Here is a 57,671-nt window from a genome sequence, read left to right on the forward strand (position 1 = left end):
GTCTCCCGCTGGGCGGTGGAACGGGCGCGGCGCAACCTTGGGCCTACGATGATCGAGTGGGTGACCTACCGGGTTGCCCCCCATTCTACATCTGACGATCCGTCTCGCTATCGTCCGCGCAAGGAATCTGATGCGTGGCCACTGGGCGATCCGGTGCTGCGATTGAAAAACCATCTCATCAAGGCAGGACAGTGGAGCGAGGAACGTCATGTTCAAGCCGAAGCAGAATATGAAGAAGAGGTTCGGGCCGCAACCAAAGAAGCTGAATCCTTCGGGGTGATGGGGCAAGGGTCGACCGCCCGAGACATATTTGAAGATGTGTATAAAGAAATGCCACCGCATTTGCGCGAGCAGCGCCAGAAGCTGGGAGTGTAATGATGGCCGAGATGACAATGGTAGAAGCCATCCGTGATGCGATGGATATCAAAATGGGTCAGGACAAAGACGTCGTGGTCTTTGGTGAGGATGTCGGCTATTTCGGTGGCGTGTTCCGCTGTACTGCTGGTTTGCAAGAAAAATATGGCACAAACCGCGTGTTCGACTGCCCGATCAATGAAAGTGGCATTGTTGGTGTTGGCATCGGTATGGCGGCTTATGGTCTTCGCCCCTGTGTTGAAGTGCAGTTTGCCGATTATATCTATCCCGCCTATGACCAGATTGTCTCAGAAGCTGCGCGTCTTCGCTATCGGTCCGCTGGCGATTTTACGGCTCCGATTACCATTCGCACGCCCTGTGGTGGTGGGATTTTTGGTGGTCAGACACATAGCCAAAGCCCCGAGGCGTTGTTTACGCATGTGGCCGGTCTCAAAACCGTCATCCCCTCCAATCCTTATGATGCAAAGGGCTTGTTGATTTCAGCCATTGAAGATGATGATCCTGTTATCTTTTTTGAACCCAAACGGCTTTATAACGGCCCGTTTGATGGCCATCATGAACGCCCGTCACAAAGCTGGGCCGGGCATGCATGGGGAGAAGTGCCGCAAGGGCATTATACGGTGCCAATCGGCAAAGCTGCTGTTCGGCGAGAAGGGCAGGATGTCACTATTCTGGCCTATGGCACGATGGTGTATGTCGCCGAGGCGGCGGTGAATGAGACAGGCATTGATGCCGAAATCATCGATCTACGCAGCCTGTTGCCAATGGATATTGAAACCATCGAAACATCGGTCAACAAAACCGGACGCTGCATGATCGTGCATGAGGCAACCCTGACATCTGGGTTTGGTGCCGAGCTGGCCGCGCAAGTGCAGGAACGTTGTTTTTATCACCTTGAAGTGCCTATCGAGCGGGTGACCGGCTGGGACACCCCTTATCCGCATGCGCAGGAATGGGACTATTTCCCCGGCCCCAAGCGTGTGGGCAAGGCGCTTGTTGCGATGATGGAGGAAATCTGATGGCACGTCATACCATAAAAATGCCAGATGTCGGCGAGGGCATAACCGAAGCCGAGATCGTTGAATGGACCGTGGCTGTCGGTGACTTTGTCAAGGAAGACGACATTTTGGCCGCGGTGATGACCGATAAGGCCACCGTCGAAATTCCATCGCCTGTCACCGGTACAATCTCGGCTCTGAACGGGGACTTGGGCGCAATGACCCCTGTGGGCTCTGTTATTATTGAGTTGGAGGTGGATGGCGACGGCAATTCTGTGGACGTTGAAGAGGCGGCCGCAGATGTGCCGGTTCCGGAAAACCCTTCCGTGGTTGAGGATAGCAAGCCTTCAGTGAGGGACGCAGACCCAAAGGAACCGTTGCAGGCGGCGGCAATGGAAGCGATGACGCCGGTGGCAGCCCCGTTGCCAACCCGTGTTGTTGTGCCTTCGGCACCTCGGGCCGTGGGTGAAAAGCCCTTGGCCTCGCCCAGTGTGCGCCGCCGTGCGATGGATGCCGGTGTGCGGCTGGCCTATGTGGCAGGGTCGGGACCTGCGGGACGCATCACGCACTCTGATCTGGATGCTTATCTGGATGGGGGCAATGCTGTCACTCCTCAACTGAGTGTGGCCATTGATCCGATCAAGACGGGCGTTGAAGAATGGAAGGTCATTGGCCTGCGGCGCAAAATCGCTGAGCGGATGCAGGACGCCAAGAGTCGCATTCCCCACATCACCTATGTGGAAGAAGTGGATGTGAGTGAACTGGAAAAATTGCGTAAGCATATGAATGATGCTGACAAGGCGGGGCAGGTTAAACTCACTATCTTGCCATTTGTCATGCGGGCGATGGTTTTGGCTGCACGGGAGGTGCCGAAAATCAGTGCGCATTTTGATGACGAGCAAAATGTTGTGAAACAATATGAAGCGGTGCATATCGGCATGGCCACCCAGACCGATAGCGGTTTGATGGTGCCGGTTGTGCATCATGCCGAAGCCCGGGGGGTACGGGCCTTGGCCGAAGAAATCAGCCGTTTGGCAGGGATCGCACGGGATGGCTCGATTACCCGCGAGGAATTGACCGGTTCCACCATAACGCTTTCCAGCCTTGGTGCCATGGGCGGCATCGTCTCAACGCCAGTGATCAACAGCCCTGAAGTGGCGATTGTCGGTGTCAACAAGATTGCCGTGCGTCCGGTTTATCTGGATGGGGCGTTTGTGCCGCGTCAAATCATGAATCTGTCTTCCAGTTTTGACCACCGCATAATTGACGGATGGGATGCGGCTGTTTTCATTCAGAAGATCAAAAGCCTGCTGGAGCATCCGGCATTGTTGTTTGTAGAATAGGGAGCAGATCATGAACAAAATACAGGGAGCAAAAAGCTGCGATCTGCTGATTTTGGGCGCGGGGCCGGGTGGTTATACGGCGGCTATTCGTGCCGGACAGGCAGGGTTAAAGGTTATCATCGTGGAAGGCGCAAAGGCTGGAGGCACCTGTCTCAATGTCGGCTGTATCCCTTCCAAGGCTCTGATTCATGCCGCTGAGGTGTTTCACAAGACCAAAGGTCTTGAGGGTGGGCAAAACGTGCTGGGTATCTCGCTTGCAACGCCATCTATTGATCTTGCCAAGACCATCGGCTGGAAAGACGGCATTGTTGGCAGGTTGAACAAGGGTGTCGAAGGTCTGATGCTGAAGGCTGGCGTTGAGCGTGTCACGGGGTGGGGAGGGATGCTGGATGGCAAGACCTGCGAGGTGATGCAGGAAGAGGGGCCGATCCTGATACATGGTGAGCATGTGGTTTTGGCCACCGGATCCGAGCCGGTCGCATTGGCGTCCTTGCCGTTTGGTGGCAAAATCCTGTCCTCGACCGAGGCTTTGGCGCTTGAAGAGGTGCCAAAGCAGCTTGTGGTCGTGGGTGGTGGGTATATCGGTCTGGAATTGGGTACCGCTTTTGCCAAACTCGGCTCGCATGTCACTGTTGTGGAGTCCGCTGATCACCTTTTGCCGCATTATGATCGCGACATCACGAAGGTTGTCGAGGCTTCTCTCAAAGAGCTTGGCGTGGAGATTCTGACCGGAGCAAAGGCCAAACAACTTACGCAGGATGGGGCTTGTTTGTTGGTCGATCTTTCTGATGGCAGGGAAGTATCCTTGCCTAGCGACAAGGTCTTGGTGACGGTTGGGCGCAAACCGCGGTTGGATGGTTGGGGGGCAAGCAACCTCTATCTCACCATGCGGGATGGATTTATCGCCATCGATGACCAATGCCGCACTTCGATGACAGATGTGTTTGCTATTGGCGATGTTACAGGGGAACCTATGCTGGCCCACCGCGCTATCGCGCAAGGGGAGCTGGTGGCCGACATTGTTGCTGGTAAAATGCGGCGGTTCGATACGGTTTGTATCCCCGCGATCTGTTTTACGGACCCTGAAGTGGTGAGCGCTGGTTTGTCGCCGCAAGAGGCCATTGCGGCTGGTTTTGAGACAGTGGTTGGGCAGTTCCCCTTTGCGGCCAATGGTCGGGCGATGGCAACCGAGGCCGAGATCGGCTTTGTGCGTGTTGTCGCGCGCAAGGACAATCAGGTTGTGTTGGGCATTCAGGCGGTTGGGCGCGGGGTGGCGGAACTGTCGGCAGCCTTTGGGCTTGCCTTGGAAATGGGTGCGCGGCTGGATGATATTGCTGGCACCATTCATGCCCATCCAACGCAAGGAGAGGCCTTGCAAGAAGCAGCCTTTGCTGCAATGGGGCAACCACTGCATATGTGATGAGAGGTGGGGACAAGGGCAGACTTGGCAACGGGCTGATGGTGAGATATTGACGATCATGTTGTGCTCGTGCATATGAGGCACATGACAGTACATCCGCCCAGCCTGACCCCGCCGATGATTGATTATGCCCCGCCTTTGGAGCCCTATCTTAGTGTGCTCCATCAGGACCTGAATATTGCCATTGTCGACAAGCCGTCTGGCTTGCTCAGTGTGCCCGGCAAGGCAGAGGAGCATTGGGATTGTCTTGAGTATCGCGCGCAACGGGTGCTCGGCGACAGTCGTATTGTGCACCGGCTCGATATGGATACATCAGGCCTGATGGTGCTGGCGCGGGATCATTTCAGCCATAAGGGGCTGGGGCGTCAGTTTGAAAAACGCAAGATTGAGAAAAGTTATGTGGCGCGCGTTTGGGGCGTGATGGCACAAGACGAAGGATCTGTCGATCTGCCGCTGATTTGCGATTGGCCTAGCCGTCCAAAACAGAAGGTTTGCTTTGAACGGGGCAAATCTGCTCAAACGCACTGGCAAGTGCTCGACAGAGATGAACGCAGTACGCTGGTCCGGTTGACGCCTCATACCGGAAGGTCCCATCAATTGCGGGTGCATATGCTTAGTCTTGGGCATGTGATCATGGGAGATCGCTTTTATGCCACGGGCGACGCCCTGCAATCCTCTGAGCGTTTGCTGCTGCACGCCGAACGCCTTCGGCTCATTCATCCCGTCAATAGTGACTGGATCGAGTTTGAAAGCCCGTGCCCCTTTGCATAGGCTTTTGTTTCGGTGGATGTTTGGTTGCTATTGCTTTTTCCAGTTAATGACCAATGTATTGATCGCTTTTCCCGCTTGGCTTCGCCCCGATTGGGATTGGAATTTTCTGTCCCCTTGCAAAATGAAAGTGACATGAATCTGGTTTTTATCATCCGCTCCAACCAGCTTCAGGCTTGTCGATTTGGTCTTGCCGGTTAGGGTAATCTTGGCCAAGTCTCCGCGTTGCAATATGGGCTTGCCGGTCACGGTCCCATTGCTCGTTTCTATCAGTGTGGATTGAAAACTTGTGGTTCCAGCCGCAGCGCCACATCGCCCGCTAATCGCAAGATTGCTTTTGTCCTGGTTGTATTTTGCGCTGATGCGGCAGGCGAGCGCCTCTTTTTTCGGAGTCTCGCCATGGGTTTTCAGGGTGCCCCTGCCTCTCCAATCGCCGTCAAGTTTGTGCAGGAAACTGCTGGCGTTAGCGTTTGAGATTGTCAGCGTGAAGCAGAGAAAGATTGTCAGCGTGAAGCCGAGAACAAGGACACTGAGGGCAAAAGACGGACGCAAAAATCTCATTTTGATTTTCTTTCCAAGGCAAGCAAAAAACTGGGCAATATATATAAATCAGCCAAAAGAGCCACAAATAGGGCCGTGATGACCAATTGTCCAAAGAGCACGACAGATGGCAATCCACTGAGTTGCGTCATACTAAGGCCAGCGACTAGCAGCAAGGTTGTTGCCAGAAACGCAGGTGTGATAGCCCATATGGCGTGGGCCATGGCATCGTTTGGCAGGATATCTTGATGGGTGCTCTGGGCTAGGCGATATTGGTTGAGTAGATGAATGGAATTGTCGACCGCTATGCCAAAGGCAATCGTCAAGGCAATCACGGCGGTCATGCTTAGCGGTTTGTCGATTACCCAGAAATAGGCTTCAACCGTCAATATCGGAATGAGGTTTGGCAACATGAAGGCCAGCCCGACGCGAACCGAACGCATGATAATCATGATCGACAGAATGACGATTAACACGGCGCTGATCAGCCCAGTGCGCAGGTCGCTAATGAGTTTTGGTGTTTCCTTGGCTGTCAACAAAGACAGGCCTGCAAGTTTGACTTTGCCGGATAAGCCATCTGCCTCCAGTTGTGCCAACAAGCCGTCCGTATAGCTGCTGATCTGTTCTGCGGCAAGCATGGTGCCTAACGGGATCGGAATTAGATAAGAAAGACCATTGTGGCTGATGAAGCGACTTAGCATAATATTGTCTTTGGGCAGGGCTGTTCCGTCCAAATAGCGCATCATCTGCACAATGGGCTCTGCCTGAATAGGCTTGGTGAGTTGTTTGTTAAGCGAGGTGAGGATCGCGGTGAAGTCTTCCCTGTCGCTTTGGCTTAGGCCGCTTTTGCCATCGGGGTCTGCCAGAATGGCATAGAGCTGGCCACTGCCGCCCATCTTTTGTTCGACGAAAATCTCGTTTTGTCGGATCGGAACGTCTTCAGATAGATAGTCTGTAACGCGAAAACTGGCTGGCAGGGCGATGTGAATGGCGATGAGGAAGCCGGACAGTATAGCCGAGAATATTAAGACAGCGCCGCGATGACGAGACGCCAGCCAAACAGCCGGCCGACCGGGTTTATTAAGGATGCGTGGCGCAAGTGCCTTTGCCTCTTTGTCCTGATCCAGCAGGAAATGGGCCAGCGTCGGCAGCACAAAAAGAACCGACAGGAAGGCCAGCATAATGCCAACGGCTCCTGTGACGGACAAACGATGCATTGTCTCGGCCCCGCCCAGACCAATGCCGACAAAGGCCAGAGCCGTGGTCAGACTGGCCAGAAAACAGGCCGGTCCTGTGGTTGCAATGCCATAGCTTATGGCACTCGCAGTGTTATGATCTTCTGTCCGCTTTCGCTGGATGGACATGTACAAATGCACACCATCAGCAAAGGCGATGACAATGACCATGGTCGGAACGACACTGGTTAGAAAATCAATCGGAATACCAAATATTGCCAAGAACCCCAGATACCAGATCACGCCGATGATGGGTGGGACCGAGCAGATCAAGGCGCCGCGCCATGAGCGGAAAATGCTCCATGCAATCAGGATGCATAGCAGTGTTGATGCAATGGTCAGGGTTTTTTGATCTTTGTTCAAAGTGGTGCGGATTGTGCGCTGAATTTCCGGGATGCCTATAAAGGAAATGGTGAAGGCATCAGAATAGGGGGCGGCAAGGCTGCGGATTTCATCCTGATTCTTCGGGGTGAGGCCTATGGGCTGATCCGGCTCTGCGGGGCTCAGCATCAGCATAACAATCGTTGCGGTCAGGTCTTCGCTGAGCATTTTATCGGCGAGCGGGATCGATTGGCGCAATGTCGTGAGCCGTTCTTTTGCGGGCCGGTGCAGTTGGTTGGTTGTTGTCAGGAAAAAAGCAGGGTTGCTCGGTTCCGGCTTGTAAACGACCATGCCTTCACCTTGTGCGACATTTGGGATGTCGGGAAGGCTGAAAATTGAAAAAGCGGCTTGCACTTGGGATGCAAATTGCAGGTCTAGCAAAAAATCCTGAAATTTCTGATAGGTTTCTGGCTTGGACAGGTCGGCGCTTCGGATGAGCAGACTTTCGTCTCGAGAAAAGGGATGAAATTGTTTTTCAAGCAGCTGAAACGAACGGTATGTCTCTGAATTGTTACGTAGATTTTCGGTGATGTCGCCAGTGAATTTGGTTTTGGCAACCAATAGCACCGTGGACAATACCGTGATTGCGAGCAAAAGGAAGGCAATTCGCCGGGGGTGCTTGGCGATTTTGGGGGCCAAACGCTTCAGACCAAGGCTTTGCATAAAAGACGGTACTCTCGCTCAGAATTATTGTGATTGCGGGCCTTCGTGAAACCAGCGTTGCCAGTTGGTTGACCGTTCCAGACCGCGCAATAAATCGTCTGGTAAAATGAAACTGCGCCAAAGACGTGTGCTCTTTTGAACACGAATGCCCGGGAAGATTCCAGATACCAATTCTGTGCAGATCACACGGTTGTGGTCGAAGCCATCCAAATTATAGTCATACGCTTTTCCCATATTTTGCATGATGCGGTCAAAGTGAAATTGAGGGCTTGTTAATTTGGAGGGGCGGTAAACCGCTATTTCATCGGCATTGAGAATGTTTGACAAAGGGGTTTGTACCACGCCGTCACGATCGGCTTGAAGCAGGGATTGGCCTTGACTGACCGCTTTGAAAAGCGGTTTGTAGCGTTGGTTTTTGTCCCAGTCTGCGGCTTTCCAGTCGTCTGATGTGCCGAGCCAAATGGCCATATGCGTGTAGCGTCCGGGGGTGAAAAAGGATGTGCCTTTAAATGGTGCCGCGACCAGTATGATATCAAAGGGTTGCAACTGCTCTTTGAGGCTGCTGAGAGCATGGTCGTCTTGGGTGAGATAGCCAGGGCGCAATTCAATGAAGCCAACGCTGTTGGCCAACCCTTTGGCAACCCATTCGAATGTGGTTGTAAAAAGAGGTTGGTGCCGTGCCAAGCTGATGGTGAAATCCGTTGCCATATGCACCGCAAAGAGCCCAAAAAGCAAGCCGATCCAGCCAGTTCGTGCGAATATATCGCCCCAAATGGTTATTGGTATTCGGAAAGATTTTGCAAGAATTTGGTTCATAATGTCATTCGCAGAAAACTCTATTTTAATGGTGTTTTCAATTAAATGAAAGTTTGAATGTTTGTCTATGATTTAGGGCATCTGGCTCTGATTTGTCTCTGGTGTGGTTTTTCATTGTAGCAATAGAACATGAAATTATGGCCGAAATTATTCTAGTTGCGAATGCTTCTCAAAAGCAGTTGCAATTAGTTTTTGTCGCTGATAGAGTTTCTTTGCATAGGGTAGAAAGCTTTTTATTTTTTGAGCCTGATTATGGTCGGCTAAAAGGTGGTCTCTTAGCTTGCCGCGTATTGTATTGGAGAGTTTGATGGATTTTAAAAAACTGGTTTTATCGTCAGTGATGGCGGCGGCGATGGTGATGGCGGTGCCTTTCGTCTCACTGGTGGATCGTGCCAAAGCTGCGGACCAGCCATTTAAAGTGGTAACCACATTTACCGTTTTTGCGGATATGGCCCGCAATGTGGCCGGTGATTTGGCATTGGTGGAATCCATCACCAAACCGGGTGCCGAGATACACAATTATCAGCCGACACCGCGCGATTTGATCCGTGGTCAGGGCGCTGACCTAATTCTGTGGAACGGCTTGAATCTCGAACTTTGGTTCCAGCGCTTTTTTGCCAATTTGCACGATGTGCCAAGTGTTGTTTTGACTGACGGTATTCAACCCATGTCGATCGGCGAGGGCCCCTATACTGGCAAGCCCAATCCGCATGCCTGGATGTCTCCCAGTGATGGGGTGATTTATGTTGATAATATCGTCAAGGCCTTGGCTGAATATGATCCCGAGCATGCTGCAATCTATAAAGAGAACGGCGAAACTTATAAGGATAAAATCCGTGCCGTTTCTGACCCCATTCGCAGCAGCTTGTCGGGTATTGCCGATGAGAAGAAATGGCTGCTGACCAGTGAAGGGGCTTTTTCTTACCTGGCGCGTGATTTTGGACTGAAGGAATTATATCTTTGGCCCATCAATGCCGATCAGCAAGGAACGCCAAAGCAGGTCAAACGCGTCATTGACACCATTCGGGCAGAGAATATCCCAGTGATTTTTTCTGAAAGCACCGTCTCGAACAAATCTGCCAAACAAGTGGCGCAAGAGACGGGCATCAAATATGGTGGTGTTCTCTATGTGGACTCGTTGTCCGAGCCAGACGGACCCGTACCGACCTATCTGGATTTGCTTCGAGTGACTGCGCAAACCATTGCGGACGGATTGGCTGACTGACTATGAGTAAATTACAAGCGCCGTATGATTTTTCGGGCCAAGGCGTAACGGGATTGGTCGCGCGTGATATGACCGTGACCTATCGTAATGGGCACACAGCGTTGCATGATGCCAATTTTGAGATCCCTCAGGGCTCTATTACGGCGCTTGTTGGTGTCAATGGATCGGGGAAATCAACCCTTTTCAAGGGGGTGATGGGTTTTGTTCCGCTTGCCTCTGGGGAGGTGCAGATTCTTGGCATGCCCGCACGTGACGCGCTGAAGCGCAATCTGGTTGCCTATGTGCCACAGGCTGAAGACGTGGACTGGAATTTTCCCGTTTTGGTGGAAGATGTGGTCATGATGGGCCGCTATGGCCATATGAACTGGCTGCGCATTGCCAAAAAATACGATTATGACAAGGTTCAAGAATCGCTTGAACGGGTCAATATGCAGGACTTTCGCAAACGCCAGATTGGTGAGTTGTCTGGCGGGCAGAAAAAACGCGTGTTTTTGGCTCGTGCTCTGGCACAAGAAGGTCGAGTGATCTTGCTTGATGAGCCCTTCACGGGGGTTGACGTCAAAACCGAAGAGCAGATTACGGATCTTTTGCGGGATCTGCGCACCGACGGTCATGTCATGTTGGTCTCGACCCACAATTTGGGGTCGGTGCCGGAATTTTGTGACCGATGTGTGTTGGTCAATAAAACCGTATTGGCTTCCGGTTTGACGCGGGATGTGTTTACGCAATCCAATCTGGAAAAAGTCTTTGGCGGTGTTTTGCGCCATTTCATTCTCGGTGGGAACGAACTGCATGATGATGACGACACCCGTCAGGTCACGGTTCTGACCGACGATGAACGCCCCTTTGTGCTCTATGGGGAAGCTGACCCCGCCAATGATGGCTCGTCTGACAAGGGCGGGGTGTGAGGCATGGAGATTTTGCTGGAGCCTTTCTCCTATGACTATATGCGCAACGCTATGTTTATCAGCGCACTGGTGGGGGCAATTTGCGCTTTTCTGTCCTCCTACCTGATGCTCAAGGGTTGGTCCTTGATTGGTGACGCGCTGTCCCATTCGATCGTGCCCGGGGTGGCTGGGGCATATATATTGGGGCTGCCATTCTCAATCGGTGCTTTCATTGCGGGTGGCTTGGCCGCAACCACCATGCTGTTTCTCAATCAACGAACCAAGCTGCGAGAAGATACGATCATCGGTTTGATTTTTACGTCCTTCTTTGGGCTTGGTTTGTTTATGGTTTCGTTGTCGCCCACATCCGTCAATATCCAGACCATTGTCCTTGGCAATATTCTGGCCATCACTGAAAGCGACAGCCTGCAATTGCTCATCATTGGTGGGGTGACGCTGGCGATCCTTCTGCTCAAGTGGAAAGATCTGATGGTCGCTTTTTTTGATGAAAGCCATGCGCGCTCGATTGGCTTGAATCCAGACCGTCTCAAGGTGTTGTTTTTCACTTTGCTGAGCGCGTCCACTGTGGCCGCGCTACAAACCGTTGGGGCGTTCTTGGTGATAGCGATGGTGGTGACACCGGGCGCGACGGCCTATTTGCTATGTGACCGCTTTCCTCGATTGATCATGGTGTCGGTGCTGATCGGCTCCCTGACCAGCTTCTTTGGTGCCTATATTAGCTATTTTCTAGACGGGGCAACTGGAGGTGTGATTGTGGTTTTGCAGACTTTGATCTTCCTGATTGTCTTTGTTATTGCGCCCAAGCATGGCATGCTGGCGGCACGTCGCAAGGCGCGGGAAGCGCTGGAGGGACAGCTATGAGCGGCTTTTTTGAAATGCTATGGATGCCGTTTCAGTATCCTTTTATGCAGACTGCCTTCCTAATATCGGTGCTGGTGGCTTTGCCTATGGCGCTACTGTCTTGTTATGTGGTGCTCAAGGGTTGGTCCTTGATGGGGGATGCTATTGCGCATGCGGTTTTCCCTGGTGTGGTGCTGGCTTATATTCTCAATCTACCTTTCATTGTCGGGGCTTTTTGTGCAGGTATGTTCTGTGCCATTTCGACCGGCTGGTTAAAAGAAAATAGCCGCGTCAAAGAAGACACCATTCTGGGTATTGTCTTTTCGGGCATGTTCGCCTTTGGCATCGTGCTGTATCTTAAAATCGAGACAGATGTGCATCTGGATCATATTCTGTATGGCAATATGTTGGGGGTGAGCACGCAAGATCTTTTGACCGTCATCGCCATAGGGTTGGTGACCACAGGTTTTGTGTTGGCCAAGCGACTGGATTTGCTGGCCCACGCGTTTGATCCGCAACATGCGATGGCTATTGGTCTGCCAGTGCGCCTGCTGCATTACGGTTTGTTGTCCGTCATTTCTCTCACCGTGGTTGGGGCTCTGGCCTCGGTCGGGCTTATTCTGGCGATTGCCTATTTGATAGCGCCGGGGGCGATTGCCTTTTTACTCACGCGTACTTTTACCGCCATGCTTGGTGTTTCGCTCTTGGTGGCTGTCGGTTGTTCTATTCTAGGGGTTTATGCCAGCTTCTTTCTCGATAGTGCGCCTGCACCTACCATCGTGCTGTCCATGTCGCTGGTGTTTGTTGCGGCTTTTGTGTTCAGTGTCAGGCGTAATAAGGCTGCGTCAAAGAGAATGGTGGCTGCCGAGCAAGGATAGTTTCTTTTTTCTAAGAAAATTTCTAAGAAAAAATTTCCCATCGTTGAACCGATTTCTGTTTCGGTGCGTCCTACTGCTGATTGTAACTTTTAGTAAGATAGGATTTGCCTATGAATATTGTGTCCCGTGCTCTTTTGATTGCTTCGTTTATCGCGCCGATTATTGGCTCTGTGGTGCCTGCTTCGGCGATGACCAACCAAGAGTGGCAAGCGTATAAAAGAGATTGTGCTGGTCGGGGTGGTACCGCTGGGGTTCATGCCGATGGCTCACCGGGGTGTCATATCGGTGCTATTGCTAAAGTCAAAAAAGGCTTTAAGACAAACGTAAGTCCGAGCAGGACTTATCGCAGTGGCAGCGGTGCTGGCAAAGCGAATTTTCAGGATTTGAGCATGAAACCGCCTAGGCCACCCAAGGATGGTAGTCCCAAGCCGATCCTTCTGCCTGTGAAATAAAGCTGTTCCTACACAAATCGTGCAACGCGCACATAGGATTGATATGCCCAACCAAACAAATAAGGCATCGCTAAAATCAATTGTTATGATTGGTGCGACGGGTGCCGTTGGCACGCAAGCGCTCAAGCGACTTGTTGAACTGGATGACGTTGGCAAAATCACTCTGCTTGTGCGCAGTCTATCAGCCGTTGAAAGCGATAAGATCACGCAGCATGTTGTTGATGTTTTGGACCCCGAGACCTATCAGACGCACCTTCATGGCCATGATATTGGTATTAGCACATTTGGTGTTGGGGAGCCTTCTAAAATCTCAAAAGAGGATTTCTTGAAAATCGATAAGGATGCTGTTCTAGCCTTTGCAACAAACTGCAAGAACCAAGGAGTCGAGCATTTTCAATCCCTTGGTTCGGTTGGTGTTGATTCCAAATCTTCGCAATATTACCTTAAAGCCAAGGGGGAACTCGAAGACGGAATCGTCGCGCTTGGTTTCTCCCGTGTCAGCCTCTTTCATCCATCGATGATTTTGACGCCCAATAACCGATACGGGCTAAGCCAAGGGCTTACGCTGGCACTTTGGCCATTGTTGACGCCATTGCTCATTGGTCCATTGCGTAAATTGCGTGGTATCAAGGTTGAACGCCTTGGTAGGGCTATAGCCAACAATCTTGTCAAGACTGGCCGTGGCGTTGAGGTGCTTGAATGGGATGCGTTCGAAGCCCTTAACGAGGCCCCTCTTTATTGAGGTCGTCATCGGTAGCCTTTCCAACTTGATGGGATTGTGCCACGGTCAGCTTCTTTTCTAGGGAGGAAGACCATTATGATCCGCCTATTGATTGCACTCATGCTATTGACCGGGCCGGCGTTCGCGGTTGAATGTACGCAGGCAAACGGGATTTATACCGATGATCGCGGCTTCACTTTGTCTTTTGAGACAAGGGGCACTGTAACCGCGCCCTATGTTATGAGGCTTGAGAATACGACCACCGGCGACAGGCTCATTGGTGATATTATCTATGGCAATGGGCTTGGTGTGCCCTACGCGCGGTTTGCCAAGTCCTGCAAAGTAGAAACCTATGGGCTTGAATGTGAAGAGGCGATTTATGAAGGGGTCGCCTATACCATCGGCAACTATGACGCCACTGCAGCCATTCCCGACATAAACGAGCCTGCTGCAAAAGTGATCCTGTTTCCACAGTCTGTGCTTGGCTATTATCAGGCGATAAAGTCTGGTGATCTACAAAAAATGCCAAGTGAGATTTTCGAGCTGACCGCATGCAAATAATTCGCAATAGAGAGGGCTTGTTTATCGGTAGCAGTGCTGCTTAGTGTCCTGTCCAATGATGTCGGGAGGAACCATGTCTGCTTTTACATTCAATACGACGCCAAGCATCCGGTGTGAAGTCGGGGTAACTGCCAAAATTGGCCCTGACATCGCGAGCAGATTCAGTCGATCTGTCCAGGTGATCACCGATAAGGGACTGATTGCAATCGGGCTGCTTGCTCCCTTTCTCCAATCTTTGGAAGACGCAGGTGTCTGCTATGTCGTGTTTGATGGAGTGGTCGCCGATCCTCCTGTTGCGGTTGTCGAGGCGGCCAAGGCTCAAGCCTTGGAGGCAAATGTCGATACCATCGTTGGGTTCGGTGGTGGCTCTTCTCTGGATGTTGCCAAGCTGGTGGCGCTGATGGTTGGTGGCGGCGAGGCGCTGGATGATATCTATGGGGTGGGTCTGGCAAAAGGAAGGCGCTTGCCGCTTATTCTCATTCCCACCACTGCGGGCACCGGATCGGAAGCCACGCCGGTGGCCATCGTAACCATCGGAGAGGGTGAGAAAAAAGGTGTTGTCGCACCGCAGCTGTTGCCCGATCTGGCTATTCTGGATGCTGCTTTGACCCTTGGGTTGCCTGCTTCTATTACGGCGGAGACCGGCGTTGATGCGATGGTGCATGCCATTGAGGCCTTTACTTCGACGTCACCCAATAATAATCCGATTTCCAAGGGGTTGGCCCGCGGTGCGCTGGAGTTGCTGGGAAGCAATATAAAGGCGGCGGTTGAGCATGGCTCAAATCTTGAAGTGCGCAGCAATATGTTGCTTGGCTCCCTGATCGCGGGGCAGGCTTTTGCCAACAGTCCCGTTGCTGCGGTGCATGCGTTGGCCTACCCAATTGGCGGCTACTACCATGTTCCGCACGGTCTTTCTAACGCACTGGTGTTGCCTCACGTGTTGGCGTTTAACGCGACGGTCTGCGGTGATGCTTATGCCGAATTGGCTCCGCTTGTCTTTCCTGATTTGTTGGGAGTGTCTAAAGACCGAAGGGCGGCCATGTTTGTGGCGCACATCGCCGATCTATGTTCGGAATTGGGCATGAAAACCCAATTGCGGCAAGTGGGTATCGAGCGGGATGCTTTGGCGCATTTGGCGTCCGAGGCGATGAAACAATCGCGGCTATTGGTCAACAATCCGCGGCCGGTAGATGAAGTGGCGGCGTTGGCGATCTATAAAGCGGCTTGGTAGGTGCGTTATCTGCGCTTGTCAGCCTCGATCACGTTTCAGTTTGGCCAGTGCTTCATGCAGGCTGGAGAGAAAACGAGAACGGTCTGTTTTTGAGAAGGGCGGTGGGCCACCACCTACATCGCTGACTTCTCGCAAGTCCGCCATCAGATTGCGCATGGCGACAGCAGAGCCGATGGAATTGTCGGTGAAGGGCTTGCCCGTTGTCCCGATGACGATTGCGCCCTTTTCCATGCATCTTTGTGCCAGTAAAATGTCGGCAGTGACAACAACCGCCGCGTCATGGGACGCTTGGGCAATATAATCGTCGGCGACGTCGGGGCCGTCTTCTACTTTGACAAAGGTTACCCAGTCTTCGCGCGGGATGCGCATAAATTGATTGGCGACCAATGTCACGGGCACGCCGTGGCGCTCCGCGACTTTGTATATTTCTTCTTTGACTGGACACGCATCTGCATCGACATAGACTTCGATGCTCGTCGCTTGAGTTTGGTCTGTGCTCATATGATCCGCCCTAGGTCTTGTCTACCAGACAGATTTGGATGTCGGCGACGTTGGTGCCTGTGGCACTCATCATGATGTGATCGCCGGACAGGGCAAGGGCTTTGTAGCTGTCATTGTTGGCGAGCAGAGCTTCTGGGTCGGCGCCTTGCTCTCTAATGCGGGCAAGGGTTTGGGCGTCAACCAATCCGCCTGCGCTGTCGGTGGGGCCGTCGCGCCCGTCGGTGCCGCCGGATAAAAAGACCCAATGGCCGTCTTGTTGCGGCTCTTTTTCAGCAAGAGCCGCGAGGCGCAGCGCCAGTTCCTGATTGCGACCGCCCAAGCCGTCGCCCTTCAGCGTCACAGTGGTCTCGCCTCCCCAGATGTAAGCTGTCTTTTCGCCTCTGGGAGCCGCCGAGATTTCGGCAAGCAGATGCGGAGCGATGTCTTCGACATCTCCCTCTAGCAAATCATCGAGGATCAGACCACGCCAACCCAATGGTACCGCGTCAAAAATGGCATCAAGGCTGATGCGGTTTGAGCCGATCAATAGATTGGTGGTATTGGACAGGTCTTTGGTTTGGTCACCCAGTTTGTTTTCGAGAGCGCTGCGGACATTGGCTGGCAGTTGATCGATGAGGCCTTTTTGCTCGAACAAAGCCAGTGCGTCTTTGGCTGTTCCCAGTGGGGGATTGGTCGGGCCGGAGGCGATGACACTGAGATCGTCCCCCACCACATCAGACAGGATATAACTTTGCACCTGCGCGGGCCGGGCCAACTGGCTGAGGCCGCCGCCCTTGAGTTGGGACAGGGTCTGGCGGATCAGATTCATGTCCTGAATGGGGTAGCCGTTGGACAGCAGCAGCTTGTTGACCGCGATTTTATCTTCCAGGCTGATCCCGTCGATGGGGGCTGGAACCAACGCCGAACCGCCGCCACTGATGAGGACGATGACTTTGTCTTTGTCGGTTGTCGTGGCCAACAGATCGATGATGGCTTTGCCTGCTGCTAGGCCATTTTCATCTGGAACGGGGTGGCCTGCTGCGAATGTGGTTGCGCCTTCGATCTTCGTGGCATTTTCATAATTGGTGATGACGAGCGCTTCAAATGGCGTGTCCTGGGGCAGGGCACCAAGGCACGTTGTTGCCATGGCATTGGCGGCCTTGCCTAGTGCTATGACCAAATAACGGCCATCCTGCAGGGGAGAGAGGGGATTATCTTGAAATGCCTTGTCCAACCCGGCTTTTGGGTTGGCCGCATTCACTCCGATCTGGAATAAGGCAAGTGCCTGCTCTCTAAGTTGTTGAATGATTGGGTTCGCCGCTGCCATGATTTCATCCTCACTTGCCCAGTCTGTGCCCCTTGATGATGCAATCGGATGAGGCGGATCGGGTGTTTGTTGGTTTGCACGACTATAAGAGGCGTGGAGCAACAAGGTCCAGTCTTGCAGGGGACTGAAATCAGACTTTACAGAGATAAATGGACGGTTGGGGATGGTTTTGGGTGAGTTTACAAAAAATATGCCCTGTCCCCGGTTAACACCGGGGGCAAGGCATGGATATCATCTGGGCGGGTCTGAATAACATGCCGTATCGGGGAGGAGGCAGCATGTTGCTCAGTGGCCTCCCGTCTCAGATGACGGTGCCCCTCGAGAGGGGCTTCGTTGGCTCACTTACAAGTATAAATCTACTACTTTCGTCGTGGATATAAAGCGTCATTATTGCCTAGCAGCTTTGCCGATAGGACATGGCTAGGCCATATTTTGCTTTATTTGCAAGTGTTTATGCTTATTTTAGAGGTTGTCGCGACGGTAGAATGTCATGGCTTCCCAGTCGCGGCGTTCTGGATGAATGCGCTGCTCGGATTTGCCTGTGCCTTTGAAAATGCTGAGGGCAATCGAGAGTGGGTTGCTGCTTTTAATAGACATGGCTTTTACCTCTTTGGGTTGGAAGCCTCCAGCATATTCTGGAGACCTGAGCCTAGGATTTGGTGACATAATGCCATCTTGGGGGATTTCATAAAGGGACAAATTTGCTTAGCGTTCATGCGATATATGCATGGCTCTATTTTTTGCTGTGCAAATTAATTTTAGCTCCTTGCGCTTTGGGTTGCTGGTTTCCGGATCGATTGTGCTGGAATAGGTCGGACTGTTTGCTCAAAGGTTGCTCAAAGTCTGCTTGAAATTACCTTTGGGAAAAGACGCTTGCTTGCTGCATCCAAAGCCGCTGACAGAGGCTTTGGATTCTGATATGTTCCTTTTATGTTCTGTTTTTGAGTGAGGTATGTGATGGATGATGTGTTTGCCAATAGCTATCCTTTGAAAGCCGGTCGTGCGCATGAAGTGACCGGCCATGGTTCCACGGCATTCGCGGCGATTGCTTGTGGCATTGGGAGCAAAAGTGGGTCCCGCATAAATCATGCGCGGCCCGCTTTATGGCTGACTCAAGGCTGGCGGTCCGACCAGCTCAATCCGGTTGGCCTGTCTGTTTTTTGTGATCCGCATCGGATGCTGCTTGCTCGTGTCGCGGATCAAAAAAACATGTTGGCCTGTGCCGAAGAGGCGCTGCGCTCGGGCGCGGTTTCCACTGTGGTGGTTGAAGTGGGGCAGGCTTTATCCTTTACCGCAGGTCGGCGTTTGCAACTAGCCGCAGAGATGGGAGGGGCGACCGGACTTCTGCTGATTGGCGAGGATATGGGGAATAATGCAGCAGAAAGCCGCTGGCATTGTGCACCACTTTTCCGACAGGCTGTGCCCGGCTTGGCATCTTCTGACTCGACTCTGCAACGGTGGCAGATTATAAAGAACAAATCAGGAACAATTGGATATTGGGATATCATCTGGGATGCAGAGACGCGTCGTGTCATTGTGGTTTCCGAGGCTGGCGAGCGACCGCATTATGCGGCGACAGCCAGCGATGATGCCGTTTGCCCTTACGTTGCAGCTGAGTAACAGCGATCGCCTTTATTGTCTCAATGAACAGGCCGAAGCGCAAGGATTGCAGCGGGGGATGGGCTTGGCTGATGCCCGTGCGTTATGTCCCGGTTTGCAGACCATGCCTGCCGACAGGGAAGCGGACAGCCGTTTTTTGCATCTTCTGGCGCGCTGGGCGGGGCGCTATTGCCCGTGGGTCGGTCTGGAAGGGGACGACGGATTGGTCATGGATGTGACCGGATCGACCCATTTGTTTGGTGGCGAAGAGGCGTTGTTGCAGACTTTGCAGGACCGGATGATGCGGGCTGGATTGCATGTGCAGCTTGCACTGGCCGATACGCGGGGCGCGGCGTGGGCGCTTGCGCATTTTTCTGAAGGTCCTTTTTTCGAAGGAGGCGGTGCCTCTGGCCGATTGGCCGAGGCGGGGAAAAGCTTTGATGCCATCAAGGGGCTGCCGGTCGTAGCACTGCGTCTGGAAGACAAAATTTGCACCGGCCTTTTGCGGTTGGGTGTGCGCTCCATTGAAGATCTTTATGCCCTGCCAAGGGCAACACTGACGCGCCGTTTCGGCTTGACGCCCTTGATGCGGATGGATCAGGCGTTGGGGCATCGCAACGAGACGATCTCGCCGTTGGGGGAGCCTGCGCATTATGGCGTACGTATGAGCTTGCCCGAAGCCATCGGGCTGGCTTCGGATGTGATGGCCGTGGCTTCGAAATTGTTGGACCGGCTCTGCGACAAGCTGGTGGAACAAGGCTGTGGTGTGCGGGTGTTGCAATTGACTATGCGGCGGATGGATCTGGCCGCCAGTCAGGTGGAATTGCGCCTCGCACGCCCCATGCGGCAAGCCGCGCGCATTCTGCCGCTGTTTGAGCGTAGTGTGAATGAGGTGGATGCCGGATTTGGTATCGATATGGTGCGGCTTGAAGCGGTGGTGATCGAGCCGTTGGTGGATGAGCAGTTGGTAACGGCGTCGGTTGCTGGTGTGGGGGGGCATGACGATGATGGCAGTGGCGGGTCTTGCCAGCCGCTGGATGATTTGATCACCAGGCTTGGCAGTCGGATCGGGCTTGAAAATATTGTGCGTTTTGTGCCTGCAGACAGTCATATCCCCGAGCGCAGTTTTTCCATACAACCTGCGGCTTGGAGTGCGCCTGCGCAGGAATGGCCGCGCTGTGCGGCAGCAGACTCAGGCTCTGTTTCTGGGGCTGGTCAACCGCGTCCGTTGCGCCTGTTTCCGCCAGAGCCGCTTGTGCTGCCCTATAACAAGGAAGAAGAGTCTATATCAGGACGACGGGAGCCTCCGGCCCATTTTCGTTGGCGGCGTATGGCGTTGAGCATTGAGCGGGCGCGCGGGCCAGAGCGCATTGCACCTGAATGGTGGTGGGAAGATGCTGCTTGGCGGACGGGCTTGCGGGATTACTGGTGGGTGGAGACACGGCAGGGGCGGCGGCTCTGGCTGTTTCATACCCCACAGAACCGGCTGTCGCATTTTTCCAGCTGGTTTGTGCAGGGGGAATTTGCATGAGCCCAGACAGGCAGCAAAGCAAGGGGCGTCCGCAATCGACCGCCGTGTCGCCCCAACAGCTTGAGCAATTGCGACCCAAGGTCTATTCCGAATTGTGTGTGACCTCCAATTTTACGTTTCTGACCGGTGCATCGCATCCCGAGGAACTGGTGAGCAAAGCGGCAGAATTGGGACTGGAGGCAATTGCCATCACCGACCGCAATTCGCTGGCAGGTGTGGTGCGGGCTTATGCTGCACTGAAGGAAATTGAACGGGTCAATCAAAATACAGACGGCATCAAAGTGCCTCGACTGATTGTCGGCTGTCGGTTGGCTTTGGCCGATAGTGCCCTTGACTGGGTTGTTTTGCCGACAGACCGGCCCGCTTATACGCGGTTGGCGCGGCTGTTGACGTTGGGCAAAAGGCGCGCGGGGAAAGGGGGCTGCCATTTGGTGCTGGCCGACATGTTGGAGGGGTGCTCGGGCATGATGATCATTGCCTTGCCGCAGCAGGGTTTGGCACATCCCGATGTGGTTGCTCATCTCGGCACAGTCGTGCAGCGCTTCCCCGGGCATGTGTTTTTGGGGGCTGCACCTGCCTATAACGGCACGGATCAGGCCCATTTTGACGCCTGCGCACGGCTTGCCTACCGGTTGGCTGCGCCGATGGTGGCGGTGGGCGATGTGTTGATGCACCACGCAAAACGGCGACAGCTGGCGGATGTGCTGACCTGCATGCGCGAGCATGTCACCATTGATGAAATCGGCTCACGGGCACTTCCCAATGCAGAACGGAGGCTGAAGGGTGCTGCTGATATGGAGCGGCTCTATCGCAGGCATCCGGCGGCGCTGCGTCGGGCGAGCGAGATTGCCATGCGTTGTAATTTTTGCCTCAGCCAGCTGTCCTATCAATATCCCGATGAGGTGGCTGGCAAGGAAGCGCCGCAAGCGCGGTTGATCCGGTTGACCGAACAAGGACTCAAACGGCGTTATCCTGCTGGCGTGCCAGAAAAATCACGCAAACTGGCGGATAAGGAACTGGCGCTGGTCGAAAAGCTGGGCTTCGCTGCTTATTTTTTGACTGTGCATGACATTGTGGCTTTTGCCAAAGAACAAAAAATCCTGTGTCAGGGGCGCGGTTCGGCGGCCAATTCGATCCTTTGTTATGCCCTTGGGGTTACCGATGTCGCGCCCGAAATCATCACCATGGTGTTTGAACGCTTTGTCTCGGAACATCGCGGCGAGCCGCCTGATATTGATGTGGATTTTGAGCATGAGCGGCGCGAAGAAGTGATCCAGCATATTTATGAAAAATATGGCCGCCATCGTGCCGGCCTGTGCGCCACAGTGATTCATTTTCGCTCTCGCTCGGCCATTCGCGAAGTGGGCAAGGTGATGGGGTTGAGCCAAGATGTGACCGCGGCTTTGTCCGGGCAGATCTGGGGCATGTCCAATGATGGCGTCGACACCAGTCGCATGCGAGAGCTGGGGCTGGAACCGGGGGATCGGCGGTTGATGCAGACCGTGCGACTGATCGGGGAGATCGTTGGCTTTCCACGGCATTTGTCGCAGCATGTGGGAGGCTTTATCATCACCAAGGGGCGGCTGGATGAATTGTGCCCGATTGAGAATGCGGCGATGGAAGATCGTACCATCATCGAGTGGGACAAGGATGACATCGATACGCTGGGGATTCTCAAGGTCGATATCCTGAGCCTTGGCATGCTGACCTGTATCCGCAAGAGCTTTGACCTTTTAAAACAGCATGAAGGCCTGCATTATGACATCGCGGCGGTGCCGCAAGAGGATGCCGCCACCTATGACATGTTATGCGTGGCCGATGCGGTGGGGGTGTTTCAAGTGGAAAGCCGGGCGCAGATGAATTTTCTACCGCGTATGCGTCCCCGTCGCTTTTATGATCTGGTGATCGAGGTGGCGATTGTTCGGCCCGGACCTATTCAGGGGGGGATGGTGCATCCCTATATCAACCGGCGGCAGGGGCGTGAAAAAGTACATTTTCCGTCCAAAGAACTGGAAGGCGTGTTGGGCAAGACGCTGGGTGTGCCGCTGTTTCAAGAGCAAGCCATGCAGATCGCTGTGGTAGGAGCAGGGTTTTCTCCCGAAGAAGCAGACCAATTGCGGCGATCACTGGCGACATTCCGGCGCATGGGCACCATTCACAGCTTCAAGGACAGGTTTTTGGCAGGCATGTTGCAGCGCGGCTATGACAAAGATTTTGCCGAGCGCTGCTTTTCTCAGATCGAAGGCTTTGGCGAATATGGCTTCCCCGAAAGCCATGCTGCGGCTTTTGCTATGCTGGCCTATGTGTCGGCTTGGTTGAAGTGTCACCATCCGGCGATTTTCGCCTGTGCTTTGCTCAATTCCCAGCCGATGGGCTTTTATGCGCCCGCCCAGATCGTGCGCGACGCGCGCGAACATGGCATCGAGGTGCGGCCCATCTGCGTCAACAACAGCAGTTGGGACACCATGCTGGAGCGGCGCGGCGATGGGGCAAAGGCATTGCGGCTGGGCTTTCGGCAGATAAAAGGCTTCTCAAAAGAAGATGCCAACTGGATCGTGGCGGCTCGTGGCAATGGCTATCCTGATCCGCAGAGCGTGTGGCAACGCTCGGGCCTGTCGTCGGGTGCGCTGGAACGGTTGGCCGAGGCGGACGCCTTTGTGTCGATGGAAATGGACCGGCGCGAGGCTTTGTGGCAGGTGAAAGCCCAAGCGGGGCTCAAGCCTTTGCCGCTGTTCAATGACCCCATTGACGGAGAGTGTATCGACGAGCCGAAAGTGACGTTACCGGCGATGCATTTGGGCGAGGAGGTGGTGGAGGATTATGTCGCCATGCGGCTGTCCCTGCGGGCCCACCCGATGGAGCTGTTGCGGCCGTCGATGCCAGAGCTGACAACCCACAGCGATTTACTGACCACAGGGGTGAAAAAAGCCAGCGTTTGCGGTTTGGTGATCACTCGCCAGCGCCCCGGCACCGCATCGGGGGTGATTTTTGTGACACTGGAAGATGAGACTGGGGTGGCCAATGTGGTGGTGTGGCCCAAGATCTACAAGCTTTTCCGGCGGGCGGTGATTGCGGGGCGGCTTTTGCGGGTGCATGGTACGTTGCAGAAGGAAGGCATCGTGGTGCATTTGATTGCCGAACGGGTGGAGGATCTATCGCACCGTCTGTCCGAGCTTGGTCATCCGCTTGATGAGGTGGTGGGTATCACCCAACCGCAGGCCGATGATGCGCCCCGCATCAAAGCGTCCAAAGCGCTGGGGCGTCCGGCATCGCCCCCTGCCTCAAGAGCACGGCATCCGCGTGAGCAGGCCAAAAAGCTATTTCCAAGTCGGGATTTTCATTAAGGCCCAATTCGAAAGCGTGGAGCCGGAGGCCTCATCATGGCTTTCTTCGGGGCATAGGGTATCTGAAACAAGCTGGTTGGCGGTTGCTTTGTGATGCTTTTGATTTGGGACGTCTGTGGCTCTCTCGTGTGCTGATAGAGGCGTGCGCAAGGCCGATGAGCAAAATTAGAGAGGCGCCGCGCTTGGTTGTCTGAATCGGGAAATCCACAGGCTGTTCCGGTTTTTATTTTCTTCAAAATATTACGTGATTTTCCATAATTATTGCAGTTGCGAAACCGATTTCGAAGACACCCTACTTGTTTGAAACTAAAAAGATTTTGGCCATCGTTAATGCATGGTTTGAATTTTTCACGAAACCGGTTTCAGATCTTTTCGAACTTCTCTACGGACTATTGGGACTAGATATTACAATTGTTGGTATCATTCTCTTGCCGAAACCGGTTTCGGAGAAGAAGCTTTAATCAGGAGGGACGTGTGAGCAAACCAGACAATAGCGTGAATTCGGGGCGCAGAAGTAGCAAGCCCAGAGTAACCATCAAAGATGTGGCCGAGGAGTTGGCTATGGCCAAGAGTACTGTGTCTCGTGCGCTAAATGGTTACAGCGATATTGCCGAGAGCACGCGCCTCAGAGTGTCCAAGACAGCCCAGCGTATGGGGTATCAACCCATGGTGCAGGCACAGGCTATCCGGACCGGATTGATGCGTTCGGTAGGTTTGGTGCTCAATGTTGGGGGGTCTAGCAGTCATCGTCCTTTCCTTACCAATTTTATCGATGGAATATCTCAGCGAGCCAGTCAGGAAAACTGGACTTTGACCGTGACCACTGCACAAAATTCCGAAGCTGTGCTGGAAACAATTGAACGTCTGAGCAATGAGCGCAAAGTGGACGGTTTCATTTTGCCGCGCACGCGAGTGATTGATCCTCGGGTCGACTTTCTTCGGACTCATGGCGTTCCGTTTGTAATGTTTGGACGTACTGGCAATGACGATGAATGCAGCTGGTTCGATATCAAGGGTGAGCTGGCTATTGAGAAAGCGGTTCTCCGGCTGGTAACCCTCGGTCACAAGCGCATTGGCTTTATCAATGGCCTTGACCGCTACATGTACGCCAGTTTGCGTTTTGATGGTTACGTTCAGGGTTTGAAAAAAGCAGGATTGGCCTATGACGAAACGCTGGTGCGCCCTAATGCCGTGACCAAGCGGGATGGCCTTAGGGAAGGCGCGGTTTTGCTGGATTTGCCTGCGCCGCCAACGGCCGTTGTTTGCGCTGTCGATCTTGCTGCGCTGGGTGTCTATCAAGCCGCTAAAGAGCGAGGCCGGAAGATTGGCCGCGATCTTTCTATCATTTCCTACGATGGCATTGACGAAGGGGAATATGCCTCTCCCCCTCTGACCAGCTTTTCGGTCGACAATCGGGCCGCAGGAGAAATTCTTACGGGCCTACTCATCAAGCGCATCCGTGGCGAAGCGCCTGAAACACTCCGCCAACTTGGCGAAGCCACTTTGATCGAACGGGCCTCTGATGGTCCGCCGGTCTCCTAACTCAAAAACTTTAAAACACCGTTAGATTGGGAGGTTTAACAATGACGACTTCTACCAAAAGCAAACGCTTAACCAGCCTGTTGGTTGGCACTTCTCTGGCTCTGGGCCTGACTATGGTTTCGGCTTCGGCGGACGGTATCCGCTTCTGGACCACCGAAGAACAGACCCCGCGTTTGGCCATGCAGCAAGAAATGGCAAAAGCGTTTGAAGCCAAAACCGGCATCAAAGTTGAAGTGATCCCTGTGACCGAAAAAGACCTTGGCACACGTGCGACAGCTGCATTCGCTGCCGGGGATCTGCCAGATGTGATCTATCATCCGCTGCAATATGCTTTGCCTTGGGTCGATGCTGGTATTCTTGATATTGACGCTGCCACTGAAGTGATCGAAGAACTCGGACAAGGGACATTTGCCCCGGGTGCCCTGAATATGGCTGCGGTTGAGGATGGTTTTGCGTCGGTACCGGTTGATGGTTGGACGCAAATGATCGTCTATCGCAAAGACCTGTTTGATGCAAAGGGACTGAAAGCCCCTTCCACCTTTGCCGATGTTGAAGCGGCTCTTAAGGCTCTGCATAATCCGCCTGAAATGTACGGCTTTGTTGCTGCCACCAAAGTGGATGAAAACTTCATGAGCCAGGTGCTGGAGCATGTGTTCCTCGCCAACGGTATTTCTCCGGTTGATGCGGATGGGTTCAAAGAGCTCGACGCGACCAAAACCAAGGAAGTGCTCGAATTTTACAAAGCGATTGTGAAAGCGTCTCCTCCAGGCGAGTTGTATTGGAAGCAATCTCGCGAGCTGTATTTTGCTGGCAAAGCTGCCATGATTATCTGGTCTCCATTCATTCTTGATGAATTGGCTGGTCTGCGCGATTCTGCTCCACCAACCATCAATGATGACCCAACCAGCCCAGCACTGGCTGCTAAAACGGGCATCGTCACTAACTTCGCAGGCCCTTCCAATGCCGCCGGTGCTGCTTGGGGTGATGTCCGCTATTTCGGTATCTCGTCAGATGCTGACATTGAAGCAGCCCAACAGTTTGTGACCTATTCCATGAACGAAGGCTACACCAAAACGTTGGCCATCGCGCCAGAGGGCAAATTCCCAATTCGTCGTGGTGACAAAGAAAATGCCACCAAATTTGTCGACGCTTGGTCCAAATTGCCAGTCGGTGTTGATCGCAAAAAACCACTTGCTGAGCTGTATCCTGCCGAGATGATCGGCGAGATTGTTGCTGGTTTGGACGTGGCTCAGCGTTGGGGTGTCAAGGAAGGTCAACTCGGTTTGGCGTCCAAGATCATCAACAGCCAGATCTTCAACCAGATCGTTCGCAAATTCACCGATGGTGTGATCACCGGTGACGAAGCTGTTGCTTCATTGAATGAAGAGTTGGCTAAAATCAAATAAGCCAATTTTCCAAATGCTTGAAGCGTATCCCTGCAATGTCTCTCATTTCAGCAGGGATACGCAAACGAAGATCTATCGCATTTTCCACGATTTTTGGATCGCTGGACTATCTCTCGTACCGGGGGCTTTGTTCTCCCGTTGCGGCATTGGAGCTCTCTCATGTCGATGTCCGAAACACAAACCAGCCCTGCGGGCAAAAAGGCGAAAATGAACGCCTCTGCGCCTCCCGGGGCAGGCCCCTTGGCAAAACGCGAAGCGCGTCTGGCTTGGGGATTGCTCATGCCAACCTTGCTCAGTGTGGCGCTGGTTATCGTCTTGCCCCTGCTAGCAATCTTTTGGATCAGTGCCAAACCGATCAGTCTGGCCGATCTGCGCCCCACAACGCCCGGTGTGTATGAGCGCCTCAAAGGCAAGCCAAAGGTGGTGGGTGATAGCGCGATTGTTGAATATCGTCTCAAGAATAGCTCGCAAGAAAAGCCCATTACGTCGGTAACGATGAAAGATCAGTGGCCGGTTGGGTTAACGATTTCGGATCTTGACGCACGTTGTGCGCTGACAGGGCAAGAGCTAACCTGTGTTTTGGGGGATTGGGAGCCGGGCCATCGCGAAAATCTGCATATCAATGTGGTCGTGGAACAGGCTTTTCTCGATGCGGGCACCAATATCCGCAAAACAGAACCCGAGATGAAGGGGACCGCGACTTCGGAGTTGTTCAGCTTCAATTTCACTTTAAAGAACTTCATAGCGGTGTTTGACAGCTCGGAATTTCTTGAAGTGCTGTGGGTGACGATCTTCTATACCGTTGTTGGCACCATTGGCGCGTTGCTGGTGGGCATGATGGCGGCCTTGATCCTCAATCACAACTTTGCCGGACAGGGCATTTTGCGCGGCTTGTTCTTGTTCCCCTATGTTGCACCGGTGATTGCTGTTGCCTTCACATGGGTGACATTGCTCGATCCTTTTTCGGGGTCCTTCAATGCGCTTTTGTTGCAGATGGAGCTGATTGATGCTCCGATCAATTTCTTTGGTGAGCGTCCGTTGGCCCTGTTTACGGTGACTGTCTTTGAGATCTGGCGCTATTTTCCGCTGTCCTTCTTGTTCATTCTGGCGCGCATGCAGTCGATTGATACCGATATGTATGAAGCGGCTGATATGGATGGCGCATCACCATTCCAGAAATTCTACTATCTGTCCTTGCCGCAGTTGATGGGCATTCTCTCTGTGTTGTTCCTGCTGCGCTTCATTTGGACCTTTAACAAATTCGACGATATTTTCTTGCTGACCGGCGGCAACGCTGGTACACGCACGCTCACCGTGAATGTGTATGAACAGGCCTTCGCTATTTCCAATATTGGCGCTGGGGCGGCGGTGGCTGTGGTCATCTTTGCCTGCTTGCTTGGCTTCTCATTCTTCTTCTTCCGCTTCATGAGCCGGGAGGAAGGGCTATGAAACACGGACTTATTCTCTCTCCAGTCATCGGGGCTTTGTGGAGCCTTACCATTATCGTTTGCCTGACCATCTTGCTGGCCTTTTCTACCGGCTTGCCGGTGCGGCCAATTTGGCTGATTTCCATTTTGCAAGGTGTTGCCATCAGCTATGTGGCGCTCTATGTGGCCAACGTCTGGCTTGGATTGCTCATCAGCTTGGCCATTGTTCTGGGCCTGAGTTTGCTTCAGCCATTTGGCGTGCCACTGGATCAGCGCAGCTTGGCTCAAGCTGTCGGTGTTCTGGTATTGGCAGCCGGTTTATTTGTGCCTTTGCGGGCGATGTTGCACAAGTTGCCTGCCGCGCGATTGACGCGTCATCAGTTTGAAGAATCCATTGTTCGGTTTCTAACCGGATTTGGCTATGTCTTCTTCACTGCGATTGTGATTGTGCCCTTCTATGTGATGGTCATGACCTCGATTAAGGGGCAGCAAGCCTTGATGCTCAATCCGTTGGACTTCTCCATTGATTGGAGTAAAGGCTGGGGATTATTGCGCTCGTATGAAGAGCTCTTCATGCAGTTCAATTTCGGTTCCTATTTGCTAACCTCCTTTTTGGTTGCCCTTGCAACGGTGGCGGTGACGCTGGCCTTCAGTGTGCCCGGTGCCTATGCGGTTGCACGATTGCGCTTTAAGGGGCAAGCGGTGATGTCCCGCTCGATCCTGTTGATCTATATGGTGCCGATGATCGTTTTGGCCTTGCCGATCTATGTCGGTTTTTCAATGTTCGGGCTTCGCAATTCGATCTTTGGATTGCTGTTGATCTATCCGGTCACCACCATTCCAGTTGCGCTCTATATGCTGCAGGGGTATTTCCGTGGCCTGCCGGGCGAGGTGGAAGAAGCCGGGCTTATGGACGGCCTGTCACGGCTGGGTGTGATCTGGAAAATCACGCTGCCCTTATCGTTGCCTGCTTTGGCCTCGGTGTCACTGTATGTCTTCATGATTGCCTGGAATGAATTTTTGTTGGCCTTCATGTTGCTCGACGACCCCTCCAAATTCACATTGACGCGTGGCGTCACGATGCTCAATTCCTCCGAGGTTCCCCGCCAGCATCTTATGGCTGGAGCCGTGATTGCGACATTCCCTATCATGGCAATCTTCCTTGGACTGGAACGCTTTATGACCAAAGGCCTGACTGCGGGCTCTGTTAAAGGATAACAAGTCAAAATGACCATCAATAACGATAAGCTTGATCGACAGGCTCGGCGCATCCTGAGAAATAATGATCGGGGGGGATATACCGTGCCGACCTCAGGGCTTTATCCTTATCAGTGGAACTGGGATTCCTGTTTCGCTGCATGGGGATTTTCTGTCTTTGATGTCAAGCGGGCATGGTTCGAAATTCACACGCTCTTCACTGGCCAGTGGGACACGGGCATGGTGCCTCATATTATCTTCCATAAACGCGCGGACGGCTATTTCCCCGGCCCAGATGTTTGGGGTGTGGATCGTATTCCCCACACGTCGGGAATCACCCAGCCCCCTGTCGCCGCGACATTGATCCGGTCCATCTATGAAGCCGACAAGCGCTATGGTCGCGTGCATATAGATCTGGTTTATGGTCGCCTTGTCAGCTGGCACCGTTGGTTTATGAAGAACCGGGTTGATAATGGCATGGTTGCCATCACCCACCCATGGGAAAGTGGTCGCGATAATGCCGTCGATTGGGACGCTGCCATGCAGGCTGTTGATCCAACGGGTGTTGGGGAGTATGTCCGGCGGGATACCAGTCATGTGGACCCTGAAATGCGACCCAAGAAGGCTGATTATGATCGCTATCTCGCCATGCTCTACTATGGCCGTGAAGCGCATTGGGACGAGACGACCATTCGTAAAGGGTCTCCTTTCCGCGTCGGGGATGTCGGCATGACATTCATTCTCCTGCGTGCATGTCGCGATTTGCTTCACATGGCGTCCGAACTGGATCACTTGACGCATGAGATTGAAGGCTGGATCGCTGAGCTTGAAGAAGGCGTCAAGCGGCACTGGAATCCTGACGGATATTACGACAGCGTGGATCTCAGAACGGGCAAATTTACAGGCTCTCTCAGCTCGGCTTCTTTCCTGTGCTGGTATGCAGGGATTGATAGTCCGGAAATGAAGGTAAAGCTGGAGGAGGTCCTGTCAAAGGTCAATTTTGCTGTGCCGTCACTTGACCCGCAAGATGAGCGTTTTGAGCCGTTGCGTTATTGGCGCGGGCCCGTCTGGGGCATTGTCAATACATTGATCGGAATAGGCCTTGATGAAAGCGGGCACACGTTGCTTTCTGAACGGCTGCGCAAGGATACGCAGAAGCTGATCGCGGAACATGGATTTTATGAGTATTTCAGCCCAACTGATGGCACACCCGCAGGCGGAGATTCCTTCACATGGACTGCGGCGATTTGGCTAACATGGGCTGGGCCTCATGCCAAGGGGAGGTTATAAGATGTCATCAATCGAACTTAGAGCCGTTGAGAAATGGTTCGGTGACGTGCAGGTCATCAAGGGCGTGGATTTGGCCATCGAGGAGGGTGAATTTGTCATCTTTGTTGGTCCTTCAGGTTGTGGCAAATCGACATTGTTGCGTACCATTGCAGGGCTTGAGGAATGCTCGCGGGGTGAAATCCTGATCGAGGGTAAAAATGTTGCGTCCGAGCCGCCCGCCGCGCGTGGATTGGCTATGGTGTTTCAATCCTATGCACTGTATCCGCATATGAATGTGCGGGATAATATGGGCTTTGGCCTCAAAACAGCGGGCAAACCGAAGGCGGAAATCGAAGCCAAGGTGAATGAAGCCGCCGCCGCTTTGAAGTTGGAAGCGTATTTGGACCGGCGGCCAAAGGAACTGTCCGGTGGGCAGCGTCAGCGCGTGGCTATTGGGCGTTCGATTGTCCGCGATCCAACGGCCTTCCTCTTTGATGAGCCCCTGTCTAATCTTGATGCCTCTTTGCGTGTTGAGATGCGCTATGAGATCGCCAAACTGCATCGCGAACTTGCAACAACCATGATCTATGTGACCCATGATCAGGTGGAAGCGATGACACTGGCAGACCGGATTGTGGTGCTGCGTGATGGCATCATCGAGCAGGTGGGCACACCGCGCATGTTGTATGAGCGTCCTGACAATCTGTTTGTTGCCCAGTTTATTGGCTCACCCAAGATGAATGTCATGCCGTGCCAAACCATTGGCAACGATTATGTGTTGGAGGGCGCCCGTGGTGGGCCTCAAACCCAGACCGGCGCGGCTGTGCATTTGGGTGTGCGACCCGAGGCAATCTCGATTGGCGCTGTTGGTGACGGACAATGTGACGGCGAAGTCGACATTGTCGAGTATCTCGGATCCGATACCCATTTGCTTGTCGATTGTGGCCCTCTTGGGGCGATCGGTGTGCGGCTGGATGGCGATTCTATCGTCGCACCGGGCGACAAAGTGGGTCTGATTTTCGAGCCTAGCAAGCTTCATTTCTTTGATGCCGAGGGGCAGGCTCTTCCTCGGGATTGACTGGAAGGGTGGTGTTGCAGGCCACCCTGTTGATGAACCTCCCATCAACGAAAAGGGGGAACGGACTAGCCGCTCCCCCTTGATGTTTTCGACTCGTTAAAACGCAATCGTATTTGGTTGCTTTAAAGCGCAATTGCCCTAAACAAAGCGATTGATCATATTTTCCAGTTTTTCCTGCTGGCCAGAGCGTGGCTGCGGGTTGATGTCGTCTTTGAGGACGCGATCAAAGATGCTATCGAGGCTTTGATCTTTCAGCATGGCCTGATTGACGTCTTTATCCCAATCGGCATAGCGATCCTTGAGTGCACCGTCAAAACGACCGTCTGCGATGATGGCTGCTGCGGCCTTGAAGCCACGTGCACAAGTATCCATGCCGCCGATATGGCCGGCCACCAGATCATCGGCATCAATTGACTGACGGCGCAGTTTGGCATCGAAGTTGGTGCCGCCGGTTTTGAAGCCGCCATCCTTGAGAATATGGTAATAGGCCAAGGCCACTTCAGGGGTGTTGTTGGGGAATTGGTCTGTATCCCAACCGGATTGATAGTCATTGCGGTTCATGTCGATGGAACCGAGCATGCCTTCAGACGTGGCAACCGCGATTTCATGCTCGAAAGAATGGCCTGCCAGAATCGCGTGGCCTTGTTCAAGGTTCAGTTTTATTTCGCCTTCCAAGCCATATTTGCGCAAGAAACCGATGCAGGTCGCAGCATCATAGTCATACTGATGCTTGCTTGGTTCTTGTGGTTTTGGCTCAACCAGAATGGTGCCTTTGAAGCCGATCTTGTGTTTGTAATCGACCACCATCGTCAGGAAGCGGCCCATTTGGTCCATTTCCTTTTTGAGGTCGGTGTTGAGCAGGGTTTCATAGCCCTCACGGCCACCCCAAAGCACATAGTTTTGGCCGCCCAGACGATGGGTGGCGTCCATGCAACTTTTCACAGTAGCTGCGCTATAGGCAAACACTTCAGGGTCTGGGTTGGTGGAGGCGCCGGACATGAAGCGGCGATTCGAGAATAAATTGGCCGTGCCCCAAAGCAATTTGGTGTCAGAGGCTGCTATTTTTTCTTCAAAATAGTCGACTATTTCATTGAGATTGGCGAGGCTTTCAGCGAAATTCTTACCCTCTGGGCGTACATCTGCATCATGGAAACAGAAATAAGGCGCACCAAGCAGGTCGAACAATTCAAAGGCGACATCGGCTTTGAGCTTGGCTTTGGACATTTCGTCGCCAAACCAGGGGCGGTCAAAGGTGCGTCCGCCAAATGGGTCGCCACCTTCCCACGCAAAGCTGTGCCAGTAGGCAACCGCAAAGCGCAGATGCTCCTTCATGCTTTTCCCCATGAGCATTTCATCGGGATTATAATGATGGAAAGCGAGCGGATTGTCGCTGTTGGGGCCTTCATATTTGATTTTTGATAGAGAACCAAAAAAGTCAGTCATGATCATAGATCCTTCAATGAGGAATAAGCGGCTGCATAGCGGGCATAAGAATCGTTAAAGCCTGATTGCAGCTCTCGATTTGGATAAAAGCTTTTTTCAATGTCCGGCATGGTGCAGACATCAGCCGGATTGCATTTCTGGTCTGCAACCAGACCCATGCGCGCCGCTCCGAAAGCGCCACCAAAATCCCCTGCGGCGGGGCGGTCAATCTGTTTGTCCAAAATGGTAGCGAGCAGGGACAGCCAATAATCCGATGAGGATCCGCCGCCCACCGCGATGAGCCGATCGAGATGGGTGCCTGCGGCTTCCAGAGCACGAATGCCATCTTTGAAGGCATATGATACGCCTTCCAAAACGGTTCTGGTCAGGGTTTCGCTGTTATCAGGATGGGCAAGGCCAATGAAACTGCCGCGGATGGTTGCATCATTGTGGGGCGTGCGCTCTCCGCCTAGATAGGGGAAGAACAGGCTCGATCCGGGGCCTTGGATGTCTGACCCAAGGGCCTTGGTTAGGTCCGCTGCTTTGGATCCTACCAAATTGGCGTACCAGTTCAGGGCGTCTGTTGCGGCCAGTATAACCGCCATGTGGCACCAGTGGTTGGCGGTGGAGTGGCAGAAGGTGTGCACCGCGCTTTCGGGCAGCGGGCGGTAGCTATTGGTCGCCGCATAGATTACACCTGATGTGCCCAGCGACAGGAAGGCATCGCCTTCGCCGGTGATGCCTGTGGCCAACGCCGAGGCGGCGTTGTCGCCTGCGCCGCCTGCGACCACCACATCGGGAGAAAAGCCCCAACGATCAGCAAGAACCTGACGGATTGTGCCCGTGGCCTCGGTGCTTTCGGCAAGGGCGGGCATGTGTGATATGTCGAGCCCTGTGGCTGACAGCAATGGGGCGGACCATTCGCGCTTGCCAACGTCAAGCCAAGCGGTGCCGGCGCTGTCGGAATAATCCGAGACATGGTTGCCCGTCAGCCAAAGCCGCAAATAGTCCTTGGGCAGAAGTACTTTTTTGATGGCTTTGAAAAGCTCGGGCTTGTTGTTGCGCATCCAAGCCAGTTTTGGGGCCGTAAAGCCGGGAAAGACAATGTTGCCGGTCAGCTCACGAAAGCCGGGTGTGGCATCCAGTTCGGCGGCTTCTATAAAACTGCGGGTGTCATTCCAAAGAATGCAGGGTGCAATCGGTTTGTCTTCGGCATCCAGCATGGTCGCGCCATGCATGTGGCCAGATAGGCCAATCGCCTTGACATCCCGAAGGGCTCGCGGGGCGCTGGCTGCCAGTTCGTCAAATGCGGCTGCTGTGGCGGTGATCCAGCTCGCCGGATCTTGCTCGCTCCACCCCGTGGCGGGGCGTTCAACAGTCAAAGGCTGATGGGCTGTCGCCACAATCTGCTGGTCATGTGACATGACAAGCACTTTGATCCCGGACGTGCCCAGGTCAATTCCTAAATACATGATCTTCCTCCCACCCGATCCTCTCGATCTGCTAAAATACAGAATGGGTCGAGAGTCTACGCGGCGGGGAAATATTAATTTAGATCATAAAATAAATCAAGAAGAGCTTTGATTCTTCCACTGCCAGTGTGCTGCAGTTTAATTTGAGCGATGTTGCAGCGGTGGTTGGCTGTTAGGTTGCTGTCTCGCCGTTATTGAGTTGGTCCATGGACAGGCCGACAACTTCTTCCAATGCGTAGGCTGCTGCCCCCTTTGCCCACATCATATCTCCCCATTTGTGAATGCGGATTTCCGGGGCGTGATGACCTCTTTGAATGGTTGATTCCTTTACGGCGTCAAAAACCGGTTGCGCATATAAATAGTCAAAGCGCATTTGCTCCCCCGCCAGAATGACGAGTGCCGGATCGAATAAATTCACCAGATTGGCCAGTCCCATGGCAAACATCCGGCTTGCGCGGTCAAAGATAGATTTGGCTGTTAGATCGCCTGATTTTGCGGAGTCATACAGTTGAATGAGGCGCTGCTCGGTATTGGGTTCATCGCTCCAATGGGAAAACAGCTCAGCTTCGCGCAGTAGGGCATAATCGGCGACATAGGCTTCCAGACAGCCGCGTTGACCGCAGCGGCAAAGGGCGCCTTCTATCTGTACCTTGGTATGTCCGAACTCTGCGCCAAAACCTTGTGTTCCGCGAAAAATCTTGCCGCCAAGCACGATCCCCAAGCCCACGCCCTGTTCAATGGTGACAACAAGAAAATCTGGCACGTCCCGTCCGAACCCGAACCACAGCTCTGCCATGGCTACGGCATTGGCATCGTTTTCGATGAAGCATGGCATCGGCAGGACTTCTTGCAGCAAATGTTTTAGGTTGAATTCTTGCTCTTCAATCAGCGGGCACCAGTCTACAAAGCCGGTGTCGGCTTTTACTGTGCCGGGGATGCCTATACCAATTGCTGACAAGTCGCTGACATCCAGATTGGCCGACTGGGCTGCTTTTGCCACAAGTTCGGGAATCAGTTTCATCAGATCTTCGCGGCTGAGGAGCCTGCGAGGGATGGTTGTTTGTGCTTTCCCCAGCTGGTTGCCTTCCAAATCCATAACCACGGCAGTGATCAGCTTTGCGGTTACTTTCATGCCGACGACAATATGCGCTTTGCCGCGCAGTTTTAAATCGACACGTGGGCGTCCGCGCTTGGATTGTCCCGGTTCTACAACACGTTGTACTTCTTCAATCAAGCCTGCGGTGATGAGTTCTGCGGTGATGGCTGTGACTGTTGCCGGGCTCATGCCGGTTGCATTGGCAATGTCAATCCGGGCCATCTGTAAGTTGTTTCGGATATGGGAAAAAACCAAATGGCGCCCCTGACTTCTTTGCTCAGGGATTTGAGACTGCTTTTTATTGGGGTTGGTCATTTGGATTGACTTTGCTTGTGGATTTCTTGGATTAGAAAGGTGAAAGGAAGCATTGCACTAAGGTGTTCTACCAAAAAAATTCACAAAGATGAATGCCAATTCCCATGATAATGAATTTTTAATTCGACGGATAAAATAAATAATGCTATGCATATTTGTGCAGCCAAATTTTTGCAGATCCGGCTGTTATTGTTCTTGGGAGGAACAGGATAATGAAAAAATCACTGCTTATGGCCGCTCTTTTGAGCGCGTCAATCTTTACACCTGCTCTCGCGGCAGATCTGGTCGTTGGCGTTAGCTGGTCGAATTTTCAGGAAGAACGTTGGAAAACTGACGAAGCTGCCATCGTCAAAGCACTTGAAGCTGCTGGGGCGAAATATGTTTCTGCAGACGCTCAGTCTTCTTCATCCAAACAGCTTAGCGATATTGAAGCTCTGATGGCGCAGGGCGTGGACGCTCTGATCGTTTTGGCGCAGGATACGCAAGCAATCATTCCAGCCGTTCAGAATGCTGCTGACGAAGGCATCCCTGTTGTTGCTTATGATCGTTTGATCGAAGATGGACGCGCTTTTTATCTGACCTTTGACAATGTTGAAGTTGGACGCATGCAGGCTCGCGCCGTGTTCGCCGCGCAGCCTAAAGGCAACTATGTCATGATCAAAGGTTCGCCTACCGATCCAAACGCAGACTTCCTGCGTGGTGGCCAGCAAGAAATCATTGATGCAGCTGTAAAATCCGGTGATATCAAAATTGTTGGCGAAGCCTATACTGATGGTTGGTTGCCTGCGAACGCTCAGCGCAACATGGAACAGATCCTGACTGCGAATGATAACAAAGTGGATGCCGTTGTGGCTTCCAATGACGGTACTGCTGGTGGTGTTGTTGCTGCTCTGACCGCTCAGGGCATGGAGGGTATTCCTGTCTCTGGTCAGGATGGCGATCATGCTGCACTGAACCGTGTTGCCAAAGGCACTCAAACAGTGTCTGTCTGGAAAGACGCGCGTGATCTGGGTACAGCGGCTGCTGAAATCGCTGTAGCCATGGCTGGTGGTACAGACATGGCTGACGTTGCTGGTGCCGGGGAATGGACGTCTCCTGGTGGCACAACGATGATTGCTCGTTTCCTTGAGCCGGTGCCTGTAACACAAGCCAATCTTTCTGCTGTTACAGATGCGGGTTGGATTTCGGTAGAAAAACTCTGTCAGGGTGTTTCTGGCGGTCCTGCTCCTTGTAAATAAGTTTGCTGTGGGGCATCCCACGCAATGAAAGTCGGCTCCCGCCCAGCAGGGCGGGAGCAATGATAACCTGCATGCTGGAGAGCAGCACATGGCTGATAGCGCGGAAACACGCGAACTGCCGACACAAACTCGACGGAATCTTTTAGATACGATGGAACTTGATACCCGACTGCTTGGCATGATCGGGGCCTTTGTCATAATCTGTATTGTGTTTGATGTCTGGACGGGCGGTCGCTTCCTAACTCCTCGTAATATTTTCAATTTGACCATTCAAACGGTTTCTGTTGCCATCATGGCGACGGGCATGGTGTTTGTCATCGTCACACGTCATATCGATCTGTCTGTGGGAGCCTTGTTGGCGACCTGTTCGGCGATTATGGCGATGTTTCAGACGCTGGTGATGCCGCAGTGGTTTGGTATAGATCTTGGCAGTCCCTTGATTGCTCCCTTGACCATCACGGTCGGGCTGGTTGTCGGTTGTTTTATCGGTGCCTTCCATGGTTGGTTGATCGGATTCCTGACCATCCCTGCCTTTATTGTTACACTTGGCGGACTTTTTGTCTGGCGCAACGTTGCTTGGCATTTGACGGCCGGGCAAACGATCGGGCCGCTTGATCCCGGTTTTGTTGCTTTGGGCGGCATTGACGGGACGCTCGGCGTCACGGGCAGTTGGGTGTTTGGAGCTTTGGCATCCGCCTTTACGCTGTATTTGTTGTTTAGCGCGCGGCGCAACAAGATTGCCCACCGTTTCACTGTGAAGCCCCTTTGGGCTGAGTTTGTGATTGGAGGAATTTTGGTCGGCGCCATTCTGGGCCTCGTCTGGATCCTCAACTCTTATGAAATTCCGATTGGACGTTTAAAACGCGAGTTTGCCGAGCGCGGTGACGTGTTGCCAAGTGGCTATACCGAAGCCTATGGCGTACCTTATTCTGTCCTCATCCTGATCGCAGTTGCAACCGTGATGACAATCGTGGCCCAACGCACGCGTTTGGGGCGTTATATCTTTGCGACGGGTGGTAACCCGGAAGCCGCGGCTTTATCTGGTATCAATACGCGATTGCTGACGGTCAAGATCTTTGCCATCGTCGGGGCGTTATGTGCCATTTCTGCTGTGGTTGCATCGGCTCGACAGAATTTCCACTCCAATGATATTGGCACACTGGACGAATTGCGGGTGATCGCGGCTGCGGTTATCGGCGGCACGGCGTTGGCCGGTGGTGTTGGCACCATTTACGGGGCCATTCTCGGCGCGCTCATTATGCAGTCCCTGCAATCAGGCATGGCCATGGTGGGCGTTGAAGCTCCTTATCAGAATATCGTCGTTGGCATTGTGCTGGTTTTGGCTGTTTATGTTGACATCGTCTATCGCAAGAAAACGGGGGACTGACGCATGACATCCTCTGCTAATACAGATCGTGGCACGCCGCTGGTTGAAATGCGCAACATGCGGCTGTCGTTCGGCGGTATTCATGCCGTTGATGATGTGTCGCTGGATTTATATCCCGGCGAAGTCGTGGGCGTGCTTGGCCATAACGGTGCCGGTAAATCCTGCCTTATGAAAATGCTATCCGGTGCGTATCAGCGCAACGGTGGCGAGATCTATGTCAATGGCCAGTTGGCTGAGATCAACAATCCAAGGGATGCTCGGGACTATAACATCGAGACCATTTATCAGACACTGGCTCTGGCTGACAATTTGGATGCAGCGTCCAACTTGTTTCTCGGGCGTGAGATGGTAACCGCTCTGGGGCTCGTCGATGATGCCCAGATGGAAGCCGAAACCCGCAAGATTATGGGACGTCTCAATCCCAATTTTGTGCGTTTTTCTGCGCCTGTGTCTGCCCTTTCGGGCGGGCAGCGCCAGTCTGTTGCGATTAGCCGCGCGGTTTATTTCAACGCCAAAATCCTGATTATGGATGAGCCCACTGCGGCGCTTGGTGTGGAAGAAACCAAAATGGTGGCCAATCTGATTGATGAGCTGAAAGCGCAAGGCCTGGGGATCTTCCTGATTGATCATGACATTCATCAGGTCAAAGCTTTGTGTGATCGCGCATCGGTGATGAAAAATGGTCGTTTGGTTGGCACGGTCAAAGTGGATGAGGTCACAGAAGATGATCTGCTCGGCATGATTATTCTGGGCAAACATCCGCATACCGGCGCAATCGTTTAGATCGGTGGTCCTTTGCCGAATGCCTGTTGTTCTGACACCCTAAAAATACAAAAGCCCGGTCAATTGGTCGGGCTTTTGTTTCTTCTTTTGGCAGATAACATAACGTAGCCGATCGGTGACCGCTTGGAGGAGCGGGAAACCTGTCTGGTCGGTTTTGGGGAGGAATGCTATGCGACGCTTTATGTTCGAAGCTCTTTTGTGCTCAGGTATCTGCCTTTTGAGTGGGGCAGTATCGGCCAGTGATCTTATCATGGGGGAGCCAATAATAGGGGATGAGCGGGCGGTTTCTGCACATCTGGGCCTTGCCGATCTGGAGACAACGGAACCGCAGGCTATCATCGATCATGGCCGGTTGCTGTTTGATGCCAAATTCACCACTCTTGACGGCGTCGGCCGCCCTTCGGCGACGCAGGCAGAAGTTCCGGTGAAACGCCGCCCCGGCGCAGTGCCCTCCTTCTTTCGCACGGCGGGGCCCGAAGCCAATGCCTGCAATGGGTGCCACAATCAACCAAATTCAGGGGGGGCGGGTGAGTTTGTCGCCAATGTTTTCACCTCCGAGGGCGTTTCTGACTTCGAGTTTGATACCTTAGAGGCGCAGTTTTCCAATGAACGCGGCACACCCCATCTGCATGGGTCGGGGCTCGTTGAGCTTTTGGCACGGGAAATGACCGCAGATTTGCATGCCCTGCGCCGTGTGGCCGTGGATGACGCACGGGCCACGGGCCAAGCGGTTGCCGTTGATCTTGTCTCCAAAGGCGTTGATTTTGGCCAATTGACTGTGGATCCGGATGGTTTCATTCAGATCGATAAAATCGAGGGGATTGATCACGACTTGATCGTCCGGCCCTTCAGTCAAAAGGGTGTCTTCACATCCCTGCGGCAGTTCAGCATTAATGCGATGAACGCCCACCACGGCATTCAGAGTGATGAGCGCTGGGGTCCGCAATGGACAGACAGTGAGGACTTTGACGAAGACGGCTTCAAAGGCGAGATCAGCGCAGGTGATATGACCGCCGTTGTGTTGTTTCAGGCGAGCCTACCGACGCCGGTTCAGAGTTTGCCCGAGAATCCTATTTTGAGTGGCGCGGCAAAACAGGGCGAGGCATTGTTTGAGCAGGTGCTGTGCAGCCAATGCCATATCAAAAGCCTGCCTTTGAAATCCCTGAGTTTTGTTGAACCCGGCCCCTACAATGCCGCAGGCAATATGCGGGTGTCTGATTTGGATGGTAAAAGCTATGCCTTTGCGCTGTCTTCTGAGGGCTTGCCACAAAATGACAAAGGCGAGTGGCTGGTTCCTGTGTTCTCGGATTTTAAGCGCCATGTGATCGCAGATTCGGAAAAGTCTCACTACGGCAATGAGCGGCTATCGCAGCGCTTTATTGCCAATGACCAGTTCTTGACGCCGCGCCTTTGGGGTGTAGGCAGCAGTGCGCCCTACGGCCATCGGGGGGATGTGACGACTTTGAAAGAAGCGATCTTGCATCATGGTGGTGAAGCGCGCGCTTCCCGTGTGGCTTATGAAAGTTTGGCTGACATGGACCAGCGCAAAATTGTTGAGTTTCTGAAGTCCCTGAAACTGACCTCGGAGGCAAAGTAATGAAAAATGCAATGATGGCCCTCCTTGCGGGCGCGGCGATGACCTTTGCGTCTCAGGCTTTAGCGATTGAGCCGCCGCATATGGTTGAAGTGACGGGTGAAACCGGTATCGACCATCGCTATACCGGCGGGTGGGAGTATTTTGTTGGCGGCGGTGTTGCGGCGTTTGATTGCAATGGTGATCGCTATCCCGAGCTTTATTTTGCTGGTGGCGCGGGAAAATCTGGCCTGTATCTCAACCGTAGCAGCAAAGGCGGTGCGTTACAGTTTTCTCTTAAAGAAAACAGCGTTTTGGCGCTGGATGCGGTCAGCGGAGCTTATCCGCTGGATATTGATGGTGATGGTATCCTTGATCTGGCTGTGTTGCGGGTTGGTGAAAACAAGCTCTTTCGTGGCAAAGGCAATTGTGTGTTTGAAGAAGCCAACGCGCTTTGGTCGTTTGACGGCGGCAAAGCTTGGTCCACCGCTTTTGCGGCCACATGGGAAAAGGGCAATGATTTGCCAACACTTGCCGTGGGCAATTATGTCGACCGCGATCAACCCGGAGCGCCGTTTGGTACCTGTCATGATACCGATTTTTATCGGCCGGACAGGGCAGGCGGTTATGATCATCAGAGTTTGAAGCCGGGCTATTGTGCGCTTTCTATGATGTTTACCGATTGGGGACGGACAGGAAAACCCGATCTGCGTATTGCCAATGATCGGCAATATTATCGCCACGGCCACGAGCAGCTTTGGAAAATCCGGGCTGGAGATGCACCCCAAGAATATAACTCTAGTGATGGCTGGCGGCGTTTGCGGGTCTGGGGTATGGGCATCGCCGCAACCGATTTAACCGGCGATGGCCGGCCGGATTATTATATCACCTCGATGGCTGACAATAAACTTCAGGTGCTTGCCACGCGGGACGGGACGCCAGACTATGAAGATCTTGCGTTTCAAAAGGGTATCACGGCACATCGGCCTTTTGTGGGCAACGCGGTCCATCCGTCAACCTCATGGCACGCCCAGTTTGATGACATCAACAATGACAGTTTTGTTGATTTGTTTGTCACCAAGGGCAATGTGGAAGCCATGACCGACTTCGCGATGAAAGACCCCAACAGTTTATTGCTGGGCGCGCCGGACGGGTCATTTACAGAAGCCGCTGACAAGGCCGGTATGATGAGCTTTGATCGCGGGCGTGGGGGCAGTTTGGTCGATCTGAATATGGATGGCCTGCTGGATAGTGTAGTTCTCAATCGCGAAAAACCGGCGCAACTCTGGCGCAATATGGGGCAAGCGCGTGCTGGGGCGGTAGATGCGGCCCCTATGGGCAACTGGGTTGCTTTGCAGGTTTTGCAAGACGGACCAAACCGCAATGCTGTTGGTGCCTTTATCGAAGTGCGGATCGCAGACCGAACCCAAAGCCGCGAGATCACTGTGGGTGGTGGCCATGCGGGTGGGAAAGTGGGATGGCATCATTTTGGCATCGGAGTTGCCGAGCGAGCGGTTGTGCGCATTCAATGGCCCGATGAAGAATGGAGCGCTTGGGTGCGTTTGTTTGCCAATCAGCATTCGCGTATCACCCGCGGTAAATCCACAGCGGATGTCTGGTTGCCTGCGCAAACCGCCAACCAAGACTGAGCACCGGCAGCAACAAAAAGCCCGCGATGTGAACAATCGCGGGCTTTTTGTTGCTGTACTGGATGTGAAATTCAGGCCGCTGTAGCATTGCCGCGTGCTCTGCGCGTTGTTGGTTTGTCTGTCATATTGCGCCAGATGCGATAGGCTTCAAGGCCTGCGAGCGGTATAAAATGCACCAGTGCTCCACCGGGGCCGTGGCTTACTAAAATCCAATGGGCCAAGGTTGCTACGGCGGCAACATATACGGCGCGCTGCAGGTTTTTCCAGCTTCGCGGCCCCATTTTGCGGATGGATAGATCGTTAGACGTGATCGCAAGCGGCACAAAAATGACAAAGGCCAGCCAGCCGGTCCAAATGCCTGCTTCAACGAAATCGGTCATCACGGCAGAGAGGGTACCCAAGTCGATGACGTAATATAGCGTGTGCAGTGCAGCATAGCCAAACGCCGCAACGCCGAGATAGCGACGCCGACGCGCAAGCCAGCGGATCCAGTTTGCTTTGGGAAAAAGCATTTTCAAGGGTGTTATGATCATGCAGATGATCATGAAGCGGGCCGAGAATTCACCCGTTGGATGCAGCAGGCGTTCGAGATCTCCTCCATTCAGAGCTCCCGAGATCATGCCGATGGATGGCACAGCCAGCAGGGCCCAAAAGAAATAGGGGGAATTGAAAAAAGATTTAACATTGGCTGTTGCCGACATTGGTCATGTCCATTGGTTGGTTTAAAATCGTCTTGATTGCATATATGCATGCTTGTCTGGTGCGCGGAGCTGCATTCTGGTCTGCTTGATCATATTGTCTTTGGCGGACGTATTGCCAGTTAATCTTGGTATCAAATTGTATCTCTTTGTATCTTTGTTTTGAGCCGTTTTGATTGTCTTAAGAATAGGATAGTCTTTATAGTGTCACAAAATACGCACGGTGGGGCTCGGCCTTTGTCGTTGCTCGAAAAACCAGAAAGCCTTGCTATGCGTCTTCACTTGATGAGATCAAAACGGTTTGCGCCTCTGTTTTGGACGCAGTTTCTATCGGCTTTCAATGATAATTTTCTGCGCTATTCGTTAATATTTCTCATTCTCTTTAAATTATCGGCTGATCAAGCGGCCTCTTTGGTCATGCTTGCTGGTGCCATCTTTATGTTGCCGTTTTTGTTGCTCTCCGCGCTGGGTGGCGAGATGGCGGACAAATATGACAAAGGCCGGTTGGCGGAAAAGCTGAAACTGGCTGAAATCGGCGCTTCTTTTGTGGCGGTTCTTGGCATATCGATGGGGTCGATTTGGCTATCTATGCTGGCGCTGTTTTTGTTCGGTGTGGTGTCTGCGCTGTTCGGGCCGATCAAGTTTGGTATTTTGCCAGATCACCTTGAGCAACGTGAATTGCCTGCGGCCAATGCATGGGTGGAAGGGGCGACATTTGTTGCCATTTTGGCCGGAACAATTGTTGCCGGGTTGGTGGCCTCTGGCGGTATTGACGCTTTTACCTTTGGTCCGATGATGGTTTTGTTTGCTGTTGCCTGTTGGGGGATCAGTCGCGCCATCCCTGACAGTGGCTCTGGTGATCCCGATCTGGTGATTAATCGCAATATTTTTGCATCGACCATGCAGCTGCTGTCAGAACTGCGACGCGATAAACGGATGTGGCGGGCGAGCCTTATTGTCTCTTGGTTCTGGTTGTTAGGTGCGGTTTTAACTGCGCTGGTGCCCAGTTTCGTGACGCAAATTATGGGCGGTTCACCGCTTGTCGTGACGGTCTATTCTACCGTTTTTGCGGTATCAGTGGCGATTGGGTCAGCGATTGCTGCGTGGCTGTGTGCAGGCCGCGTGGTGCTGCTGCCTGCGCCGTTTGGTGCCGCTTTGGCTGCGTTTTTCAGTCTACAGCTAGCGTGGAATCTGTCCGGCATGGATAGCCCCATTGTTGCTCAGAGCGTGGCGGAATTTTTCTCCTATACGGTCAGCATCAGAGTGGGCCTTGATCTGGCCGGGCTTGCCATAGCGGGTGCTCTGCTTGTGGTGCCTGCATTCACTGCGATTCAGACATGGGCTGACAAGGAACGTCGGGCGCGGGTCATTGCTGCGGTCAATGTGATGAATGCCGTGTTTATTTTTGTTTCCGGGGCTTTTTTGGCTCTGCTTCAGTCGCAAGGGGCCTCTATCCCCCAGATCCTGATGCTGCTGGCGGTCTGCAACGGGCTGGCGGCTTGGCTAATGATCCGTTATTTGCCAACCAATCCCATTTGGGATTTGGTGAATATCCTATTTCGCGCCTTTTCCCGTCTGGAGGTTGAGGGGCGCGAAAATCTTGAGAAGGCGGGTAAGGCCCCGATTTTGGCTTTCAACCATGTCAGCTTTCTTGACGGCCCCTTGGCGCTGGCGATCACCGAAGAAGAACCGGTTTTTGCCATCGATGCCAAAACGGCCAAAGCATGGTGGATGCATCCCTTCTTGCGGTTCTGTAATTATCTGGTGCTGGAACCTTCGCTGCCGATTGCCCAGCAGAACCTGATCCAGACCATTCAGAATGGCAATTCTCTGGTGATTTTCCCTGAAGGCAGGGTGACAGACACCGGTAGCTTGATGAAAGTCTATGATGTGGCAGCGATGGCTGCGGATATGACCGGATCTATGGTCGTGCCTATCCGGATCGATGGATTGGAGCGCAGCTATTCCACGTCCATTGATGCCAAAAATGTCCGGCGTCAGCTTTTTCCCAAGGTGAAGGTGACTATTCTGGAGCCGGTCAGATTGGCCGTGCCTCAAGAGCTGAAAGGGCGCAAGCGGCGCATGGCGGCAGGGGCTCAATTGCAGAGTATTATGGCCGAATTGGTGTTTCGCACGACAAATGTCGATCAGACGGTTTTGCAAAAGGTCATTAAAGTTGGACGCAGTCTTGGTCTGCGACGCAATGCGATTGAGGACCCGTTTTCTGGTCGAATGACTTACGGCGATATCCTGACGGGCAGCCGTGTGTTGGGGGCGCGCTTCTTAAAGGATTATGCCTCGGAGGATCGCGTCGGTGTCATGTTGCCCAATGCGAATGGCACTGTGGTGGTAATCTTGGGGTTGATGTCGGCTGGTAAAGTGCCGGCAATGCTCAATTTCACATCCGGTGTTGCCAACCTTGTGTCGGCTTGCAAAACGGCCAATCTTTCGACCGTTTTGACGTCGCGCAGTTTTGTTGAACAGGCAAAGCTCGAAGCGGTGATTGAAGCGCTGAAGGATCAAGTCAAAATTGTCTGGGTGGATGATATCCGCGCGACCATTTCGTTGACAGAAAAACTCAAAGGCAGGTGGTATCGCACGCGCCCGTTGACGGACAGACAGGCGGATGATCCGGCGGTTGTTCTTTTTACCTCGGGTTCAGAAGGGGTGCCCAAGGGCGTGGTTCTGACCCATCGAAACTTGTTGTCCAATGCTGCTCAATGTGGTGCCAGTATCGACTTCAATTTGGGGGATCGGGTGTTTAATGTTTTGCCGGTGTTTCATTGTTTTGGATTGACGGCTTGCACAATCTTGCCATTGGTTCGGGGGTTGCCGATTTATTTCTATCCGTCGCCGTTGCATTACAGGATTATTCCCGAACTGGTCTATGGCACCAACGCGACCATTTTGTTTGGCACCGATACGTTCCTTAATGGATATGCACGCACCGCCCACCCATTTGATTTTCGTTCCGTGCGTTATTGTGTGGCTGGCGCCGAGCCGGTGAAAGCCTCGACGCGTAAGGTTTTCCTTGAGCAATTTGGTGTGCGTATTCTTGAGGGGTATGGCGTGACAGAAGCCTCGCCGGTGATTGCGCTCAATACGCCCATGTATAACAAAGCCGGATCGGTGGGCAAACCGTTGCCCGGTATTGAAACGCGTCTTGAGCCGGTTCCCGGAATTGCTGAAGGAGGGCGCTTGTTTGTGAAAGGTGCCAATATCATGGCGGGCTATTTGCGGGCTGAAAATCCCGACGTTCTGGAGCCTCCCGTTGATGGCTGGCATGATACCGGTGATATTGTCACCATAGATGCCGAGGGTTACATCACTATCATCGGGCGGGCCAAACGCTTTGCTGATATTGCGGGTGAAAAGATCTCGCTGGCGGCGATTGATCGCTTGGCCGATGACTTGTGGCCCGGGTATCTTTCGGCCACTGGCTCCTTGCCGGATCCCAAGCGGGGAGAGCGGGTGATCATGGTGACGGACAATCCCGACGCCAATCGATCCGATCTGACGGCTTATGCCAGGTCGATGGGCGTTTCCGACCTTATGGTGCCGTCGGAGATTGTCATTCAGCCGGTGCCTGTCTTGGGGACTGGAAAAATCGATTTTGTTGGCGTGCAAAAGTCAATCGATGCAATGTCAGAACAGCATAAACAATAAACTGGAAATATTGACCACAATCGCAGGTGCTACGCTTTGGGCCAGCTTGTTGAGTCTCGCTTGCCATCGCCTGCCTAAGGCGGGGAGTGACGATAGTTCTGCGCAATGCCGCCGCTTCGTTGCATTTAAATCTCTTGATTTTAGGTGCTTTTATGAAGTTGTGCTGCATTGGTGAATAACGTGTCGTTGCGCTGTTCATTCCTGCATTTAGTCGGCTTGTTTCTTGTTTTTACGCATATTCTTTTCTGCTAACTCTGTTACGATCAATGCGATTTTCGAGTTTTCTTGAAGGAATATACAAATGTCTGTTGAGCAATTTGGGATAATGCCAGATGGCACCGCTGTTGAGCGTGTGACGATCACTGGCGGGGGCCTGAGCGCAAAAATTCTGTCCTATGGCGCTATTCTTCAGGACTTGCGGCTGGAAGGCCACGCCAAACCACTGGTATTGGGTTTTGACGCTCTGGAAGATTATTTCACCTACAAGGCGCATGTTGGAGCGACGGCGGGCCGTGTGGCCAATCGTATTCGCGATGGTCGTTTTGAGTTGGGTGGCAAGATCTATCAGTTGGATATCAATTTTGCTGGCAAGCATAGCTTGCATGGTGGCACCAAAGGCATCGGCTTGCGGGTATGGAATTTTGACAAGATCGACACCAATGCGGTGCATATGTCATTGCAGCTCGCTGATGGCGAAATGGGGTATCCGGGCAACATGACCATCAAGCTGGTCTATACTTTGTTGGACAATGGGGTGCTGGATCTTGATATGAAGGCGACATCAGACGCCGACACCCTGTGTAATCTGGCGCATCATGGCTATTTCAATCTTGATGGTGAAGGCGATATCCTTGACCATGAATTGCAGATTGATAGTGATCGCTATTTGGATGTGACCGCTGAGCTTATTCCCACGGGAAAAATTCTATCTGTTGATGGACAAAGCGTTGATTTTCGCAAAAAGAAAAGCATCCGCTCTGCACATGACATCAAGCCGATCGACAACAATTTCTGTATCGAGGAGACCGCTGGCTCCTTGCGTCGGGTGGCTACCCTTTCAAGCCCAAAATCCGGTGTCAGCATGGATGTCTTGACCACGGAGCCCGGCCTGCAGGCTTATGATGCGGTCAATCTTAAGGCGGGTATGCCTGCGCTTGATGGCGGCACCTCCGGCCCTTGCGGCGGCTTCTGCCTTGAACCACAAATCTGGCCGGATGCTATCCATCATCCAAACTTTCCATCCGCAGTTCTTAAGGCTGGTGAGACCTACCATCAGCAGACCCAATATGCCTTTCGCAAGGTTTAACCAAGGGTTGTGAAAGCACAAGGGGAAGCCCGCTAGAAGGTGTGCTTGCCTTCTTTTGAGGCTGGCAATGCGGGGCAAAATGAACCCGCTCAACACAAGATGTTGGGCGGGTTAAGTTGTGGGAGATATCTATGCCTATGTGTCGGTTCGGATCCAAGCGGGCTTACCCCATGGCTTTGAACAGCACATTTTGATCCAGCAGGTAGCGGTTGAAAAGAGGCAGGGTTGCAGCGCCCAACGCGCGCGCGCCATTGCCGACTGTGCCGGGTAAAATGGTTGGCAAAATGATGCCTTGAAGGTCAAGTTTATCTGTTTTTGCGATTGTTTTTTGAATCAGGATCTCAAGTATATTTCTTGGAATGGCCCCGTCAATAATCGCAGCTTCGAAGTCAATGACGGAGCTAGAGGCAACAATGGCCATCGCGATATAGTCGGATGCACACTCAATCCATTGGGACAATGTGTCTCCGAGTTCGGACCAGTCAGACAGGGTATCGCGCAAGATGGCGGGGTCTTTCCCCTCTTTGATCAGCATTTTTTCCAGATCATAGATTGACGCATGATCCAGCAGCTGGCCGGTTGAGCCGTGTTCTTTTATCGGCAGAGACCCCAAAGCGCCTGCGTTGCCGGTGCGACCGGAATAGATCGAGTGATTGAGTACAATGCCACCGCCTGCGAATGTTCCAATGAAAAAATAAACAAAATCAGCAAATTCTGCCCCGCGGCCAAATGTCAGTTCTGCGCCACATGCTGCTGTGGCATCATTCTGGGTAAAGCTATGCAAACCGGTTTTTTCTTCCAGCTCTTTGGATATATCAAAGCCTTGCCAGAGGTCCATTGACCCGTGGGGTGCTCCCACTTTTTCTGCCCACATCCAAAGTTGGAATGGAATGCCGATGCCGATGCCTGCTATTTTGGGCAGGTCCTTTTTGTCAATTTTTGCTGAGAGCTCTTTGATGGCTTCAATTGCAAAGGCAAGCAGATCGTGGGGTAGGGGATAGGGGTAGGTCTTGCGAATTGAAGCGATCCGGTTGCCCAAAAAATTGATGAGGACCATTTCCGCGCTGCGACGGCCTATTTTCATACCAAAGGAATAGGCCCCCTCTGGATTGAGGGCCATGGGGATGGATGGTTGACCCACCTTGCCACGGACAGGCTCTCTGCGCAGAAGCAAACCGTCAGCTTCCAGAGAGCGCATAATGACCGAGACGGTCTGGGCGGAAAGGCCGCTTCTGCGCGCTATGTCGGACTTGGGCAGATGACCATGGCGCCTGACAAGCGAAAGGACCAGTCTCTCGTTATATGCGCGCACCCGTGTCTGATTGGCCCCGCCTGATGGATCTGAAATGCGATCAATATTTGATGGGGCTTTGCTCATTTGACGACTTTCTTATTACCGCTTCTTTTGCATCAAGTCTGGGTCGCAGTCTGGTTTTTGGGTTTGCAATTATTGACTGGATATCTGCGCTAATTTTTCACAGGTCAATTAATAAATCAATTGGATTTATTAATTGACAGGCCTGATTTTCAATGTCAGTCTGACGAGGCTAGCGGATCTCAAAGTGCTCCAGACTGACGAAAGCTGACTTGAGTGCTGATCTGTGAATGGGTCAATTTCTGGGAGGAAAATATGAAATCCATTGTCAAAACGTCACTCGTCGGCCTTGCTATGGGGGTTGCCAGTGTTTCTTTTGCATCGGCGGCCGATATTAGCGCTTGCTTGATCACCAAGACCGATACCAACCCTTTCTTTGTTAAAATGAAGGAAGGCGCGACGGCCAAAGCGGAAGAGCTTGGTATTACGCTCAAGTCTTATGCCGGCAGAATCGATGGGGATTCCGAAAGCCAGGTTGCTGCTATTGAAACCTGCATTGCGGACGGTGCCAAAGGAATTTTGATTACGGCTTCGGACACAAAAGGTATTGTGCCTGCCGTGACCCAAGCGCGTGACGCTGGCATGTTGGTTATTGCTCTTGATACGCCTTTGGAGCCAATCGACGCTGCTGATGCAACATTTGCTACAGACAATTTCTTGGCTGGTGAGTTGATCGGTAAATGGGCCGCAGCATCGCTGGGCGACAAAGCCAAAGACGCCAAAATCGCAATGCTTGATTTGGCCGTTAGTCAGCCATCGGTGGGTGTGTTGCGCGATCAGGGGTTCATGAAAGGCTTTGGCATTGATATTGCCGACCCGAACAAATGGGGCGACGAAAATGATGCGCGCATCGTTGGCCATGATGTTACCCAAGGCAACGAAGAAGGTGGCCGCAAGGCAATGGAAAACCTTCTGACCAAAGATCCTGAAATCAACGTGGTTTACACCATCAACGAGCCTGCTGCTGCGGGTGCGTATGAAGCGTTGAAAGCTCTTGGACGTGAAGGGGAAGCCCTGATCGTTTCCGTCGACGGTGGCTGCCCCGGCGTTGCCAATGTTAAAGATGGCATCATTGGTGCTACGTCCCAGCAATATCCGTTGCTGATGGCCTCCAAAGGTATTGAAGCCATTGCTGCTTGGGCAAAAGACGGTAAGAAACCTGAAAAAACTCCAGGTAAAAACTTCTTTGATACCGGGGTCAATCTCGTGACCGACAAGCCTGCTGAGGGCGTCGACTCCATTGATGTCAAAGAAGGCACAGATCGCTGCTGGGGCTAAGAGCTTGGCGACTTTATAGTATGATTTGAAACGCGATGGGGCAGTTTTCGCAAGCCGAGGGCTGCCCTTTTCTTATCGTATGCATTGGGATTGGCGTGAGGTCTATCCTGCAGCAGGCCAAGTTTATCCGCATTCACTTGGTGTTTTGACCCCTTGGGCCGATCAATCAGATCGCCTTGTGGGCGTGGTCATCTGCTGGGGATGGATCAAGGGAGATTGTTATGGCGGAAACTGAACCCGTAAAATCCAGCAAGGCGCAGGATTTTGAATCGGTGTTGGAGGGGAGTGCGCGCGGAGTCGCGAGCTTTGATGACAACAATAAATCAGGAATTGAGCGGATACAGCATTTGTTGCATGGCAACCCAGCTTTGGTGCCATTGATTGTGCTTCTTATGTCCTTGGCAATTTTCGGTGTCATTCTGGGTGGAAAGCTATTTTCACCCTTTGCGCTGACCCTTATTTTGCAGCAAGTGGCCATCGTTGGCTTTGTCGGTGCGGCTCAGACATTGGTGATCATGACGGCCGGTATCGACCTTTCGGTTGGCGCGATTATGGTGCTGTCTTCTGTCGTGATGGGGCAGTTTACCTTTCGGTATGGCTTCCCGCCTGAAGTAGCGGTGCTTTGCGGTTTTGCTGTCGGGGGCCTTTGCGGCTTTATCAACGGCACGTTAGTGGCGCGCGTTAAATTGCCCCCCTTCATTGTGACGCTGGGCATGTGGCAGATCGTACTGGCGACAAACTTTCTATATTCAGCCAACGAGACCATCAGAAGTCAGGATCTTGCCGAACACGCGCCAATTTTGCAGTTTTTTGGTGAGAAAATTAAAATTGGTGGCGCTGTCTTCACCTTTGGCGTTATCGCCATGCTGCTGTTGGTGTTTGTGCTCAATTATGTGCTCAGTCACACGGCTTGGGGGCGGCATGTTTATGCGGTGGGGGATGACCCAGAAGCGGCTGAATTGTCCGGTGTCAGTGTCAAGAAAACCCTCATTTCGGTTTATGTTCTTGCCGGTTTGATTTGTGCTCTTGCTGGCTGGGCATTGATTGGCCGTTTGGGGTCTGTTTCGCCCACGGCTGGCCAGAATGCCAATATCGAATCCATTACTGCCGTTGTGATTGGTGGCATTTCTTTGTTCGGTGGCCGCGGGTCCATTTTGGGCATGTTGTTCGGGGCTTTGATCGTGGGTGTCTTCTCTCTTGGTTTGAGACTGATCGGTACCGATCCGCAATGGACCTATTTGCTGATTGGCCTGCTTATCATTACCGCTGTTGCAATTGACCAATGGATCAGAAAGGTCTCGTCATGAACGCTCCAGACTATAATGCCGAACCCATTCTGACCGCCCGAGGCGTGACCAAACGCTATGGTCGTGTCACGGCCCTTGATCGGGCAGACTTCGATCTCTATCCCGGTGAAATACGGGCCGTGATTGGCGACAACGGGGCGGGTAAATCAACGATGATCAAAGCCATCTCCGGTGCTCTGATCCCTGATGACGGCGAGATCACACTCTATGGTAAAAAAATCCAGTTCCAGTCTCCAATGGAAGCGCGGGATGCTGGCATTGAAACCGTCTATCAGAATTTGGCCCTGTCTCCGGCTTTGTCGATCGCGGATAATATGTTTATGGGCCGCGAGATCCGCAAACCCGGATTTCTGGGCAAATATTTGCGCATGTTGGATCGGCCAAAAATGGAGCAGATCGCTCGAGACAAGTTGACGGAACTTGGCTTGATGACCATTCAGAATATCAACCAAGCGGTTGAATCTCTGTCTGGTGGTCAGCGTCAGGGCGTGGCGGTGGCCAGAGCAGCGGCTTTTGGATCAAAAGTGGTCATCATGGATGAACCAACCGCAGCGCTGGGGGTGAAAGAGTCCCGCAAAGTGCTGGAGTTGATTCAGGATGTGCGGGCGCGTGGTCTGCCCATTGTGTTGATTTCGCATAATATGCCGCATGTCTTCGAAGTCGCGGACAAAATCCATGTTCACCGTCTGGGGCGCCGATTGTGCGTTATTGATCCAAAGGAATATACAATGTCTGACGCCGTTGCCTTCATGACTGGAGCAAAGACACCGCCCCAAGAGCTGAATTGATCCCTTCGGTCCAGCCAATAGAGAGCTAAAGGTATCAAAGGCTTTGGTTCTCAAGTGAAAGCCACGCATGGTTCTCCCTCATGCGTGGTTTTTTTGTGTGATGCCTATGGTTGCTACCTGTGTTCTAATTTTGAGTGGATTGGTAACAAGAAATCGGGTGCGGGGGTGGCGAGACAGTCGCTTTGGCTTATAAATAGGGTCGACTCATTCAACGACAGGTGATGCATTATGGCCGTGGTAGACTTGAATTCTGATTTGGGTGAAAGCTTTGGAGCCTATTCCATTGGTGATGATGCGGCGATGTTGTCGATTGTCAGTTCGGCCAATGTGGCCTGCGGGTTCCATGGCGGGGATCCCCTTGTGATGCATGAAACCTTGCGGTTGGCACGCGACAAAGGCGTCGGTGTTGGTGCGCATCCCGGTTTCAACGATCTTTGGGGGTTTGGTCGCCGCCCCATCGTTGGGGATCGCCCCGAGGATGTCGAAAAACAGCTCATCTATCAGATTGGTGCAATCGAGGCGATGGCGCGCTCGCTCGACATGAAAATTGGCCACTATAAAGTGCATGGTGCGCTCAACAACATGGCTTGTGTGGATGCCGATCTTGCCATGGCAACGGCGCGTGCTGTTAAAATGGTGAACCGAGATCTCATATATCTCGTCATGCCGGGCAGTGAGATGGAGAAAGCCGGTGAGGCGCTTGGGTTGAATGTCGCACGCGAGATTTTTGCCGATCGTGCCTACACAGATGAAGGCATGCTGGTGTCGCGCAAAGACCCTCGCGCAATGATCGAAGATGCCGATGAAGCCGCGCGCCGAATGGTTGATTTTGTCCTGTCTGGCGAAATTGAAAGTGCAAGTGGCAAGCGTATTGCTGCCAAAATTGACTCTATCTGTGTGCATGGGGACAGCCCCCATGCGGTCGCAATGGCAGGAAAAGTGCGTGATGCTCTTGTCTCCGCCGGGGTGGATATCCGTCCGATGATGGACACCTTGGGGTCTGATTAATGGCCGTGGACTTTTTACCTTCCGGTGATTGTGGTCTCACAATCCAGTTTGGCCATACTATAGACAGAGCGTTGAGCGGCCAGATTATGGCTTTGCGTGCTGCTGTGGATCAGGCCCAACTGGCTGGCGTGATCGAGACGGTCCCGACTTATCGGTCGCTGCTGGTCCATTATGATCCGCTTGTTACGTCCCAGTCGGCTTTGATCGCTGCTCTTGAGCCTTTGTTGGCACATTTGGACAACACATCGGATACGCAATCTAGGCGTTGGATTTTGCCGGTTTGCTTTGACGCACCCTTCGCACCTGATCTTGAGTCTGTTGCCGCTCACGCCGAAATGGACAAGCAGGAGGTGATCGGGCATCTCACATCAATTGAGCATTTTGTCTATATGCTTGGTTTCGCTCCAGGGTTGCCCTACATGGGCGATTTACCCGAGCGGTTAGCCATACCGCGGCGAAAAACACCGATAATGGGCGTGCCAAAAGGGTCGGTGCTTGTGGCGACCGGTTTGACCATCATTTACCCCGCGGTCAATCCTACGGGATGGCATATTGTGGGGCGTTGCCCTGTGCCGATTTTTGATTTGGGCAAGGCTGATCCGGTTCTTTTGTCTCCCGGGGACCGTGTTTGTTTCCGTGAAGTGGATCTTGAGCAGTTTCAGGATATTGAGGCTGAACTGGCCGCTGGCTCATATAGCATTGAAGAGGCCAAGCTGCCATGATCCCCTCAATAGAAGTTGTTGCGCCGGGTTTGATGTCTACGGTTCAGGATCTGGGACGGTTTGGCCATCAAGCACAGGGCGTGCCCGTGTCCGGTGCGCTTGATCCGGGCAATCTGCGCTTGGCCAATGCCTTGGTTGGAAATGCGCAAGGCATTGGGGCGCTGGAGCTGCGTATTCTTGGGCCAACCTTAAAAGTGGCGGCGCAAAGCGTGCGGGTTGCACTGACTGGCTCAGATGGTTTTATAGATTTGGTGGAGCCGAGGGGAAAACCGGTCCCTGCCAACCGCGCGGTAATGCTTGAGCAGGGCCAAGTGTTTCGCATAAGCAGTGTTGCCGATAGTGCGGTTTGCTATCTGGCGGTTGAGGGAGGCTTTGATCTCCCGTTGCTCTATGGTAGCCAGTCCACATATGTCTCTGGCGGGCTTGGTGGTTTTGAAGGGCGCGCGTTGCAGGCGGGGGATTTTGTCCCCTTATGCAAGGGGAGTGTCGAAGCCGACGCTGACCGCATTTGTTTCACGCCGCTGCGCTATAGTGTAGCTGGTCCCATTCGTGTGGTGCTTGGGCCGCAGTCTGACTATTTTTCTGATGAAGGCTTACAGACGTTTCTGAGTGAAGATTTTTCATTTTCCAATGAATCAAACCGCATGGGTGTTCGGTTGTCTGGACCGGAGGTCGCTCACAGCAAGGGCGCTGACATCAATTCGGACGGCATTGTTACCGGTTCTGTACAGGTGCCCGGTAATGGATTGCCGATTATTCTGCTTGCCGATCATCAAACGACGGGTGGATACCCCAAAATTGGAACCATCGCCAGCGCAGATCTTGCTCGGTTGGGGCGGATGTCTTCGGGGGCTAAAGTTCGGTTTGCTGCGTTATCTGTTGCAGAGGCGGAAGAAGCTCGCCGAGCGCTGGAACAGCAAATTTTGGCGTGCATCGATGCTATCGTGCCTCTGCCAAATGAGGAGCAAATGTTCAATCATCTTTTGCATAGCGCTAATTTGATTTGTGGTGTTTGGGTGGATTGATTTGGTGCGGTTTTTGCCGTGCTATTGTTGCTTTGGGGCGCGCAATTCTCTTGTCGGGGAAATCTGTGGACAAGCTTCCACTATGGGCAGGTCCGAGCAGGCGCTTCTCATCTTTAAGCATGACAAAAGTGTTTTTGCAGGAATCAAACCCTCAAATCCAGTTGCTTTTGTAGTCAGTCAAAGGGATGCTCCCTATCTCTGTGTATTGGTGCCGCTCGGTTTTGAGCGCTGTTAGGGCGTCTTGAAAGGGGAGAGGGCACGGCCTTCTATTCTGGCTTAACCTCAGTCCTCGACGAGGAAAAAATCAGGATGTTGCTCGCGAATGCGCGGTATAATACTGAGGATTTGGCGCAAGTGATCTTGAATTTGTGTGCTTACCAGTTCTTTGTCTCTGAGCTTGATTGCTTCGTAGATTCTGAGGTGTGCCGCAAAGGCTTCCTCGAGGGTGAACGCCAGAGACAGAAAGCGCACTCTGTCCATATGGGCCTTGTTGTCTTTAATCAGGTCCCATGCAAAAGCAAGATTGCATCTCTCACAAATGGTGCGGTGGAATCTGTCGTCTAGTGTATGGAAAAGCGCGGTATCGTTGGCTTTGACTGCTATGCGCTGCTGATCCAGAATGACTTTTAAAACTTCATAATCTTCGGTCTGCATCTTGTCGCAGGCCACTCTGTTGGTTTTGGTTTCAAGTGCACATCGAATGAAGCGGGCCTGCTCTACAGCCTCTTCAGAAATCAAGGATATAGTGGTCGCTACCTGCGGCTTCATATTCAAGAAACCCAGCTTAAACAGACGATAGAAAGCATCGCGCACCGGCTGGCGCGATACGCCCAGAGCTTTGGCGACCTCAGCTTCCGAGATTTTCACACCGGGCTTAAGTTCCAGCGTTAGAATCTGTCTGTGCAATTCTTCAAAGACGGAATCCGCCACTGATACTCTATTTAGGGGGCTCAAGACTGTTTCAATGGTCATTTATGGAATTTCCTGCTTTGTCGTCATGATAATACTGGCATATCAGTTTACAAGCAAGAAGAACTGGTATATTAGTTAGCTAGTAAAATATTCTATTCCTGTAGACCTTCAAAGGGAGGCCCGTTTGTCCGGTCAACTCTGGCCATCAGGCACCCATTGAAAATGAAGAATGCGGCGGTCCCTGCAAATCGCTCACACTGCCAGATTTCACCGCAGCAGTTATCGGTGCGATCTGATCTCGGTGTTGGCCGTTCTTTGTACTGGCTGGGCGCTTTTAGCTCGGGAGGGGGCGCGTGAATACTCAGGGAATAAACTTGGTACTCTGGCTTGTGGTGTGCGGAACCTTGCAGCATGCGCCGTTTCTTGCTGCCAAGGCCTTTGAATAGGAGTTTATGATGTATGTGAAACCCCTTCCTGTTGTTGATGCAGACAAGCCAGTCTCACGTCAAGTTATTGCCGATAGCCCCGATCTTATGGTCGTCGCCTTTCGGTTTCATGAGGTGGGTGCCGAAGGTGCCCTCCATAACCATCCTCACGTTCAGTCGACTTTTGTTGCGTCGGGCCGTTTCCGTTTCACGATTGATGGTGAAGAATTCGAGGTTAGCCCCGGTGACAGTTTTGTCATTCCCTCACAGGCCAAACATGGCTGTGTTTGTCTAGAGCCAGGTATGCTCATTGATAATTTCACACCACGCCGGGACGACTTCCTTTGATGTGCGTGCTCCCGTTGATGTCTCTTTGGCTTCATCGTGAGCGCAATTTTAACACCTGTTGCTTTTGGAATTGCCGTTGGCCGTTCCAAAATCCTCACTCACTAAGGACGATGATCCATGCTTACTGTTAAAACCACTCAGGCCGTAAATCCTGAATATGCAAAAACGCTCGACACTGCCGGTTTGCGCGACAAATTTCTTTCCGATGATTTGTTCACCGAAGGCGAAATTCGCCTGAACTACACCCACTATGATCGTATGATCGTTGGTGGAGCCGTTCCCAATGGTGCGAGCCTGACACTTGATCACGTTGCTGAATGCGG

49 protein-coding genes (2 of these 49 cut by a window edge) are annotated in these 57,671 nt (G+C 52.8%); 37 read left to right on the forward strand and 12 right to left on the reverse strand.

The genetic code is table 11. The features are described from left to right. The 5 genes from C0081_RS18410 to C0081_RS18430 all read left to right on the forward strand — a co-directional run. On the forward strand, nt 1-375 hold the 3' end of the coding sequence (locus tag C0081_RS18410; protein ID WP_101535326.1) for a 3-methyl-2-oxobutanoate dehydrogenase (2-methylpropanoyl-transferring) subunit alpha. Its footprint begins 852 nt before the window's first position; only the last 375 of its 1,227 coding nucleotides appear in the window; its start codon lies beyond the left edge, outside the window; its stop codon occupies nt 373-375. 2 nt (nt 376-377) lie between these two features. After that, nucleotides 378-1,394 (forward strand): alpha-ketoacid dehydrogenase subunit beta, encoded by a 1,017-nt coding sequence (locus C0081_RS18415; protein ID WP_101535327.1) that lies wholly within the window; start codon nt 378-380, stop codon nt 1,392-1,394. Then, nucleotides 1,394-2,716, forward strand: coding sequence for a dihydrolipoamide acetyltransferase family protein (locus C0081_RS18420; protein ID WP_101535328.1), 1,323 nt, complete (start codon nt 1,394-1,396; stop codon nt 2,714-2,716). Before C0081_RS18415 ends, C0081_RS18420 begins: the two co-directional genes overlap by 1 nt. A 10-nt stretch (nt 2,717-2,726) precedes the next feature. Further along, nucleotides 2,727-4,136, forward strand: a complete 1,410-nt coding sequence (gene lpdA, locus C0081_RS18425; protein WP_101535329.1) for a dihydrolipoyl dehydrogenase — start codon at nt 2,727-2,729, stop codon at nt 4,134-4,136. 84 nt (nt 4,137-4,220) lie between these two features. Then, nucleotides 4,221-4,907 (forward strand): pseudouridine synthase, encoded by a 687-nt coding sequence (locus C0081_RS18430; RefSeq protein WP_180966960.1) that lies wholly within the window; start codon nt 4,221-4,223, stop codon nt 4,905-4,907. A gap of 27 nt (nt 4,908-4,934) precedes the next feature. Here C0081_RS18430 and C0081_RS18435 read toward each other — a convergent pair whose 3' ends face one another. The 3 genes from C0081_RS18435 to C0081_RS18445 are packed head-to-tail and all read right to left on the reverse strand — an operon-like array spanning nt 4,935 to nt 8,539. Continuing rightward, nucleotides 4,935-5,465 (reverse strand): hypothetical protein, encoded by a 531-nt coding sequence (locus tag C0081_RS18435; RefSeq protein WP_101535330.1) that lies wholly within the window; start codon nt 5,463-5,465, stop codon nt 4,935-4,937. Beyond that, complete coding sequence (locus C0081_RS18440; protein WP_101535331.1) at nt 5,462-7,723, reverse strand: efflux RND transporter permease subunit; 2,262 nt, start codon at nt 7,721-7,723, stop codon at nt 5,462-5,464. Before C0081_RS18440 ends, C0081_RS18435 begins: the two co-directional genes overlap by 4 nt. 24 nt (nt 7,724-7,747) lie before the next feature. Continuing rightward, nucleotides 7,748-8,539, reverse strand: a complete 792-nt coding sequence (locus tag C0081_RS18445) for a YiiX/YebB-like N1pC/P60 family cysteine hydrolase (protein ID WP_101535332.1) — start codon at nt 8,537-8,539, stop codon at nt 7,748-7,750. A gap of 307 nt (nt 8,540-8,846) precedes the next feature. On the opposite strand from C0081_RS18445, the gene C0081_RS18450 reads away from it, so the two are divergent. From C0081_RS18450 to C0081_RS18485, 8 genes are all read left to right on the forward strand, one after another. Beyond that, the gene (locus C0081_RS18450; protein ID WP_101535333.1) at nt 8,847-9,764 is read left to right on the forward strand and encodes a metal ABC transporter substrate-binding protein; all 918 of its coding nucleotides are present in this window, start codon (nt 8,847-8,849) and stop codon (nt 9,762-9,764) included. 2 nt (nt 9,765-9,766) lie between these two features. Continuing rightward, on the forward strand, nt 9,767-10,672 hold the full coding sequence (locus tag C0081_RS18455; protein WP_101535334.1) for a manganese/iron ABC transporter ATP-binding protein: 906 nt from the start codon (nt 9,767-9,769) through the stop codon (nt 10,670-10,672). A gap of 3 nt (nt 10,673-10,675) precedes the next feature. After that, entirely contained in the window at nt 10,676-11,533 is an 858-nt protein-coding gene (locus tag C0081_RS18460; RefSeq protein ID WP_101535335.1) for a metal ABC transporter permease, read from the forward strand. Continuing rightward, the gene (locus C0081_RS18465) at nt 11,530-12,390 is read left to right on the forward strand and encodes a metal ABC transporter permease (RefSeq protein ID WP_101535336.1); all 861 of its coding nucleotides are present in this window, start codon (nt 11,530-11,532) and stop codon (nt 12,388-12,390) included. Before C0081_RS18460 ends, C0081_RS18465 begins: the two co-directional genes overlap by 4 nt. Nucleotides 12,391-12,500: 110 nt before the next feature. Further along, nucleotides 12,501-12,842, forward strand: a complete 342-nt coding sequence (locus tag C0081_RS18470; RefSeq protein ID WP_101535337.1) for a hypothetical protein — start codon at nt 12,501-12,503, stop codon at nt 12,840-12,842. Nucleotides 12,843-12,885: 43 nt separating this feature from the next. Then, nucleotides 12,886-13,584 carry an NAD(P)H-binding protein gene (locus tag C0081_RS18475; RefSeq protein ID WP_101535338.1) on the forward strand — a complete coding sequence of 233 codons (699 nt, stop codon included), beginning with the start codon at nt 12,886-12,888 and terminating at the stop codon, nt 13,582-13,584. Between the two features lie 75 nt (nt 13,585-13,659). Beyond that, nucleotides 13,660-14,124 carry a hypothetical protein gene (locus C0081_RS18480; protein WP_101535339.1) on the forward strand — a complete coding sequence of 155 codons (465 nt, stop codon included), beginning with the start codon at nt 13,660-13,662 and terminating at the stop codon, nt 14,122-14,124. A 73-nt stretch (nt 14,125-14,197) separates the two neighbouring features. Next, the gene (locus C0081_RS18485) at nt 14,198-15,355 is read left to right on the forward strand and encodes an iron-containing alcohol dehydrogenase (RefSeq protein WP_101535340.1); all 1,158 of its coding nucleotides are present in this window, start codon (nt 14,198-14,200) and stop codon (nt 15,353-15,355) included. An 18-nt stretch (nt 15,356-15,373) separates the two neighbouring features. On the opposite strand, the gene C0081_RS18490 is transcribed toward C0081_RS18485, so the two are convergent. The 3 genes from C0081_RS18490 to C0081_RS23720 all read right to left on the reverse strand — a co-directional run bounded on the left by C0081_RS18490 (nt 15,374) and on the right by C0081_RS23720 (nt 17,759). Then, on the reverse strand, nt 15,374-15,856 hold the full coding sequence (locus tag C0081_RS18490) for a YaiI/YqxD family protein (RefSeq protein ID WP_210200560.1): 483 nt from the start codon (nt 15,854-15,856) through the stop codon (nt 15,374-15,376). 10 nt (nt 15,857-15,866) lie between these two features. Continuing rightward, nucleotides 15,867-17,162 carry a glycerate kinase type-2 family protein gene (locus C0081_RS18495; protein WP_101535341.1) on the reverse strand — a complete coding sequence of 432 codons (1,296 nt, stop codon included), beginning with the start codon at nt 17,160-17,162 and terminating at the stop codon, nt 15,867-15,869. 462 nt (nt 17,163-17,624) lie between these two features. Beyond that, nucleotides 17,625-17,759 (reverse strand): hypothetical protein, encoded by a 135-nt coding sequence (locus C0081_RS23720; protein ID WP_280952893.1) that lies wholly within the window; start codon nt 17,757-17,759, stop codon nt 17,625-17,627. Between the two features lie 360 nt (nt 17,760-18,119). Between C0081_RS23720 and C0081_RS18505 the strand changes: the two genes are divergently transcribed. From C0081_RS18505 to C0081_RS18545, 9 genes are all read left to right on the forward strand, one after another. Then, a complete protein-coding gene (locus C0081_RS18505; protein ID WP_101535442.1) occupies nt 18,120-18,782 on the forward strand; it encodes an ImuA family protein in 663 nt (220 codons plus the stop codon). Beyond that, a complete protein-coding gene (locus tag C0081_RS18510) occupies nt 18,730-20,292 on the forward strand; it encodes a Y-family DNA polymerase (protein WP_245417997.1) in 1,563 nt (520 codons plus the stop codon). Before C0081_RS18505 ends, C0081_RS18510 begins: the two co-directional genes overlap by 53 nt. Next, nucleotides 20,289-23,636: an error-prone DNA polymerase gene (locus tag C0081_RS18515; protein WP_101535344.1), complete on the forward strand. Its 3,348-nt coding sequence runs from the start codon at nt 20,289-20,291 to the stop codon at nt 23,634-23,636. The genes C0081_RS18510 and C0081_RS18515 overlap by 4 nt, the downstream gene beginning before the upstream one ends. Before the next feature lie 474 nt (nt 23,637-24,110). Continuing rightward, complete coding sequence (locus tag C0081_RS18520) at nt 24,111-25,178, forward strand: LacI family DNA-binding transcriptional regulator (RefSeq protein WP_210200561.1); 1,068 nt, start codon at nt 24,111-24,113, stop codon at nt 25,176-25,178. Nucleotides 25,179-25,219: 41 nt separating this feature from the next. Then, on the forward strand, nt 25,220-26,584 hold the full coding sequence (locus C0081_RS18525) for an ABC transporter substrate-binding protein (RefSeq protein WP_101535345.1): 1,365 nt from the start codon (nt 25,220-25,222) through the stop codon (nt 26,582-26,584). A 159-nt stretch (nt 26,585-26,743) separates the two neighbouring features. After that, a complete protein-coding gene (locus C0081_RS18530; RefSeq protein WP_245417998.1) occupies nt 26,744-28,033 on the forward strand; it encodes a carbohydrate ABC transporter permease in 1,290 nt (429 codons plus the stop codon). Beyond that, the gene (locus tag C0081_RS18535) at nt 28,030-29,229 is read left to right on the forward strand and encodes a carbohydrate ABC transporter permease (protein WP_101535346.1); all 1,200 of its coding nucleotides are present in this window, start codon (nt 28,030-28,032) and stop codon (nt 29,227-29,229) included. Before C0081_RS18530 ends, C0081_RS18535 begins: the two co-directional genes overlap by 4 nt. Before the next feature lie 9 nt (nt 29,230-29,238). Further along, nucleotides 29,239-30,498 carry an MGH1-like glycoside hydrolase domain-containing protein gene (locus tag C0081_RS18540; protein WP_101535347.1) on the forward strand — a complete coding sequence of 420 codons (1,260 nt, stop codon included), beginning with the start codon at nt 29,239-29,241 and terminating at the stop codon, nt 30,496-30,498. A 1-nt stretch (nt 30,499) separates the two neighbouring features. Then, nucleotides 30,500-31,555 carry an ABC transporter ATP-binding protein gene (locus C0081_RS18545; protein WP_101535348.1) on the forward strand — a complete coding sequence of 352 codons (1,056 nt, stop codon included), beginning with the start codon at nt 30,500-30,502 and terminating at the stop codon, nt 31,553-31,555. Nucleotides 31,556-31,693: 138 nt separating this feature from the next. On the opposite strand, the gene xylA is transcribed toward C0081_RS18545, so the two are convergent. The 3 genes from xylA to C0081_RS18560 form a co-directional block, all read right to left on the reverse strand. Continuing rightward, nucleotides 31,694-33,001 carry a xylose isomerase gene (gene xylA / locus C0081_RS18550; protein ID WP_101535445.1) on the reverse strand — a complete coding sequence of 436 codons (1,308 nt, stop codon included), beginning with the start codon at nt 32,999-33,001 and terminating at the stop codon, nt 31,694-31,696. Then, on the reverse strand, nt 33,001-34,449 hold the full coding sequence (xylB, locus tag C0081_RS18555) for a xylulokinase (RefSeq protein WP_101535349.1): 1,449 nt from the start codon (nt 34,447-34,449) through the stop codon (nt 33,001-33,003). The genes xylA and xylB overlap by 1 nt, the downstream gene beginning before the upstream one ends. Nucleotides 34,450-34,621: 172 nt before the next feature. Next, nucleotides 34,622-35,860, reverse strand: coding sequence for an ROK family transcriptional regulator (locus tag C0081_RS18560; RefSeq protein WP_101535350.1), 1,239 nt, complete (start codon nt 35,858-35,860; stop codon nt 34,622-34,624). 212 nt (nt 35,861-36,072) lie between these two features. On the opposite strand from C0081_RS18560, the gene xylF reads away from it, so the two are divergent. The 5 genes from xylF to C0081_RS18585 all read left to right on the forward strand — a co-directional run bounded on the left by xylF (nt 36,073) and on the right by C0081_RS18585 (nt 42,490). Continuing rightward, on the forward strand, nt 36,073-37,098 hold the full coding sequence (xylF, locus tag C0081_RS18565) for a D-xylose ABC transporter substrate-binding protein (RefSeq protein WP_101535351.1): 1,026 nt from the start codon (nt 36,073-36,075) through the stop codon (nt 37,096-37,098). Nucleotides 37,099-37,186: 88 nt separating this feature from the next. Then, nucleotides 37,187-38,485, forward strand: coding sequence for a sugar ABC transporter permease (locus tag C0081_RS18570; RefSeq protein ID WP_101535352.1), 1,299 nt, complete (start codon nt 37,187-37,189; stop codon nt 38,483-38,485). Between the two features lie 3 nt (nt 38,486-38,488). After that, nucleotides 38,489-39,268 carry an ATP-binding cassette domain-containing protein gene (locus C0081_RS18575; RefSeq protein WP_101535353.1) on the forward strand — a complete coding sequence of 260 codons (780 nt, stop codon included), beginning with the start codon at nt 38,489-38,491 and terminating at the stop codon, nt 39,266-39,268. 169 nt (nt 39,269-39,437) lie between these two features. Then, nucleotides 39,438-40,865 carry a di-heme oxidoredictase family protein gene (locus C0081_RS18580; protein ID WP_101535354.1) on the forward strand — a complete coding sequence of 476 codons (1,428 nt, stop codon included), beginning with the start codon at nt 39,438-39,440 and terminating at the stop codon, nt 40,863-40,865. Beyond that, entirely contained in the window at nt 40,865-42,490 is a 1,626-nt protein-coding gene (locus C0081_RS18585) for an FG-GAP repeat domain-containing protein (protein WP_101535355.1), read from the forward strand. Before C0081_RS18580 ends, C0081_RS18585 begins: the two co-directional genes overlap by 1 nt. 71 nt (nt 42,491-42,561) lie before the next feature. Here C0081_RS18585 and C0081_RS18590 read toward each other — a convergent pair whose 3' ends face one another. After that, nucleotides 42,562-43,191, reverse strand: coding sequence for a protein-methionine-sulfoxide reductase heme-binding subunit MsrQ (locus C0081_RS18590; RefSeq protein WP_101535356.1), 630 nt, complete (start codon nt 43,189-43,191; stop codon nt 42,562-42,564). 267 nt (nt 43,192-43,458) lie between these two features. Here C0081_RS18590 and C0081_RS18595 point away from each other — a divergent pair, with 267 nt between their 5' ends. Both C0081_RS18595 and C0081_RS18600 read left to right on the forward strand, forming a co-directional pair. Next, nucleotides 43,459-46,854, forward strand: coding sequence for an acyl-[ACP]--phospholipid O-acyltransferase (locus C0081_RS18595; RefSeq protein ID WP_101535446.1), 3,396 nt, complete (start codon nt 43,459-43,461; stop codon nt 46,852-46,854). Nucleotides 46,855-47,155: 301 nt separating this feature from the next. Then, complete coding sequence (locus C0081_RS18600) at nt 47,156-48,160, forward strand: aldose epimerase family protein (RefSeq protein ID WP_101535357.1); 1,005 nt, start codon at nt 47,156-47,158, stop codon at nt 48,158-48,160. A gap of 163 nt (nt 48,161-48,323) precedes the next feature. On the opposite strand, the gene C0081_RS18605 is transcribed toward C0081_RS18600, so the two are convergent. After that, a complete protein-coding gene (locus C0081_RS18605; RefSeq protein WP_101535358.1) occupies nt 48,324-49,538 on the reverse strand; it encodes an ROK family transcriptional regulator in 1,215 nt (404 codons plus the stop codon). A 252-nt stretch (nt 49,539-49,790) separates the two neighbouring features. On the opposite strand from C0081_RS18605, the gene C0081_RS18610 reads away from it, so the two are divergent. From C0081_RS18610 to C0081_RS18640, 6 genes are all read left to right on the forward strand, one after another. Next, nucleotides 49,791-50,813, forward strand: coding sequence for a sugar ABC transporter substrate-binding protein (locus tag C0081_RS18610; protein WP_101535359.1), 1,023 nt, complete (start codon nt 49,791-49,793; stop codon nt 50,811-50,813). A 221-nt stretch (nt 50,814-51,034) separates the two neighbouring features. Beyond that, nucleotides 51,035-52,120 carry an ABC transporter permease gene (locus C0081_RS18620; protein WP_101535361.1) on the forward strand — a complete coding sequence of 362 codons (1,086 nt, stop codon included), beginning with the start codon at nt 51,035-51,037 and terminating at the stop codon, nt 52,118-52,120. Continuing rightward, entirely contained in the window at nt 52,096-52,908 is an 813-nt protein-coding gene (locus C0081_RS18625; RefSeq protein ID WP_245417999.1) for an ATP-binding cassette domain-containing protein, read from the forward strand. Before C0081_RS18620 ends, C0081_RS18625 begins: the two co-directional genes overlap by 25 nt. A gap of 228 nt (nt 52,909-53,136) precedes the next feature. After that, entirely contained in the window at nt 53,137-53,916 is a 780-nt protein-coding gene (locus C0081_RS18630; protein ID WP_101535362.1) for a LamB/YcsF family protein, read from the forward strand. After that, entirely contained in the window at nt 53,916-54,638 is a 723-nt protein-coding gene (pxpB, locus tag C0081_RS18635; protein ID WP_101535363.1) for a 5-oxoprolinase subunit PxpB, read from the forward strand. Before C0081_RS18630 ends, pxpB begins: the two co-directional genes overlap by 1 nt. After that, nucleotides 54,635-55,663 carry a 5-oxoprolinase subunit C family protein gene (locus C0081_RS18640; protein WP_101535364.1) on the forward strand — a complete coding sequence of 343 codons (1,029 nt, stop codon included), beginning with the start codon at nt 54,635-54,637 and terminating at the stop codon, nt 55,661-55,663. Before pxpB ends, C0081_RS18640 begins: the two co-directional genes overlap by 4 nt. A 282-nt stretch (nt 55,664-55,945) precedes the next feature. On the opposite strand, the gene C0081_RS18645 is transcribed toward C0081_RS18640, so the two are convergent. After that, nucleotides 55,946-56,635 carry a GntR family transcriptional regulator gene (locus C0081_RS18645; RefSeq protein ID WP_101535365.1) on the reverse strand — a complete coding sequence of 230 codons (690 nt, stop codon included), beginning with the start codon at nt 56,633-56,635 and terminating at the stop codon, nt 55,946-55,948. 392 nt (nt 56,636-57,027) lie between these two features. On the opposite strand from C0081_RS18645, the gene C0081_RS18650 reads away from it, so the two are divergent. Continuing rightward, nucleotides 57,028-57,348: a cupin domain-containing protein gene (locus C0081_RS18650; protein WP_373237347.1), complete on the forward strand. Its 321-nt coding sequence runs from the start codon at nt 57,028-57,030 to the stop codon at nt 57,346-57,348. Nucleotides 57,349-57,465: 117 nt separating this feature from the next. Beyond that, nucleotides 57,466-57,671 carry the 5' end (the start) of a 5-dehydro-4-deoxy-D-glucuronate isomerase gene (gene kduI, locus C0081_RS18655; RefSeq protein ID WP_101535366.1) on the forward strand. Its footprint extends 619 nt past the window's final position, so 206 of the gene's 825 nt are visible here — the first part of the coding sequence; its start codon is at nt 57,466-57,468; its stop codon lies off the right edge, out of view.

It is taken from the genome of Cohaesibacter celericrescens, assembly GCF_002866925.1.
In the GTDB taxonomy this organism is placed as follows: Bacteria; Pseudomonadota; Alphaproteobacteria; order Rhizobiales; family Cohaesibacteraceae; genus Cohaesibacter; species Cohaesibacter celericrescens.

Coding starts and splice junctions, on each gene's coding strand:
- C0081_RS18485 (WP_101535340.1), top strand. CDS start 14,198: ATGTCTGCTTTTACATTCAATACGACGCCAAGCATCCGGTGTGAAGTC.
- C0081_RS18515 (WP_101535344.1), top strand. CDS start 20,289: ATGAGCCCAGACAGGCAGCAAAGCAAGGGGCGTCCGCAATCGACCGCC.
- C0081_RS18645 (WP_101535365.1), bottom strand. CDS start 56,635: ATGACCATTGAAACAGTCTTGAGCCCCCTAAATAGAGTATCAGTGGCG.
- C0081_RS18630 (WP_101535362.1), top strand. CDS start 53,137: ATGGCCGTGGTAGACTTGAATTCTGATTTGGGTGAAAGCTTTGGAGCC.
- C0081_RS18580 (WP_101535354.1), top strand. CDS start 39,438: ATGCGACGCTTTATGTTCGAAGCTCTTTTGTGCTCAGGTATCTGCCTT.
- C0081_RS18470 (WP_101535337.1), top strand. CDS start 12,501: ATGAATATTGTGTCCCGTGCTCTTTTGATTGCTTCGTTTATCGCGCCG.
- C0081_RS18595 (WP_101535446.1), top strand. CDS start 43,459: ATGCGTCTTCACTTGATGAGATCAAAACGGTTTGCGCCTCTGTTTTGG.
- C0081_RS18455 (WP_101535334.1), top strand. CDS start 9,767: ATGAGTAAATTACAAGCGCCGTATGATTTTTCGGGCCAAGGCGTAACG.
- C0081_RS18545 (WP_101535348.1), top strand. CDS start 30,500: ATGTCATCAATCGAACTTAGAGCCGTTGAGAAATGGTTCGGTGACGTG.
- xylB (WP_101535349.1), bottom strand. CDS start 34,449: ATGTATTTAGGAATTGACCTGGGCACGTCCGGGATCAAAGTGCTTGTC.
- C0081_RS18475 (WP_101535338.1), top strand. CDS start 12,886: ATGCCCAACCAAACAAATAAGGCATCGCTAAAATCAATTGTTATGATT.
- C0081_RS18640 (WP_101535364.1), top strand. CDS start 54,635: ATGATCCCCTCAATAGAAGTTGTTGCGCCGGGTTTGATGTCTACGGTT.
- C0081_RS18495 (WP_101535341.1), bottom strand. CDS start 17,162: ATGGCAGCGGCGAACCCAATCATTCAACAACTTAGAGAGCAGGCACTT.
- C0081_RS18450 (WP_101535333.1), top strand. CDS start 8,847: ATGGATTTTAAAAAACTGGTTTTATCGTCAGTGATGGCGGCGGCGATG.
- C0081_RS18435 (WP_101535330.1), bottom strand. CDS start 5,465: ATGAGATTTTTGCGTCCGTCTTTTGCCCTCAGTGTCCTTGTTCTCGGC.
- C0081_RS18530 (WP_245417998.1), top strand. CDS start 26,744: ATGTCGATGTCCGAAACACAAACCAGCCCTGCGGGCAAAAAGGCGAAA.
- C0081_RS18600 (WP_101535357.1), top strand. CDS start 47,156: ATGTCTGTTGAGCAATTTGGGATAATGCCAGATGGCACCGCTGTTGAG.
- C0081_RS18460 (WP_101535335.1), top strand. CDS start 10,676: ATGGAGATTTTGCTGGAGCCTTTCTCCTATGACTATATGCGCAACGCT.
- C0081_RS18430 (WP_180966960.1), top strand. CDS start 4,221: ATGACAGTACATCCGCCCAGCCTGACCCCGCCGATGATTGATTATGCC.
- C0081_RS18510 (WP_245417997.1), top strand. CDS start 18,730: ATGCGGCGACAGCCAGCGATGATGCCGTTTGCCCTTACGTTGCAGCTG.
- C0081_RS18420 (WP_101535328.1), top strand. CDS start 1,394: ATGGCACGTCATACCATAAAAATGCCAGATGTCGGCGAGGGCATAACC.
- C0081_RS18590 (WP_101535356.1), bottom strand. CDS start 43,191: ATGTCGGCAACAGCCAATGTTAAATCTTTTTTCAATTCCCCCTATTTC.
- C0081_RS18540 (WP_101535347.1), top strand. CDS start 29,239: ATGACCATCAATAACGATAAGCTTGATCGACAGGCTCGGCGCATCCTG.
- C0081_RS18465 (WP_101535336.1), top strand. CDS start 11,530: ATGAGCGGCTTTTTTGAAATGCTATGGATGCCGTTTCAGTATCCTTTT.
- C0081_RS18610 (WP_101535359.1), top strand. CDS start 49,791: ATGAAATCCATTGTCAAAACGTCACTCGTCGGCCTTGCTATGGGGGTT.
- C0081_RS18605 (WP_101535358.1), bottom strand. CDS start 49,538: ATGAGCAAAGCCCCATCAAATATTGATCGCATTTCAGATCCATCAGGC.
- C0081_RS18570 (WP_101535352.1), top strand. CDS start 37,187: ATGGCTGATAGCGCGGAAACACGCGAACTGCCGACACAAACTCGACGG.
- C0081_RS18625 (WP_245417999.1), top strand. CDS start 52,096: ATGGATCAGAAAGGTCTCGTCATGAACGCTCCAGACTATAATGCCGAA.
- C0081_RS18620 (WP_101535361.1), top strand. CDS start 51,035: ATGGCGGAAACTGAACCCGTAAAATCCAGCAAGGCGCAGGATTTTGAA.
- C0081_RS18575 (WP_101535353.1), top strand. CDS start 38,489: ATGACATCCTCTGCTAATACAGATCGTGGCACGCCGCTGGTTGAAATG.
- C0081_RS23720 (WP_280952893.1), bottom strand. CDS start 17,759: ATGTCTATTAAAAGCAGCAACCCACTCTCGATTGCCCTCAGCATTTTC.
- lpdA (WP_101535329.1), top strand. CDS start 2,727: ATGAACAAAATACAGGGAGCAAAAAGCTGCGATCTGCTGATTTTGGGC.
- C0081_RS18415 (WP_101535327.1), top strand. CDS start 378: ATGGCCGAGATGACAATGGTAGAAGCCATCCGTGATGCGATGGATATC.
- C0081_RS18490 (WP_210200560.1), bottom strand. CDS start 15,856: ATGAGCACAGACCAAACTCAAGCGACGAGCATCGAAGTCTATGTCGAT.
- pxpB (WP_101535363.1), top strand. CDS start 53,916: ATGGCCGTGGACTTTTTACCTTCCGGTGATTGTGGTCTCACAATCCAG.
- C0081_RS18505 (WP_101535442.1), top strand. CDS start 18,120: ATGGATGATGTGTTTGCCAATAGCTATCCTTTGAAAGCCGGTCGTGCG.
- C0081_RS18535 (WP_101535346.1), top strand. CDS start 28,030: ATGAAACACGGACTTATTCTCTCTCCAGTCATCGGGGCTTTGTGGAGC.
- C0081_RS18650 (WP_373237347.1), top strand. CDS start 57,028: ATGATGTATGTGAAACCCCTTCCTGTTGTTGATGCAGACAAGCCAGTC.
- C0081_RS18585 (WP_101535355.1), top strand. CDS start 40,865: ATGAAAAATGCAATGATGGCCCTCCTTGCGGGCGCGGCGATGACCTTT.
- C0081_RS18480 (WP_101535339.1), top strand. CDS start 13,660: ATGATCCGCCTATTGATTGCACTCATGCTATTGACCGGGCCGGCGTTC.
- C0081_RS18445 (WP_101535332.1), bottom strand. CDS start 8,539: ATGAACCAAATTCTTGCAAAATCTTTCCGAATACCAATAACCATTTGG.
- C0081_RS18440 (WP_101535331.1), bottom strand. CDS start 7,723: ATGCAAAGCCTTGGTCTGAAGCGTTTGGCCCCCAAAATCGCCAAGCAC.
- C0081_RS18560 (WP_101535350.1), bottom strand. CDS start 35,860: ATGACCAACCCCAATAAAAAGCAGTCTCAAATCCCTGAGCAAAGAAGT.
- C0081_RS18525 (WP_101535345.1), top strand. CDS start 25,220: ATGACGACTTCTACCAAAAGCAAACGCTTAACCAGCCTGTTGGTTGGC.
- xylF (WP_101535351.1), top strand. CDS start 36,073: ATGAAAAAATCACTGCTTATGGCCGCTCTTTTGAGCGCGTCAATCTTT.